The organism is Nevskia sp. (genome assembly GCF_021732705.1).
In the GTDB taxonomy this organism is placed as follows: domain Bacteria; phylum Pseudomonadota; class Gammaproteobacteria; order Nevskiales; family Nevskiaceae; genus Nevskia.
The window spans coordinates 56508-114178 of record NZ_JAKFUM010000008.1 but is presented as its reverse complement, the minus strand read 5'-3'; the positions used below and the strand labels follow the sequence as shown (position 1 = coordinate 114178).

Here is a 57671-nt window from a genome sequence, read left to right as displayed (position 1 = left end):
ACCATCAGAGCGAAGTCGAGCTGCGCATCTTCCAGGGCGAAAGCCGGGACGTGAAAGACAACGTGCCGCTCGGCACGCTGACCGTGCCGCTGCCGCGCCGCCCGAAGGCCGAGCAGACCATCGACGTGCGCTTCACCTACGACGTCAACGGCCTGCTCGAAGTCGAGGCGCTGGTGCTGGCCGACCAGAGCCGCCAGCGGCTGCTGATCGAGCAGACGCCGGGCGCGATGTCGGCGGACGCGATCCGCGCCAGCCTCGATGCGCTGGCCCGGCTCAAGATCCATCCGCGCGATCAGGCCGAGAACCGGGCGCTGTCCGCGCGGCTGGCGCGGCTGTACGAACAGCAGCTCGGCGACGTGCGCGACTGGGTCGGCCGGCAGATCGGCGCGTTCGACGACGTGCTGGCCCGGCAGGACCCGCGCGAGATCGCCCACGCCCGCGAGCAGCTGTCGCGCCAGCTCGATGATCTGGAAGGCGCGCCGCTGACCTGATCGCTCCGACCGACGCATGTCCGATCCCACGTCGCTGCACGGCATCTGGGCCGAGCTGGGCCTGGCGCCGACCGGCGATCAGGCCGCGATTCGCCGTGCCTACGCGGCGCGCCTGAAACGCACCAGCCCGGAAGACGATCCGAAGGCGTTCCAGCGCCTGCGCGAGGCCTACGAGCAGGCACGCGACGAAGCGCCATGGCGACAGGCCGCCGCCGAGCAGGCGGAGGCCGATGGCGAGGCCGATGGCGCAGCCGAGTCGGCGGTGGCCGACCGCTTCGACAGCCGCTTCGACAGCCGCGTCGAAGTCGCCGCCGCGCCCGCCGAGCCGGTGCCGGCTTCTGACCCGGAAGCGCTGGCCGAGCGCTTTGTCGACGGCCATCGCGGCAGCGACGACGTTCTCGCGACGACCGAGGCGCTGCGGCAGATGCTGGCATCCGAGCCGCTGGCAGCGCCGCACGCCCAGCAGCGCTTCGAGGACGCCCTGCAGCGGATCCTCGTCACCCGCCTGCCGGTGCTGGTGCCGATGATCGAGGCCGCGCTCGCGGTCTGGGGCTGGCAGCAGCCTGCGCATCGCTATGGCGACGACGGCCGCTGGCTGCAGCTGGAAACGCGGCTGGCCATGGTGCAGGCCGAGCAACGCTCGCAAGGGCTGGTCGAGAACTGGCACGACGCGCTCGATGACGTGACGATCGAAGCGACCCTGCAGCGGCAGCTGGCCGATCCGCTGCTGACGGCGCTCGACGCGCGCGAGCATTTCGAGCGTCGGCTGCTGTTCGGGCTGCTGCAGCGCGAGCCACTGCCGCAATCGCTGGCCGGCATCGCACAGCGCGCGCTCGACTGGGACAACCCGCGCCATCCGCTGCACGACCACCCGGCGATGGATGCGCTGCGCGATCGACTGGCCGCGGCCGATGCCGCGCGGCAGACCGCCGACACCCGCGCCTGGCTCGAGGCCGTGGCCGACGGCCGCCATGGCCGGCCGCTGCGGCAGGCGCTGGCATCGCTGCGCCAGCCGCCGCGTCCGATCCGGTTCGCGCTGCTGCGCCAGTCGCGGCGGCGCTCGTCGGCGTTTGGCGCAGTGCTTGATCGTCTCGAGACGCTGCCGGGCGACGCGATGGCGCAGACGATTGCGGGCGAGTTCGATCGGGCCTCGGTCCGCTGGTGGACCGAAGCGCTGAGCCGCCCCGCCGCGCGCGATGAAGTGACGCTGCGCGGCCTCGCGATCCTGTTCGGGCTGACACTGGTCGCGGCCAGCGCGCTGCGCGGATGGCTGACCCCCGGCACCGTGCTGGCGGACTGGCCGCTGGCGACGACGGTGCTGCTGGCGCTGGCGCAGCTCGCCGTCATCACCGCGATCGCGCTCGGCCTGCGCTACGCGGGCCAGCGCTGGCGGCAGCGGGTCACGCCGTGGCTGGATGCGCGGCTGGCCGATGGTCGGTCGGACCGCAGGACGCGCCAGCGCGTGCTGACGGCGCTGGTCGCCGCGCTGATCGGCTGCGCGGCGCTGCCGACGCCCGGCTGGCAGTTCGCCGCCGCGCTGATCGCGTTCGGCACGCTGCTGCTGCGCCACGGCCGCCGCGCGCTGAACGCGCTGTTTCGCGGCCTGATGGTCGCCGGCATGCTGCTGTTCGGCCTGCTGAATGCCGTGCTGCACGACGAACTGGCGGCCGGCCTGCTCGCCGTGCTGCTGGCCGCGATCGCCCATGCCGAGTCGATGCCGTGGCTGGCGGAGCACTTCGCACGGCGGCAGTGGCCGTCGGCCAAGGCCGAGCGCTGGCTGCGCCACATCGACATCGCCTGGTGGCTGGCGCCGCTGCTGTTCGTCGTCGCACTGGCCGGGTTGCTGCTGTGGCTCGATCCGGCCGCCGCCCAGCGGCGCTGACGATCGCCGACTTCGGCGGCAACCCGATTACACTTTCGCGATGAGCACCAGCCCCGTGTCCCGGCCCGATCCGGTTGCCGTCGAAACCTATCTGCGCGGTCTGCAGAACCGCATCACGGCCGAGATCGAACGGATCGACGGTCAGGCCACGTTCCTGCGCGATGCCTGGCAGCGCGACGAGGGCGGCGGCGGCGAATCGCGCGTGCTCGCGGACGGCGCCGTGTTCGAGCGCGCCGGCGTCAATTTCTCCGATATCCGCGGCACGAAACTGCCGCCGGCGGCGACCGCCGCGCGGCCGGAACTGGTCGGCCGCGGCTTCCGGGCGATGGGCGTGTCGCTGGTGTTCCACCCACGCAATCCGTACGCGCCGACAGTGCACGCCAATGTCCGCTTCCTGATCGCGGAAAAGGACGGCGAGGAACCGGTCTGGTGGTTCGGCGGCGGCTTCGACCTGACGCCGTACTACGGCTTCGAGGAAGACGCGATCCACTGGCACTCGACCGCCCGCGACGCCTGCGCGCCGTTCGGCCCGAGCGTGTTTCCGAAGCTCAAGGCGCAGTGCGACGACTATTTCTTCCTGAAGCATCGCGGCGAGCCGCGCGGCATCGGCGGTCTGTTCTACGACGACTGGACCGAAGGCGGTTTCGACGCCAGCTTCGCGCTGATGCAGAGCGTCGGCGACCATTTCCTGCCGGCCTACGTGCCGATCGTCGAGCGTCGCATCGGCCTGCCGTACACCCAGCGCGAGCGCGACTGGCAGCTGTACCGGCGCGGCCGCTATGTCGAATTCAATCTGGTCTGGGATCGCGGCACGCTGTTCGGGCTGCAGAGCAAGGGCCGCATCGAGTCGATCCTGATGTCGATGCCGCCGCTGGTGGCCTGGCACTACAACCACCAACCGGAACCAGGCAGTCCGGAAGCGACCTTCCTCGCCGACTATCTGCGCCCGCGCGACTGGGTGACCTGATCCGCGCGGCTGGCCGCCGCCGCGTCAGGCCGAACGCGTTCTCGCCACCGCATCGACCCAGCCGGCGTACAGCGCGTCGGCGCGGGCCGCGTCCATCTGCGGCACGAAACGGGCTTCGGCGCGCCACAGCGCCGCGATCTCGTCGAGCGATTCGTAGACGCCCGCCGTCAAGCCCGCCAGCAGCGCCGCGCCGAGGGCGGTGGTCTCGACCGTCTGCGGCCTCACCACGGTCACGCGGACGATGTCGGCGAGAAATTGCATCAGCCAGTCGTTGACGGCCATGCCGCCGTCGACGCGCAGCTCGGTCACTTCGACCGCATCGCGCGCCATCGCGTCGAGCAGATCCCGGGTCTGGTAGCAGACCGATTCGAGCGCCGCGCGGACGATGTGGGCGATGCCGGAATCGCGGGTCAGACCGAGGATCGCGCCGCGGGCGCGCGGGTCCCAGTACGGGGCGCCGAGGCCGGTGAACGCCGGCACCAGATAGACGCCCTGCGTGTCCGGAATGGTCCGCGCCAGCGCTTCGGTTTCCGCTGCCGAGCCGATCAGGTGCACCGCGTCGCGCAGCCACTGCACGGCGGCTCCGGCCACGAAGATCGAGCCTTCGAGGGCATGGGTGGTGACGCCCCCGAGCCGGTAGCCGACGGTGCCGAGCAGGCGCTGCTGCGACTGCACGGCCTTGGTACCGGTGTTCATCACCACGAAGCAGCCGGTGCCGTAGGTCGACTTGATCATGCCCGGCTGGAAGCAGGCCTGGCCGACCGTCGCCGCCTGCTGATCGCCGACCAGCGCGCCGATCGGCACCGCCGCGCCCAGCAGTTCGGGCGCGGTGTGGCCGTAATCGGCGGCGCTGTCGCGCACCGCTGGCAGCAGGCTGCGCGGCACGCGGAAGAAGGCCAGCAGTTCGTCGTCCCAGTCGGCCGTGTGCAGGTTGTACAGCAGCGTGCGCGAGGCATTGCTGGCATCGGTGGCGTGCACGCGACCACCGGTCAGCTGCCACAGCAGCCAGCAGTCGATGGTGCCGAAGGCCAGTTCGCCGGCGTCGGCACGGGCGCGCGCGCCGGGCACGTGGTCCAGAATCCACGCGATCTTCGTCGCCGAGAAATACGGATCGAGCAGCAGGCCGGTCCGTGCCTGCAGGCCGAGGGCGAGCGCGGCGTCGGCGTGCTCGGTGCAGAACGCAGCGGTGCGGCGGTCCTGCCAGACGATGGCCGGATGGATCGGCGTGCCGGTCGCGCGGTCCCACACCACCGTCGTCTCGCGCTGGTTGGTGATGCCGATCGCGGCGATGTCGCGCGCCTCGAGCCCGGCCTTGGCGATCGCTTCGCGGGCGCAGGCCAGCGTGTCGGTCCAGATCCGGCTGGCATCGTGCTCGACCAGCGCCAGCTTGCCGCCATCCGCGGCCACCGCGTCGGCCGATTCCGGGAACGACTGCGGCAGTTCGCGCTGCGCCACGCCGAGCTTGTTGCCGACGCGATCGAATACGATCGCCCGGCTGCTGGTGGTGCCCTGGTCGATCGCCAGCAGCGCGGTGGTGGTGCGGTCATGCGGATCGATGGCCATGGCGACGGGAGCCTGTTGGTTATAGTTCTGGGCGACCAGCGACGGTCGTGCAGGAAAGGTACCGATGACGGCCGATGGTTTCCAGTTGACCCGCGCGGCGCTGCCGCCGCTTTTCATCCACCGCTGGCTGCCGGACACGCCGCCGCGCGCGGTGCTGCTGATCATTCACGGCATGGCCGAACACGGCGCCCGCTACGCCCGCTTCGCCGCCGCCGCGAATGCGCAGGGCTTCGCCGTGTTCGCGCCGGACCTGCCCGGCCACGGCCTGAGCGCGAAGACGGAAGATCGCGGCTTTGTCGCCGACGATGACAGCGGATGGGCGCAGATGGTCGATGCGATCGACGCCACGCGGGTCTACGCCGCAAGGAGCCACCCGGGCCTGCCGATCGTCGCGTTCGGGCACAGCATGGGCTCGTTCCTGATGCAGGACTATCTCGTCGAGCACGGCGCGAAGCTCGCGGCGGCGGTGCTGTCGGCGACCAGCCACACGCTCGGGCCGCTGCGCGCACTCGGGCGGCTGCTGATGCAGGCGGAAGGCGCGCTGCTCGGCCGCCGCCACCCGAGCGCGCTGGCGGAAGCGCTGACTTTCAAGGCCTTCAACAAGCCGTTCGCGCCGGCGCGGACCGGCTTCGACTGGCTGTCACGCGATCCGGCGGAGGTCGATGCCTATGTCGCCGATCCGCTGTGCGGTTTCCGCTGCTCGGCACAGATGTGGGCCGACCTGTTCGCCGCCGGTGCCGGATTCGGCGATGCCGCGCGGCTGGCGCGGATTCCGAAGTCGCTGCCGATCCTGCTGATCTGCGGCACGGCCGACCCGGTCAGTCAGGGCCGGACCGGGCCGGATGGACTCGTGCAGCGCTATCGCGCCGCCGGCATCTCCGATGCCAGCGTCATCTCGTACGCAGACGGCCGGCACGAGTTGCTGAACGACGTCTGCCGCGAACAAACCACCGCCGATGTGCTTGGCTGGATGGTGCAGCGGCTGGGCTGAGCCCGTCGCGGACAACCAAGAACCGGCGAGGGCGTCGCCAGTTTTCTGGGTGATCGACCGAACCCGAGCGCGTGCTGCGCCGGACCTCGAACCGGATCAGGCCGCCTTGATCGCCGGGCCGGATGTCAGCACCGGGCCGGTCGGCTTGCCGGTCGGCGAGCCGCCGACCGGTTCCAGGCTGACCGCCAGGGTCAGGCGCTCGCCGCCGACGCCAGGCGGCAGTTTCAACTGGCCTTCGCCGGCGGTTGGCAGCAGGCCGAGCGACACCGGGCCGGCGTCGGTGATCAGCCACAGTTCCAGGCTGTGCTCGCCGAGCTTCGGATAGGCACCGCTGGCGACGGCAATGACCTGATCGAGCTGCGGTTTCACCGACAGCGTCCACTGCATGTCCGATTCCGGCAGACGCAGCAGCGACACGTAGATCGTCTGCGGCACCACCGGCGAGGCAGCGGGCGGCGCCGTGGCCACCACCGGCGGCGTGCCGACGCGCGAACCGAACAGCACGGCAAGCACCACCGCGGCCGCCGTCGCAAGCCCGGCGAGAATGCGCCACGGCGGCGGCGGCTTCGGCGCTGCCGCTGGCGGCGTCGCGGCGGCCGGCTTGCGGATCGGCGTGACCGTGGCGCGTGGCGCCGGTGCCGCTTCGGGGGCCGGACCGATGCGCTGCTGGATGAACTGCCACACCGACGGCGCCGGTGCCACCGGCTGCACGTCATCGGCCAGGCCGGCGAGCCGGGTTTCCCACAGCGTGACGACCGCCCGAAGGTCGTGATCCTTCTGCACCAGCTTCTCGAACCGGCGGCGGGCGCGTCCGCGCAGCGTGCCGAGGGCGTACTCGGCAGCCAGCATCTGGCGCAACTGGGCGTTCTGAACCTTCATCTCGTGCCGCCGCTCACCGTTCCATCAAGACATTCGCGCAGACGCGTCAGGCCGCGCCGCACCCAACTCTTCACCGTTCCGAGTGGCGCATTCATCACGCGTGCCAGCTCCTGATGGGTGTAACCCTCGTAATACGCGAGCGGCACGCTGCGCTTCTGCTCGCTCTGCAAGTCGCGCATGCAATCCCGCAGCATGCCCAGACCTTCCCGTTCCACTGCCCGATCTTCCGGGCTTTCGCCGACATCGGCGAAGGTCATCGGCGCTTCCTCGCCTTCCTCCGGCATTTCCACTTCCGGCCGCTTCATGCGGATGAGGTCCAGCGCGCGGTAGCGAGCCACCGTCATCAGCCACGTCAGCGGCGCGCCCTTTTCCGGCGCGTAGGTGTCGGCTTTCTGCCAGACCCGGAGGAAGCAATCCTGCAGCGCTTCCTCAGCCCAATCCCGACGTTTGAGCATACGCAGCAGCAAGCCGAACAGATGCGAACTGCAGGCCTCGTAGAGCTGCGCGAACGCGCGTTGATCGCCTGCGCCGGTATCGGCCAGCAGGCGAACGAGACGCTCGGAATCGGCGCTGGTGAGGCTCATGTTCGAAGGGGATTTCGTCTTGGAAACGATCGACACGGATGATAGCAAGTGCCTCGTGGAAACTGGGTGAAAGACCGTGCGCGGCTGGCCGATCCTCCGTCGACCTGCCGCCGATCCGCCGCCGATCTCTCGTCGATCTCTCGTTGGCCGGGCATCGATTCGGCCTGATCCGCCATCGGCCGTCGGCGACGGGCCGCGATCCTGCCCGGTGATGCACCGTCCGCGCCGGTCATCGCGACCGGCCCCTCGAGGCCGGCGACTATACTTGCGCTTCACCACCGAGCGAGCCTGCCGTGATCCACACCGCGTATCCCGCCACCCGTCCGCGCCGTGCGCGCGCCGCCGCCTTTTCGCGGGAACTCACGCGCGAGACCCGCCTTGCCGCCGGCCAGCTGATCCAGCCGCTGTTCGTGGCCGAAGGCGATCTGCGCGGGCCGATCGCCTCGATGCCGGGCCAGATCCGCCGCGATCTCGACCAGCTGGTCGCCGAATGCCGTGAACTGGCGGCGCTCGGCGTGTCGGCGGTGGCGATGTTCCCGGTGATCCCACCGCACCTGAAGAACGAGGTCGGCAGCGAATCGCTGAACCCGGACGGCCTGATTCCGCGCGCGATCAAGCGCGTGAAGGACGCCTGCCCGGAGCTCGGCGTCATCGTCGACATCGCGCTCGATCCGTATACCAGCCACGGCCACGACGGCATCCTCGACGAAGCCGGCTACGTCGCCAACGACATCACGGTCGAGGCGCTTCGCAAGCAGGCGGTGGTGCTGTCGCGCGCCGGGGCCGATGTCGTCGCACCTTCAGACATGATGGATGGCCGAGTCGGCGCCATCCGTTCGGTGCTGGAGCGCGACAACCGCCACAACACGATGATCCTGAGCTACGCGGCGAAATACGCCAGCGGCTTCTACGGCCCGTTCCGCGATGCCGTCGGCTCGGCCGCCGCCCTCAAGGGCGACAAGCGCACCTACCAGATGGACCCGGCCAACAGCGACGAGGCGCTGCGCGAAGTCGGCCTCGACATCGCCGAGGGTGCGGACATCGTCATGGTCAAGCCGGGCATGCCGTATCTCGACATCATCCGCCGCGTGAAGGACGAGTTCGGCGTACCGGTGGCGGCGTATCAGGTCTCCGGCGAGTACGCGATGCTGAAGGCCGCGGCCCAGAACGGCTGGCTGGACGAGAAGAAGGTGGTGATGGAATCGCTGCTGTGCTTCCGCCGCGCCGGCGCCGACATGATCCTGAGCTATTTCTCGAAGCAGGCCGCGCAGTGGCTGAAGGACGCCTGATCGCATGAATGCTGACGTCAGTCGTTACGGCGTGCTCGGCCAGCCGATCGCCCATTCGAAGTCCCCGCGCATCCACGCGGCGTTCGCCGCAAGCCTGAACCAGAAGCTGCTGTACGAGGCCTACGAAATCGCGCCGGACGAACTGGCGCCGTCGCTCGCCCGCTTCCACGCCGACGCCTGGGCCGGCTTCAACCTGACCGTGCCGCACAAGCAGGCCGGTTTCGCACTGAGCGAAACCCGCTCGGACGCTGCCGTTGCCGCCGGTGCGGTCAACACGCTCATCCGCACCGCCACCGGCTGGCATGGCGACAACACCGATGGTGCCGGGCTGGTGCGCGATCTCGTCGCCAACCTCGGCGTGGCGATCGCGGGCAAGCGCGTGCTGGTGCTCGGCGCCGGCGGTGCCGCCCGCGGCATCCTCGCGCCGCTGCTGGCCGAGCAGCCGGCGATCGTCGCGATCTCCAACCGCAACCCGTGGAAGCCGGAAGAGATCGCCGCCGCACTGAAGCCGCTCGGCAACATCGTGCCGCGCACGCACCTGTCGCTGAAGGGCGATCAGTACGACCTTGTGCTGAACGCCACCAGCGCCGGCCACAAGGGCGAAGTACCACGCCTGCCGCCGGGTCTTTTCGCGCCGGGTGCGACTGCCTACGACCTGAACTACGGGCCGGCGTCGCGTCCATTCCTCGACTGGGCGGCCGCGCAGGGCGCCAGCCGCCTGAGCGATGGCCTCGGCATGCTGGTCGAACAGGCCGCCGAAGCGTTCCAGCGCTGGCGCGGCGTTCGGCCGGAAACGTCGGCGGTGCTGGCAGACCTGCGCGGCTAGCGCGGCTCGGTTCCCGCTTACGTCGGCGGCGCGACAAACGGGTCCGCGTTCGCGACGCCCAGCGCATCGAAGTGGCGGGTATTGCGCGTCAGCACGAGCAAGGCGTGATGTTTCGCCAAAGCCGCGATCGCCGCATCGGGGAAGCCGGGATGCTGGCCGCTTGCGACCGCGGCATCGGCCATGCGGCCGAGCACCCGGCTGACGGCAGCATCGAGCGGCAGCACGCGGTCTCCGTAGTGCTTCAGCAGCCCGTCGAGCCAGATCGACAGTCGCGCTGCCCGCGCCACGCCGCCGGCGCGATGCAGTTTGGCGATGCCCTGTTCGAGTTCGGCCACCGCGATGCACGGCACGAACAGGCGATCACTCGCCGCCCGCAGCCAGATCCCAAGTTCGGGCGACACGGCGGCGCGGTCCGGCGCGAAAGCCGACAGCACGCTGGTATCGAGCAAATAGCCTTCCGTAGCGGCGCGGCTCACAGGTCGATGTCACGCAGCGGCGCGGTGTTCCGCTCGGGCGCAACGTCGGGCTCGTCGAAACTCTCCGGAATCGCCAGCAGGTAGTCGGCGAAGCTCGGCTGGTTGTCCGGATACAGCTTGCGGCCTTCTGCGACCGGCACGACCATCGCCATCGGCTGGCCGTGGCGCGTGATCATGGTCGGCTGGCCGTTCTCGGCCGCCGCGATCAGCGATGAAAACGCGGCCTTGGCTTCGCGAACTTGCAGCGTGTTCATGCTGGATGCCTCCGAATACCATGTGACTACATGGGGTCACACGGTATTCGGGGCGCGGATTGCGGTCAAGCACTCGGCCGTTGGATCAAGCGCCGCCTGCCGTCGAGGTGCGGTGACGGCAGGCGGTTCCGGGTCCCGTCCGGATCAGGCTTGAATCAGGCCCCGATCAGGGCGTGCCGATGATCTTCTGCAAGAACAGCACGATGGCGTTGCTGTTGTAGTCGCGGTTGCCCTTCTTGCGGAAGCCATGGCCCTCGTCCTTGGCCAGCAGATACCAGACTTCGCCACCGTTGCCCCGGATCGTCGCGACCATCTGCTCGCTTTCGGTGTACGGCACGCGCGGATCGTTCAGGCCCTGCACGATCAGCATCGGCTTGGTGATCTTCGCAGCATGGGTCTGCGGCGAGATCCGCTCGAGGAAGGCCTTCATCTGCGGGTCGCGCTCGTCGCCGTATTCGACCCGGCGCAGGTCGCGGCGATAGTCCTGGGTGTTGGTCAGGAAGGTGACGAAGTTCGAGATGCCGACGGTGTCGATGCCGCCGGCGAGGCGATCGTTGTAGTGGGTCATCGCGGCGAGCGTCATGTAGCCGCCGTACGAGCCGCCGGCCACCACCACGCGCTTCGCATCAAGGTTCGGCTGCTTCGCGATCCAGTCGAGAAGTGCGCCGATGTCCTTGACCGAGTCCTCGCGCTGGTAACCGTTGTCGAGCCCGAGATAGGTCTTGCCGTAGCCGGTGGAGCCGCGCACGTTCGGCGTCAGCACGGCGATGCCGAGTTCGCGCACGAAGAATTCGGTGGTCGGGTTGTAGCTCGGCTGCGACTGCCCTTCCGGCCCGCCGTGGATCGAGATCAGCACCGGATGCGGGCCTGCGCCCTTCGGCGTGTACAGGAACGACGGGATGCTGCGGCCATCGAAGCTCGGGTAACGGATCAGGGTCGGCTCGGTGAAGGTCTCGGCCTTGAGCCCGCCGGTTTCGCTGGTGGTCCAGCGGGTCAGCGCCGGTTTGTTGCTGCCGGGGACGAACGAGAAGACGTCGCTGGCCGAGCGCGGGCTGTTCAGCACGAAGCCGAGGCGCTTGCCGGCGTGGTCGAAGCTCAGCGACCCGATCAGGCCGACCGGAATCGCGGGCACGGCGGCCGGCTTGCCGGTCTTCAGGTCGATGAGCTTGAGCTGGCTCGCACCATCGACATTGGCGGTGTAGGCCAGCCAGCGGCCGTCCGGCGAGCGTTCGAGGCCATCGACATCCCACGGCAGGTCGGCGGTCAGCACTTTCGCGCCGCTGCCGTCGAGACGCTCGTAGCGCAGCTGCTGGAAGTCCGAGCCTTCGTCGGAGATGTAGTAGATGCCCTTGCCGTCCTTCGCGAACTGGGCGTTGCTGAACGCGATCGGCGTGTTCGCCGGGTGGAAGCGGCGACGCTCGCGGCTCTGCACGTCCACCAGATACAGCTCGCTTTCCTGCGCCGAGATGTAGCGGCCGACCAGCAGGGTACGGCCATCCGGCGACCAGTCCACCGCGCTCCACGAGCCTTCGGCCTCGACCAGCGGCGTCGAGCCCGGCTGTGAAGGCGTGGCGAGATGGATGTCGCTGTCGCGGCCGTTGCGGCGCGTGGTGCTGAACGCGAACTGCTCGCCGGTCTCGGCGAACAGCCCGCCGGTGTTGCGCGACTTGCCATCGGTCAGCAGGCGGTACTCGCCGCTGGCCAGATCGTGGAAGTAGAGCTGGAAGAACTCGTTGCCGCCGTTGTCCTTGCCGAAGAGGAAGCCCTTGCCGTCCGGGGATGGCGAGGCGCCATTGATCGGCTCCGGAAAGAACGTCAGCTGGGTACGCGCCGCACCCGGTGCCAGCACCCGGTGGATCTGCGCGGTTTCGCCAAAGCGGGTCGAGATCAGCAGGCTGCCGTCGGCGAGCCAGCCTTCGAGCGTCGCGCCGCGCGACTGCTGGTAGCGGTTGGTGCGCTCGGCCAGCGCCGGCGGAATCTCCGGAATGCCTTCGATCACCAGCGCGCCGCGCTCGACGCGCTTGACCGGATCGGCCGCAGAGGCAGCCAGAGGCAACAGGGCAACGGCCAGCGCGGTGCCGGCGAACTTCGACAGGGACACGGGGAATCTCGGCGAGGGATCAGCTCCGAAAATACTGCGCCGCGGTCAAAACTTCACGCGCCGTGTTGCCGGGATCGGTGCGGGCTTGATCGGCGTCGCATGCCGACTCAATCCTTGATCTTGACCAGAAAGCCCTTGATCTTGTTGCTCTCCAGCCTCGCCAGCACCGACTGCGCCGCCGCCAGCGTCGGCTGCGGGCCGATGCGCACGCGGAAGCGGGTGTCGCGTTCGGTCAGGGTGACCTGCTCGATGCGCGATTCGTAGCCGATCAGCGCGAGGCTGGCGCGCTGCTTGTCGGCCTCGTCGCGCGACTTGTACGCGCCGACCTGCACCAGATACGCGCCACCCGGATCGGCCAGCGCCTGCTTGACGTCCGGCGGCGGCGCCTTCGGCGGCTTGCCGACCGGTGCCGGGCGCGAGTACTCGCGCGGGATCGTCACTTCGATCTTCGGCAGCTCGTTGTAGAACGAATAGCGCGACGGCACCTTGTCCGGCACGGCCACGGCGCCGCTGCCGGCTGCCGCGCTGTCCTTGACCGGCTCTTTCGGCGCCGGCTTGTCGGCGGCAGCGGTGTCCTTGCGGTCACTGCCCTTCGCTTCACCCTTGCCGGCGTCATCGGACTTTCCCGCGTCGCGATCCCTGGCGGATGCGGCCGGACCCGCGGCTGCGGCGCTCGAAGCAGCGCCTTCGCCGAGCGCGGTGCGGTGCGACGGCCGGTCGATGTAGACGAACGCGGCAACGACCAGCCCTATCGCCAGACCGACGACTAGCCAGACCCAGCCCGGCAGGTCGCGTCCGCTGCTGCCTCCGCCGCCGGACGACGATCCGCGGCGATTGCCCGGCTGACCGTTGCCGTTGCCGCGATTGCGGTTGGCGTTCGGGTGGCGCGGCTTGGCGTAGTCGCGGGCCACGGGCCTACATCCGGTCCGGTGCGGAAACGCCGAGCAGGTCGAGCCCGTTCTTCAGCACCTGCTGGGTGGCCAGCGCCAGCGCCAGACGGGCGTTGCGCAGGGCCTCGTCATCGATCAGGAACGGCACCGCGTGGTAGTAGCCATGGAAGGCGGCGGCGAGATCGCGCAGGTACTGGGCGACGACGTGCGGCTCGAGATTCTGCGCAGCCGACTGCACCGTCTCGGCGAAGCGGCCGAGCAGCGCGACCAGCGCCACGGCATCGGCTTCGGTCAGCTGATCGAGTGCCGCAAGGCCCGCGGCCGCGTCGTAGCGCAGGCCGCGCTCGGCCAGCTGCCGGAACACCGCCGAGACGCGGGCGTGGGCGTACTGGATGTAATAGACCGGGTTGTCGTTGGTCTGCGCGCGCGCCAGGTCGATGTCGAAGATCAGCTGCGAATCGCTCTTGCGGGCGACGAGGAAGTAGCGCGTGGCGTCGCGCCCGGCCTCGTCGATCAGGTCGCGCAGGGTCACGTAGGAACCGGCGCGCTTCGACAGTTTCACTTCCTCGCCGCCGCGCATCACGGTGACCATCTGGTGCAGCACGTATTCCGGGTAGCCCTTGGGAATGCCGATGTCGAGCGCCTGCAGGCCGGCGCGCACGCGGGCGATGGTGCCGTGGTGGTCGGCGCCCTGCTCGTTGATCACGCGGACGAAGCCGCGCTGCCACTTGTTGACGTGATAGGCGACGTCCGGCACGAAGTAGGTGTAGCCGCCTTCGCGCTTGCGCATCACGCGATCCTTGTCGTCACCGAACGCGGTGGTGCGCAGCCACAGCGCATCGCCTTCCTCGAAGGTGTGGCCGCTGGCCTGCAGCGCGGCCACGGTGCTGTCGACCTTGCCATCGGCGTACAGCGACGATTCGAGGTAGTAGACATCGAACTTCACGCCGAACGCGCGCAGGTCCAGATCCTGCTCGCGGCGCAGATAGGCCACGGCGAAGTCGCGGATCGCGTCGAGATCGTCGGCGTCGGCCTTCGCGGTCACCGCGCGGTCGTCGGCGGTGACGGTTTCGCCGGCGAGGTAGGCCTTGGCGACGTCGTCGATGTAGTCGCCGCGGTAGCCGTCTTCCGGCCAGCCGGCATCGCCCGGCTTGATGCCTTTGGCCCGCGCCTGCACCGACACGCCGAGGTTGGCGATCTGGTTGCCGGCGTCGTTGTAGTAGAACTCCTTCGTCACCTGCCAGCCGGCGGCGGCGAGCACGCGCGCCATGCAGTCGCCGACCGCCGCACCGCGGCCGTGGCCGACGTGCAGCGGGCCGGTCGGATTGGCCGAGACGAACTCGACCATCGCCTTGCCCTTGGCGCCCGAGCGGTCGATGCCGAACGCGTCGCCGGCGTTCAGGATCTCGACCACGATCTGCTGCAGCGCGCCGGCCGCGAGGAAGAAGTTGATGAAGCCCGGGCCGGCGATCTCGACCTTCGACACGATGCCGCCCGCCGGCAGGGCCGCGACGATCGCTTCCGCCACGGCGCGCGGCGGCTTGCCGAGCGGCTTGGCCAGGGTCAGCGCGAGGTTGGTCGCGAAGTCGCCGTTCTTCTTGTCCTTCGCCGGTTCGACGAGGATCTCGCGCGGCGCGGGCACATCGGTGCCGGCGAGCACGGTGGCGAGGGCGGTGCGCAGCAGGTCCTGCAGTTGGGATTTCATCGGGACGCGGTCAATCGGCCGGGTGGCCGTGCTTCAGAAGTGAGGACAACATTGTACGGGGCAAGGCACTGATCGCCTGCCTCGCACGCGGAGGAAGGAGGCGCGCTCAGGCCGGCTCGGCTTCCCAGATCCACGGCCGGCCGCGCGAATTCGGGCGGTAGCCGTCGGCGATCGCCGCTTCGATGCAGCCTTGCAGACGCTTGGCGAACTGCACTTCGGACTTCGGCTTGCCGTGCCCGAACTCGACGAACGGGAACTCGACGATCAGTTCGCGGCGCTTGCCCGGATCGGTCGACACGGTCACCGACAGGCCGCCGCAGCCGCCGCCCTTCAGCGGCCCGCCGATCCAGTGGCGCACCTGCCAGTGGTACTCGTCGTCGTCGATGACGATGACGCCGGAATCCTTGAACGCGGCCATCAGGTCGAGGCCGCGCCGGGCAGCGGCTGGCGCTTGATCGCCAGCGGGCCGATCGCCTGACATTCCGGCATCAGCTGCAGCAGGTTGATGTTGATGTGCGCCGGCCGGCTCGCGACCCACAGCACGGTTTCGGCGATGTCGTCGGCCGTCAGCGGCACGGTGCCGGCATAGACCGCATCGGCCTTGGCCTGATCGCCGTGGAAGCGCACGGCGGAAAACTCGGTGCCGCCACACAGGCCGGGCTCGATGTCGGTGGCGCGGACGCCGGTGCCGACCAGATCGGCTCGCAGGTTCAAGGTGAACTGGCGGACGAAGGCCTTGGTCGCGCCATAGGTGTTGCCGCCCGGATACGGCCACTCGCCGGCGGTGGAGCCGATGTTGATCACGTGGCCGCGGCCGCGCGCCACCATGCCCGGCAGCAGCGCGTGGGTCATCGTCATCAGGCCCTTGATGTTGGTATCGACCATGCGCTCCCAGTCATCGAGGCTGGCGCGCTGTGCCGGTTCCAGCCCGAGGGCCAGACCGGCGTTGTTGACCAGCACGTCGATCGCCGCCCAGTCCGCCGGCAGCGCGGCGATGACGGCGGCGATGGCGGCACGATCGGTGACATCGAGCGCCACCGGCAGCAGCGATGGCCCGAGTTCCGCCTGCAGCGCGGCGAGCTTGTCGACGCGGCGAGCGCTGGCGATCACGCGATGGCCTGCCGCCACGAACTGCCGCGCCATCGCGGCCCCGAAACCGGCGCTGGCGCCGGTGATGAAAACGATCATGGAATTCCGAATCTCTGAAACCGATGCGGATTGTCGGCGCTGCGCGCGGGTGGCGCCAGCGCCGGGGCCACTCCGCGCCATCGGCCGCGGGATGGCGCAGCCGATGGAACGGGATCTTCAATCGCCGCTCAGGCGGCCTTCGGCAGCATTTGCGCCACGAACGCCTCGCACTCGGCCTTGTCCATGTAGCGCGGCACGGCGTAGGTCCAGTGCGCCTCGGCCAGCGCCTTGTCGGTGATCGCCGGAATGTCGCTGGCCTTGAGCTTGTCGACCTGCGTCGGAATGCCGAACTCGGCATTGAGCTTGCGGATATGGGCGATGAAGCGATCGGCCAGCACGGCATCGCTTTCCCCGCCCTGCTTCAGGCCGCTGACTTCCGCCAGCTTGGCCAGGCGTTCGGCGCAGTCCGGCTTCGAGAAATCGAGCACGTACGGCAGGATGATCGCGTTCGCGAGGCCATGCGGCAGGTGGTAGTACGCGCCGAAGTTGTGGGCAATCGCGTGCACGTAGCCGACGCCCGCCGTGGTGAACGCCACGCCGGCCTTGAACGAGGCCACCGCCATGTTCTGGCGCGCCTCGATGTTGCTGCCGGTCGCGACCGCCGCCGGCAGGTTCTGCATGATCAGGCGCGTCGCTTCGAGCGCTTCGGCATCGGTCATCGGCGTGTGGTTGCGCGAGATGTAGGCCTCCACCGCGTGGGTCAACGCGTCCATGCCGGTGGCCGACGTGATGTGCGGCGGCAGGCCGGCCATCAACGCGCCGTCGAGCGCGGCGCCGATCGGCACCAGCTTCGGGTCCATGATCGCGAACTTGCGGGTGGTCGACGGATCCGACACCACGGCGGCAATCGTCACTTCCGAGCCGGTGCCGGCGGTGGTCGGCACCGCGTACAGCGGCATCGGCTTGAAGAACACGCGCATCAGGCCGGCCATGTGGACGATCTTGTGCGGGTTGCGGGCGCGGGCGGCGATGACCTTCGCGGCGTCGATCGACGAACCGCCGCCGATCGCGAGGATCGCCGTGCAGCCGGCGCTTTTCAGCATCGTGAGGCCGGTCTCGATCTGCTCGATCGTCGGGTTCGGCAGCACGCCGTCATAGATCACGGTGCTGATGCCGAGCGACTTGAGCTTGTCCAGCATCGGGTTCAGCAGACCGATCTTGACCAGCATCGCGTCGGTGACGATCAGCAGGCTCTTGACGTCGGTCCGGGTCGCGATGTGCTCGCACAACTGCAGCGACGAACCGGCACCGCTGAACAGCTCCGGCGTGCGGAAGGTCAGCAGCTTGGTCGACCATTTCAGCGCGAGCTGGAACAGCTTGTAGATGAACACTTTGATCGAGAAGGGAATCATGGAAACGCTCCGCAGGTGAAAACCGGATGCGACGTTGAGGCCGCACCGTGAAGAAATGAAGACTCAGGAATGGCCGCCCGACTTGGTCGATTCCGCAGCGCGGCGCTTGGCCAGACGTTCTTCCTTGTCCTTGTCGCTGCCCCAGATCACTTCCGGGAACAGCAGCACGCGCAGCAGGCCGATCAGCATCCAGCCGTAGCTGATCGTGAACAGCAGCCCGCAGAACAGGCTGATCCACTCGAAGTTCGGTGACACGTACTTGATGCCCCACCACGAGATGACGTCGGTCAGGGACGCCGCGAGGCCGACCGGGAACACCCACTGGTAGACGCGCAGCTGGTTGAACTGCAGCGAAAACGGAATGCCGACGATGAAGAAGCTGGTGGTGAAGCCGAACAGGTGCGCGTGGCTGAACGCGATCAGCTTGCCGAGCGACATCTGATCGAAATAGGCACTCGCCGAGCCGTGCAGGTTCAGCTGGTAGCTGATCTCGGACGCGCCGAAGACGAACGCGATGCCGAAGATCACGACCGCCATCGCGATGCCGCGCTTCGCCGCCGGCGGAAAGTTGCGCAGGTTGATGTCGATCGAATGCGACGAGGAAGTTTTGGGAAAGGGCACCAGCCGCCAGATCGTCAGATTCAGCGCGAAGAAGAACAGCGCCAGCGCGATCGGCCCGCCGACGGTCTGCCACGACGGCCGTTCCGGCGGCAACTGCACGATGTCGGCGGCGGCGACCGGCTGGTCGCTGAAGAAGTCGAAATCGTCCTTGTCGGCTTTGGAGGCATCGGCGTTGGCCGGTGTCCCGGCGGCAGCGGGCGCTGCGGCAGGCGACTGTGCGGCGGCCGGAGCATCGTCCGCGCGAACCGGTGCCGTGCCGATCACCGCGAACGCGAGCAGCAGCACGGCCACGCAAGTGCGCAGGGCAAGGCTCAACCGGCCGCCAGCCCACGCGGCGCACGCGCGCACGCTGCACGCCAGCACCGATCGTGCGGCGATCCGCGTCATCAGGCGCCCTTCAGTCGCACGTACAGCAAGGTGCCGGCCTTCTTCACCGCCGCGGTGATCACCGCATCCAGATCATCGCCGCTGGCCGCCGGCAGCTTGTCGACGGCGAGGCCGTTGAACTTCGCGTACACCGCGGACTTCGCCGCCGCCGGCACCTGCCGCGTGTTCATCGGTGCAACCGCAGCGACATTCAGCTGGCGATCCGTCGTCATCAGCAGGTAGAACGGCTTGCCGCGGAACTCGGCAGCGAAGATCAGCGCCGTACCGGCCGGCTTCTGCTCGACCAGCGGAATGTAGATCGTGTTGTCGTCGGCCTTGCCGAGCTTGGCGCCGAGCGTTGCGGCACGCGCGACGTCGGCATCGGTCAGCAGCGCATCCTTCGGCAGCCAGGTCTTCACGCCGGGGAAGCGGTTCTGCACCTCGCGCGGGATCAGGCTGGCCAGATCCAGCCAGTCGCCCGGCGCTTTCGGTGTCGACGCCTTCGCGCCCGGATTGGCCTTGGCCGTGGCCTCGACGGCATTGGCAAAGCCGTCGCCATCGGCATCGAGCATCTCGATCGCCTTGAACGCGGCGAGCGTCTCGCCGGCCTTCTTGAACGACTCGCCGTAGGCATTCAGCGCCGAGCCACCGCCGTCCCGGTGGCAGGCGTTGCACGACGGCGCGTAGCCGAACTGCTGCTTGAACATCAGCGCGAACACCGGCTGGGCGTGCGCGGCGGTTGATGCAAACACGGTAGCCAGCAGCAGTGCTTCCGCCGCTGCCGTGAGGCGGAAGGTGCGAGGCGGGAGGCGTGAAAAGCCACGTCGGCCATCGCTTTGGGCTCCGCTGTTGTCGTTTCGCCTCACGCCTATCGCCTCCCGCCTCACAATTCAGAAATCGAACAATCCGGGCACCACCGCCCGCATCTCGTCGAGCAGCTTCGGGTTCTGCGCGAGTGCCGCCTGCAGGCGCTCGTGCTGCACCGAATCGGCCGGCGGCATCAGCTTGTTGGCGCGGTCGGTGCCCTGATAGCGCGACCAGTCGAGCGCTTCGCGGATCGCGTCCTTGGCCTTGATGTTGGCGAGCACGGCGGCTTCGTCGGCACCGCTCATGAAGTTCAGCTTCTTCGATGGGTTGCCGCGGTGGCAGGCGAAGCAGTACTGCTCGTAATGCTGCAGCGGCGAGTTCGCGGACAGCTGCACCGGCGGCTCGCCACTGGCAATCGGCGGCGATAGCTCGGCGGTGTCAAGGCAGCAGTAGTCGAGCGGCTTCGCGCCGAGCGCGGCCAGCAGCGCGTTGACCGTCTTGACCCGCGAGTAGACGGCCGGTGCGAAAAAGCCGTCGTCGATCTGGTCGACCGCCGCGAGCAGCTTCGCGGTATCGCCGGCGGCGGCCGTTTCCAGCAACTGCCGGTCGGCATCGGAGAACAGCGCCGCGATGCCGTAGACACCGTCGAGGTCGCTGGCGGCGAGCACGCGTTTCGGCGCACGCGGGCTCAGCGGGTCGAACGCCGCCTTCAGCTTCGGCAGGCGGTCGAAAGCTTCGAGATCCTCGTTCGTCTTCGCGCCGTCGCCGGGCTTGGGCTGCCGCGTCGTGATCTTGCGCAGCCAGCCCTTGAAGCCGCGGTTCTCCTCGACCGGATCGCGGTTCGGCAGGTCGCTTTCGGCGACGACGATGCCGGTCTTCGGCCAGTGTGCCGCCTGCAGTTCGCGCAGCTTGGCAGCGCTTGGTGACTGGGCATCGAAGCCGGCCGGATTCTGCAGCCAGGTCAGCGCCAGCGTGAGCATCGTGCGGCGGCAATCGGCCGAGGTGCCGCAGGCATCGATCCACAGACGCTGCGTCGCCGGAATGAAGCCGCCGACGTCGGTCAGCTGGTCGAAGCGTTCCGGCACGCCGAGCGCATTCGCCGCCGGCACGCCGAGATACGGCTGATCGCCGTGGCGGGCGGCGGTGATGGCGGCTGCCGTGGCCGGCGCGCCGTTGGTCTCGTTCCACGGCCGCTGCGGGAAGATCGGCACCGCGCCCTGATGGCAGGTCGTGCAGATCGCGCGCCTGGCGTAGACCAGCTTCGGAATGCAGCCGGCGCAGTAGTTCTGCACCAACTGAAACTCGTAGCGGCCTGCCGCCTCGTTGTAGCTCAGCACCTCGATCTCGCTGGCGTTCTCGACGAAGCCGAGGAACAGCTGGCCGCTCGTGTTGAGGCCGAGCGCGGCCGGCGTGGCGGCGGCGCGGAAATCGGCGGCGGCGAGCACGCGCGGGTGGGTGTCGTCGGCCAGCCCCTTCAGCAGCGAGCGGCCATGCGGAATCAGCACGGTGAGCGGTCTGGCCGCGTCCGGATCGTGCTTCGCGATCAACTCGACCAGCTTCGGGAACGGGTACGGAATCTGGCCGTTGGCCGCGATCAGGTGATCGAACAGCGAGCGCGTGCCGTCCGGCGGCAGATCGTCGGCCGGAATGAGCGTCGCGCTCAGCGCGTCCGCCGCCACGGCGCCGGGCTGCTTCGCGAGTTGCGTGATGGCGACGCCGGCATCATTGCCGCAGCCGGTCAGCAGGCCGGCGACGACAGCAGCGAGGACGGCGGCGCGCATCGCTGCGATCACATCAGCTTCAGGAATTCGCGCAGCGCGCGCTTGTCGTCGGCCGACAGGCTGACACCGAACTGGTGACCCTTGTTCTCCACCGGGTCATCGCACTTCATCACCAGCGGATGGTGCGGATCGGCGCTGGCGAAGTTGGCGATCGGCGTGCCCTTCGACACCGGCAGCTTGATCAGGCCCTGACCGTCCTCGCGCGGGGCGAGCCAGAAGTCGCGGTCGACCGTCGTGATCTTCTGCGGACGGTGCGGCGTGACCGCCGGATCGTCCGAGGTCATCAGCTCGTCGAACGCCATCTCGAACTGCCGGATGCGGCCCTTGACCGTGTAGTCCAGCGTCTTGCCGTCGGGCATCCGGGTCTGCTCGCCGATGGCGTTGTTGTGCAGGAACGGCGCCGTGGCCCAGGCCGAGAGCAGCGAGATGTTGCGGTAGTAGCCCGGCCCGCCTTCGATCTTCTTCTCGCCGACCTTGGTGCCGCCCACGCCCGGCACCATGCGGTTCAGCACCTCCGGCACGCTGCCCGGCGACGCGCGGTGCTTGTAGTCCTCGCTCGAGAACTCTTCCCAGATGTGGCCTTCGTTGTGGTTGTCGTGCAGCGCGCGGCACTGGTTGGTGCCGACGATGTTGAACGGCGTCGGCTCGTCGTTGCCGAGCCAGTCCTGGCCGAAGACGTCGTCCTTCGCGAACTGCGCCGGGCGCAGCACGCCCTTCGCGTCCTTGGCCATGTGCTTGGCGATGAATGCCGGACTGGTCCGCTCGGCTTCGGTGAACTCGTGCTGCCAGTAGGCTTCCGCGCCGAACACGTGGCCGTCGTAGAAGCGTTCGAGCGCGGCCTTGTCCTGGCGGACGTTGTCCGGCGCCACCTTGGTCGAGTGGCAGCCGGCGCATTCGCGGGCGAAGACCTTGCGGCCCTGCGGGACCTTGGCGAGGTCGATGTAGTCGAGCCCCGACTTGCCGTCGGCATCCTTCGCGGCGGCGAGGTAGGTCGGGCCGCCGGTGATCAGGAACGCGGCGAGGTCGTCCATCTTGGCGTCGGCGTAGTTCCACGGCTCGCAGTCCTTCGCGCACTGGGCGATGCGGAACGGCTTCTGCCTGGCCTTGTCGCCGAAGAAGCTGCCGGGCGACGGGAAGTTCGGCGTCCAGCATTCCTCGGTGCACATGCCGATGTTGACGTAGACGCGGATCAGCGCGAGGTGGTCGCCAACGGAATCTTCGCCGCCTTTCAGCACGTGCTGCGTGCGCCCCTTCTCGAGCTTGCCGGTGATCGGATCCTTCATCGTGTGCGTGAATACGCGCCGATTCTGGAAATCCATGATGTTGTTCTGCGTGCCCGGGTTGTTCTGGAAATCGTTGGCAACGAGACTCGTGTCAATCGTGCCGTTGCGGCCCGCCTGGAGCGCGATGCGGGCCAGCGAGTCTTCCGGTGCGCCCTGGAAGAACATCGTCGGCTGGTTGATGTGCTGGTTGCCGATCGTGGCCGAGATGTTTTCCCATTTCGGCAGGTTCGGGTTGGCCGGCGGGCGGGTCGGATCGAAGCCGACGTGGCACTGCACGCACGGATGGCCGATCACGTAGCGCAGGTTCTTCTTCAGCTCGTCCGGCTGGTACGGCGACTTCAGCGGATCGAACACGACCTTGCCGGTGGCGTCCTTGGTCGGGTCGGCCGTGTACTTGCGGTAGCCGAGCACGCCGCTGGAATGCTCGTCCGGGCAACGGTCCCACCAGTAGGTGCTGGCGTCGCCCTCGGTGCAGTCCGGATCGTTGATCAGGCCGTACTTCTCGAAGCGCTTGGCGCGCTCGCGGGTGTCGAGCCACGGGTACCAGATGTCCGCCATGCCGTTCGGCACGGTGCGGGCGAAGTGCAGGTAGATCTCGTCCTGATTGCCGAACGTGCCCTTGAACCAGACATCGCGGCCACGGCGCGCCTGCGCCCGCAGCTCCTTCGCCTTGGCCGGATCGCGCGCTTCGACATCCTTGAACAGCTGGTTCACGTAGCGGCAGGACTCCGCGTCGTAGCCGGTCGGCTGCGGCTGATCGCACGGCGGCGGAGCGGCCTGCGGAATCGGCGCGAACTTCCAGGTGATCGGGCCCTGCCAGTCATGCGTGTAGTGCTGGGCGCCATCCGGCCAGACCTTGCGGGCGGCGAGGGTCGCGTAGAAGTTCGCGTCGTACCACGCGCGCTTCTCGTTCAGTTGCGGAGTGCCCTTGTAGGTGCCGAGCGGCAGGATGTCGCGTTTGGCGAGGTCTTCGAGCGAGACCGAGCGCAAGGTCATGCCGTACGGCGCGTCGCTGACCGGGTAAGGGTTGGCTGGCGACGCAGCCGGCGCTGCCGGCGCGGCGGCGGCCTTGGCCGGAGCGGCGGTCGCAGGGGCCGTCGCGAGCATCGCGGCGGCCAGAAGTGATGCAGCAAGCACAGTCCGATTCATCCCCGATCCCCGTCTCGTAACCCCAGCCCAGCGCGTGATTCCCGACCCGGCCCGTGGCCGGGAATGCGCTCTGACGGCGCGTTCGGCCGCGAGTGTAGCAGCGGATTCGCGATTTCCATACTGTAGCGTATTGATCTCTGCGGTCTTCCGACCCGCCGCGTTTTCGCGGTCACGGCCGCCAGCGCACCGTCGCGCGCGCCACGCTGGCAGCGCGAATCAGCCCGCCGCGACCAGCGATTCGGCCAGCGCCGCGCGCAGTTGCGCGAGCCGCGCGGCCCGCAGGTCCGCGTCGTACGGCAGGCTCGGCACGCGGCCCCAGACCGGCGCCGGCCAGGCCGGATCGGTCGAATAACGGGCGATGTGATGGACATGCAGCTGCGGCACGACATTGCCGAGTGCGGCGATGTTGAGCTTGTCCGGCGCGAACACGGCCATCAGCGCTTTCGACAGCAGCATCGACTCGCGCAGCAGCTGCAGCTGGTCAACCTCCGCCAGCTCATGGATCTCGCGAATGCCGGCGCGGCGCGGCACGAGGATCAGCCACGGGTAGTGGGCATCGTTCGACAGCAGCAGCCGGCCCAGCGGCAGTTCGCCGACGGTGACGGTATCGGCTGCGAGTTGCGGGTGCAGGGTCCAGTCGGCGTCGGTCATGGCGGGCAGGTTCCGAGGATGGCGGCTGGCGCGCAGTCTGGCCGATCTGTCCCGCCGCGTGCCGCGATCACAGGTCGGGGTGGCGCTGCTTGCGCTCGGCGGTGTAATCCCACCACGGCCGCGCCGGCGCGCCGTTGGCGAAATCGATCGCCGCGATGAACACGTCGAGCACGCAGGGATCCTGACGCTGGCCGGTCAGCACGCTCAGCCGCTGGTACAGCACCAGCGGATCAAGCCCGGCCAGCTCGCCCGGCGTCTGCAGACCCAGCAGCGCGAAATCCTTCGCCGCCGCGGGGCCGATGCTCGGCAGGTCGGTGAAGCGTCGGGCCTCGCTGATGCTGGCGGCCTTGCCGCGGGTCTTGCGCATGTCGGCGTCGCGGGCGGATCAGGACGCCGCCAGCACTTCCGCCGCGGCACGCTCGCCCGAGCGCACGGCGCCGTCCATGTAGCCGGACCAGACGGTCGCGGTTTCGGTGCCGGCCCAGTGGATGCGGCCGATCGGGTCGCGCAGCGCGCCGCGATACGCCGTCAGCACGCCGGGCGGGAACACGCCGGTCGGGCCGCCGGCGCTGTATTCCTCGCCCTGCCAGTTCATTTCGAGATAGCCGGTCGGGTTCGCTGCCTGCGGGCCGAAGTAGGCGACGAAGGCTTCGAGGACCGCGGCGCGGCGCACGGCGGGGGGCATCAGCACGGCATCGCGCGCGTCCTGGCCGTCGATGAAGCCCATCATCACGCCCGGCGCGCCCGGCTCGGGCGGCGTGTTGTCGAACGTCAGCTTCGGCAGGAAGGCGTCGCTGGTGACCTGCCCGTTCAGGCCGGCGGCGCGCCAGAACGGCGTCGGGTAAATCGCGTGGACTTTCCAGATCGAGCCCATCGGCACCCGCTGCGACAACTGCTGCCGCGCCTGCAGCGGGCCATCGAGTGGCGAAATGCGCATCCGCCCGGCCATCCACGGCGACATCGCGACGATCACCCGCCGCGCCCGGACGGTGAAGCCTTCGCCGCGGACAGTGACGCCGCTGCCGTCCTGCTCGATCGCCTGCACGGCCGCGCGATAGCGGATGACCGGCCCGAGGCTCTGCGCCATCGCCAGCGCGATCGCCTGCGAGCCGCCGACGATGCGGTCCTGCTGCGCGCCGCCTTCGGTATCGAGCAGCAAGTCGAGGCTGCCGGCGGTCGCGACGTAATGCAGGAAGTGCAGGAACGACACCTCGCGCGGCTCGGCCGACAGCAGCGCGATCGTCGCCAGGGTCAGCAATTGCTTGCCGGCGTTGGTCAGCAGGTTGGCATCGATCCACTGCTCCACCGTCATCGCGTCCCAGCGCGGAGCTTCGCGGGCGTTCCACGGCGCATCGCGCGGCACGTCCTGCGCCATGCGGTTCAGGCGGATCAGCGCCAGACCCGCTTCGGCGGCACCGGCCAGCGCGCCCGGCGGAATGCGGCCGGAATAGGTCGTGCGGCGGCCGTTGCGATAATCGACCAGCCGGCCGGTGTTGAATGCGCGGAACGTCGACAGGCCGAGTTCCTGCACCAGGGCGTACATGCGGTCCTGCGTCGGCCCGAGGAATTCGGCGCCGCCTTCGACCACGTAGCGCTCGTACGGCGCCGGCAGCCGCTGATTGACGCAGCGCCCGCCGACGCGATCCCGCGCTTCGAGCAGCAGCACGTCGCGCCCCGCCGCGCGCAGCGCCCGCGCCGCCGCCAGACCGGCATAGCCGCCGCCGATGACGACGGTATCGGTCGCCAGCGAGCCGGTCGCCGTCGTGCCGCTGGCGAGCGCTGCGTCCGGCGCCAGACCGAGCAGCGGCGCGCCGGTGCCGGCAGCGAGACCCGCGAGCACGCGGCGGCGGGAAGGATCGGTCGGTGTCATCGGCGAGTCTCGCGACAGTGAGGTGCGTCGAAGCGTCGCCGGTCGACTGGCTGGCGGCAATGGGTAAAACCGCATCCGTGGCGTGATATCCGGCGTGCGAACGGTGCTGGCCTGACTCTGTGTCGTTGCCGCTCGGGCATCCGGCGGCCGGGTTTGCCGGTGCGCCCCACCAGCCGGAAGCGCAGCGCCGAGACCTCGCCGGGACGTTCCGTCAGCGCCCATCGTCAACGACCATTCGCCGTCCGGCAGGGTGCGCCGCCGTTGACCAGGTCAAGTCACGGTGGGCTGACCACTGCCGCAGGGCCGCGCTGCCAGCGGAAACTCAGGCGCCACCAGCAACGGCGGTGTCCCCACCGTGGCGAGCCCCGACAGCGCAACGCTCGTCAGTGCTTCAAGCGAATTCGGCTGAGCGCAACGCGCGCTCAATTCGCTCCGGCGTCAATCCATTGCCCGATCAGGGTCACGCCGGCCGCGTCGACGACATGGCTGGCGAGCGGCGGCATGCGGTTGTCGTCTAGGCGGCGCATGCGCTCCCAGACCACACTCGATTCCTTGCGGCCCGGGGCGATCCGGCGCGCGTTGGCGAGGCCCAGATCGCCGTTCTGCGGGCTGATGCCGAGCAGGTTGGTGCTGGCGATCGGCGTCGAGGCGCGGAAGTCGATGTTCGACGGCGCCGGGCCGTTCGGCTGGTGGCATTGGGCGCAGTTGGTGTCGAGATACGAGCGGGCGCGCGCAGTCAGCGACAGGCTGGCGTTGGCCGGGTCGACCAGCGCCGGATACTGCGACGCGTTGCCGATATCGGCGGTGAACAGGTTGATGTGATTCAGCGTGCGCAGCTGGTTGTCGCTGCGCGGCGGGTAGGCGAACACGCTGTTCAGCTGTGCGGTCGACACGCCGAGCACGAAGCCGGCCGCGGCCGAGTGGCAGGTCGCGCAGGCGGCGCGGCTCGGGTATTCGTACAGCTGCGTGCCGCCGCCGGCGACGGTCAGCGTCTCGGTGGCGCTGGTGCTGAGCAGGTCGGCATCGCTGCCGTCGGCGTTCCAGCGGTAGGTGTAGCCCTGCCAGCCGTTGCTCTGGTTGACGAAGACGCGGGTTTCCAGACGCCGGTTCTGGCCGTTGGCCAGCGTGATCTCGAAGTGCTTGACCGTCACCGAGCCGGGCGGGAAGGTCCACGGCGCGTTGCCGCGGAACGTGACCTGCGTGCCGTTCGGGATGCCGAACCAGCGGCGCTTGCGGGTACCGTCGGACCAGAACTCGGCGGCCGGCTGGTATTCGATCAGGCCGGGATTCGGCGTCATCGTCGCGGTGTTGGTGAACAGGCCGGTCTGCGACAGCCGCTGCGGAAACGGGGCGCTGCCGCCGCCACCGACATTCGGCAGCAGCCGGTACAGCGCGCCGTCGAACAGGCCGGTGGCGTACAGCTCGCCATCGTGATCCGGCGCGACCGAGCTGGGGCCGGCCGGAATCGTGCCGACCACGGTCGCGGTGGCCGGACGGCCGTCGGTCGGGGTGGCCGACCACAGGGTGCCGGAGCAGAAGTCGGTATAGAGATAGGTGCCGGCCAGCGAGGGAATCGCGCCGCCGCGATAGACCGTGCCGCCGGTCACGCTGCAGCCGGCGTTGTGGTCGTATTCGAGCACGGGTTCGATGAAGTTGCTGCCGGGCGGAATCGGCGTGCTGGCGGTCGGATAGCCGTGCAGGCCTTCGCGCGTGGCCCAGCCGTAGTTGCCGCCGCGGGTGATGACGTCGATTTCCTCGTAGATGTTCTGGCCGACATCGCCCACCCACAGGTTGCCGGTGGCCACGTCGAAGCTGCCGCGGAACGGGTTGCGCAGGCCGTAGGCCCAGATCTCGCCGCGGGTATTGGCCTGGCCGACGAACGGGTTGTCGGCCGGAATCGAGCCGTCCGGATTGATGCGCAGCATCTTGCCGAGCAGCGTGTTGCGGTTCTGGCCGTTGCCCTGCGGATCGCCGCCGGCACCGCCGTCGCCGGAGGCGATGTACAGCTTGCGATCCGGCCCGAAGCCGAGCCAGCCGCCGTTGTGGTTGGCGAACGGCTGGTTGTAGCGCAGCAGCACGGTTTCGCTGGCCGGATCGGCCACCAGCGGGTTGGACGTGACGCGGAAGCGCGAGATGTGGGTGCGCAGCGGCGAGCCGTCGGTCGTGATCGGGTTGTAGTTGACGTAGAAGTAGCCGTTGCTCGCGTAGTCCGGATCGAACGCCAGCCCGAGCAGGCCAAGCTCGCCGCCGTCGTTGGTGACACGGGCGTCGATGTCGAGGAAGACGCTGGACGTGGTCGCGGCCGGGTTGGTCAGGTCGAACACCCGGATCACGCCGTTCTGGCTGACGACGAAGCCATGCTGGCGATTGCCCGGCGCCACGGCGAAGTACAGCGGGCTCGGGAACGTGAGATTCGGAAACGCGCGGGCGATGCGCACATCACCGCTCTGCACGCTGCCGCTCGGAAACGCGAGCGCGCCGAGCGAAGGCCGGGTGTCGAGGCCGAAGCCGGTCGGGCCCGGGTTCGGCGGCGGGGCCGGCGCCGGCAGCGGTTCGGCGCCGCCGCCGCCACAGCCGGCAAGCAGCAGCGCGCTGCCGATCAGCATCAATCCGATGCCGCGGGCTGCGGCGATGCCAGTTCCGTTCGAGCGCATGACCTGTCCTCCCTGACCGATGCCGCTGCCGCGTCCGGTCGATCTACTTGCCTGCCGCGTTGCCGGTCATGGCCACGGTCAGGCGCGAAATGCAGACGAGCCTGTCGCTGTCGTCCACGATCCGAATTTCCCACACCTGCGTGGCGCGGCCGATGTGAATCGGACGAGCGGTTCCGGTGACCAAGCCACCCGTCGCCGCACGGATGTGGTTGGCATTGATGTCCAGCCCGACCGGCATGCCGGCGTTCGGCGGCGTGCACAGCCACGACGCGACGCTGCCCAGTTCTTCCGCCAGCACGCACGAGGCGCCGCCGTGCAGGCGGCCGTACGGCTGCACCGTGCGGTGATCGACCGGCAAGGTGCCGCGCAGGAAGTCCTCGCCGACCTCGGTGATGGTCAGGCCGAGAAAGGCACCGAGCGTGTTCGGCGCGGTCGGCAATCCCTGGCCGATGGTGACGGGCTGTTTCCAGATGCTCATGCGCAAGCGGTCGGTGTGGGGCGGGCATCAAGTCTAGCCTGCGGCCTGACTCCGGCGGTCGCTGCGCGCCATCGGACACAGGGCGGCGCGGCCGGTCGAACCCACGTGGCCGTGCCGGGTTCGAGGCCGGTCCCGTTGCCGCAACGACGCTTCGCTACACTCCGCGGCTCCTCCCGCCTTTCCGCTCCGGACACGCCATGCCCCGCACAGCCCTGCTCGCCGGTGCCACCGGACTCGTCGGTACCGCGCTGCTGCCCTTGCTGCTGGCGGATGCGCGCTATCGCGAGGTCATCGTCCTCGGCCGCCGCGCGCCGGCACTGACGCACGCGAAGCTGCGCTTCGTGAAATCGACACTGGAAGATCTGGACACGCTGCCGGATCCGCTCGCCGCCGATGACGTGTTCTGCTGTCTGGGCACCACGACGGCCGCTGCCGGTGGCCGCGCCGGGCTCGAACGGGTCGACTATCACATGGTGCTGGCCGTGGCCCGCGCCGCGCAGGCCAGCGGCGCGACCCGCTTCTTCGGCGTTTCCGCGGCCGGCGCCAGTACCACGTCGCCGGCGTTCTATTCGCGGGTCAAGGCGCGGATGGAAAAGAGTGTTTCGGAAGCCGGTTTCGCCGCCGTGCACCTGTTCCGGCCGTCGCTGCTGCTCGGTGCCCGCAGCGAATCACGGCCGGCGGAAGCGTTCGCCCAGCGCATCGCGCCGTGGCTGGCGCCGCTGTGCGTCGGCCCGCTGCGCAAGTACCAGCCGATCACGGCCGAGGCGGTCGCGAAGGCGATGCTGACGATCGCGCAGTCCGATCAGGCCGGCGTGCACGTGCACGATCTGCCGCTGTAGCGCGCCGGGTCAGACGTAGGCGATCCAGCGCCGGATCAGGGCCTGCACGGCGTCGGCTTTCGAGGCCAGATCGGCGGCATCGCGAACCACGATCATCGCGCGATCCTTCGCCAGCCAGTGCAGCAGCTGCGCCGGGTCGTCGACGGGAACGGACGCCAGCGGCCGGACCTTGGCCCCCAGATGCAGGATCACGCCGACGCCGGCCTTCTCGCGCAGGTTCACCGTCGCGAAGTATTCGCGGGTGCGGAAGCTCGGTGCATTCCACTGGATGGCTTCGACGATGCCGGCATCGGCCTCGCGGATCAGCCCGCGCAGCGCCTGAATCGTGGCGTGCAGCGGGTGTTCGAGACGCGCCATGAAGGCATCGACGGTGTCGGCGACATCGGCCTTGCGCGATCCGGCCGTCCGACCTGCCGCAGTGCCGGACGGCTGCGCCATCTCAGGCCTCGTCCTCGAGCTGCTGGCGCAGCGCCGCGAACTGCGTGCGCTCGGCCGGACTGACCTCCGGATAGCGCAGGTCCAGCCGCTGCATCGTGCGCACGACGATGTCGGCAACCGTGGCGCGCAGGTAGGGCTTGTCGTCGGCCGGAATCGCGTACCACGGCGCCCACGGGCGCGAGGTCTCGTTCAACGCATCCTCGTAGGCCTGCTGATACGCCGGCCAGTGGCCGCGCTCGGCGACGTCGGCGGTATCGAACTTCCAGTTCTTCTCCGGCTCGGTCAGGCGCGCGAGGAAGCGCTGGCGCTGTTCTTCCTTCGACACGTTCAGCCAGAACTTGATGATCACCGTGCCGTTGCGGGCGAGATGGCGCTCGTGCTCGCGGATCGACTCGTAGCGATGCTTCCAGAACGTCTTCGGATGCCGGCCGGGATGCGGCCGCTGCGCGCCGAGGTATTCCGGATGCACCTTGGTGACCAGCACTTCCTCGTAATAGCTGCGGTTGAACACGCCGATGCGACCGCGTTCCGGCAGGCGCCGCGCGGTGCGCCACAGGAAGTCGTGGTCCAGCTCCTCGAGGCTCGGGCGCTTGAACGCGTGCACCTCGCAGCCGGCCGGGTTGACGCCGGTCAGCACGGCGCGGATGGTCGAATCCTTGCCGGCGGCGTCCATCGCCTGGAACACCAGCAGCACCGCACGGCGGTCGTGCGCGAACAAGATCTTCTGCAGGTCGTCGAGCTGCGCCACCGATTCGCGCAGCAGCGCCTTCTGCGCGTCGTCGCCCGGCGCGTGCTTCGGCGGTGCCGTGCGCGCCTTGCGCACCTTGAAGCTGCCATCGTCCGGCACCAGCCAGGGGCTGTCGACCGTGAAATCGAGGCTCATCGCGGATTCCTCAGTGGGGGCCCGGCAACACGTAGAACAGCACGCTGAAAAAGTGGAAGACGCTGCCGGCGAGCACGAACACGTGCCAGATCGCGTGGTGGTAGCGCATCCGGGTCGACGCATAGAACACGGTGCCGACGGTATACGACAGCCCGCCGGCCAGCAGCAGCCACAGGCCCGGATCCGGCACCGCGGCGATGATCTCGCTGCCGGCCACGACACCGCACCAGCCCATCGCGAGATACACCGCGAGCGACAGCCATTCGAAGCGGCCGGTGGTGAAGATCTTGAACAGGATGCCAACCGCCGCCAGCCCCCAGGTGAAGGCGAACAGGCGCATGCCCCAGACGCTGTCCTGCAGCGCGATCAAGGTGAACGGCGTGTAGGTGCCGGCGATCAGCACGTAGATCAGGCAGTGGTCGATGACCCGGAAGATGTGCTTCGGGCGCGGCAGCGGAATCGAATGGAACAGGGTGGAGGCGGCGTACATCAGGATCAGCGCGCCGCCGAAGATGCTGCTGGCGACCAGTTCCCGCGTGCCGCCGTACAGCACCGAGCGCGCCACCAGCACGCACAGGCCGACGATGCCGAGGACGGCACCGAGACCGTGGGTCAGCCCGTGCGCCAGCTCCTCGCCGAAGCTGTAGAGGTTGTGCGTGGCCTCGCGCACGACAGCGCGGGCCCGATCCTCGCCCGGTGGCGCGGCGTCGGCATCGGCGTGGATGCGTTCCGGATCGACCGCGTCGCGGCCCGTGTCGAGCGAACGGCTAATGCGCGTGCTCCACACCGTGATGAGCGATCGCCTCGACCTGCAGGGTCGCGCCGTCGCAGCCGGTGACGCGGACCCGCGTGCCGGCCTTGAGCGTCGGGCCGGCCACGCGCCAGACCGAATCGTCGAGCCGGGCCTGGCCGATGCCGTTCTCGATGTCGGACACCAGGGTCAGTTCGCGGCCGATGGTGTGGCGGCCACGCTGGTTCAGGCCGTTGTCCTCGGCATCGTTCCGGGTCAGCGGCTTGAACCGGAACCACAGGCCGACCGACACCAGACTCAGCAGCGCAAAGCTGACGATCTCCGCTGCCCAGCTCATGCCCGGAAATGCCCACGCCGCGATGCCGGTGACGAACGCGGCGAAGCCCACCCACATGAAGAACGTGCCCGGCGTCAGGATTTCCGCCACCAGCAGGGCAAAGCCGAGCACCCACCAGTGCCAGAACACGAAACCGTCGGTCAGCAGGCTGTCCATGGTCGAACTCCTCGGTGGGTCAGGCGTGAACGCGAATGCTCGGGCAAGACGGTCAGGACTTGCCGGCGCCGGCGGCGCTCTGGCCGGCAGCCGCCTTGGCCAGATCGGCGATGCCGCCGATGGCGCCGATCACGCTCGCGGCTTCCAGCGGCATGAACACCAGCTTCTGGTTCGGGCTGGCGGCGATGTCCTTCAGCGCCTCGATGTACTGGGTCGCGACGAAGTAGTTGATCGCCTGCACGTTGCCCTGCGCGATGGCGGCGGAGACGCGCGCCGTGGCATTGGCTTCGGCCTCGGCCTGACGTTCGCGCGCCTCGGCGTCGCGGAATGCGGCCTCGCGGCGGCCTTCGGCATCGAGAATGGCCTGCTGCTTCATGCCTTCCGCCGACAGGATCTGTGCCTGCCGCGCGCCTTCGGCCTTCAGGATCGCCGACTGCCGCATGCCTTCCGCTTCGAGGATCGATGCGCGCTTGTCGCGCTCGGCCTTCATCTGCCGGCCCATGCTTTCGACCAGATCCATCGGCGGCCGGATGTCCTTGATCTCGATGCGGGTGACCTTGATGCCCCATGGGCTGGTCGCCTGATCGACCACCGACAACAGCCGCGTGTTGATGTGATCGCGCTGGCTCAGCAGCTCGTCGAGGTCCATCGAACCCATCACCGTGCGCAGATTGGTCTGCGTCAGGTTCAGGATCGCGTACTGCAGGTTCTGCACTTCATAAGCGGCGCGGGCGGCATCGAGCACCTGGTAGAACACGACGCCGTCGACACCGACCATCGCGTTGTCCTTGGTGATCACTTCCTGGCTCGGCACGTCGAGCACCAGCTCCTGCATCGACACCTTGCGGCCGATGCGATCGACATACGGCACCAGCCAGTGCAGGCCAGGCTGGAACGTGCCGCGATACTTCCCGAACCGTTCGATCGTGTATTCCATGCCCTGCGGCACCGTCACCACACCCTTGTAGAGCGTGACCAGCGCAAACGCGAGCAGGGCCATTGCGAAGTACGACATGACGGGTTCCCTCCAGTGAGTGGCTCGATTCTACGCCCGGCCCCATGACCGGCATGACGGCGGCGGGCGACCTGCCATCCGGCGTCGGCTGCCGTTCCAGTCCTTCGTCAATCTGGAGATCGGACGCCGCGCTTGCAATGGCGGCGGCCGAATCGAGGCCGCCGTGCGCGCGTTCAGGCGGCGGCGTCGGCCGCCATCTGCCGGATGCGCTCGACCATCGCGTAGAAGCCGTTGCGGCGGTTCATCGACAGATGGCTTTCGAGGCCCAGCTGCGTGAACGCGGCCTTGATGTCGGTGTCGAGCACTTCGCGCGGCGTGCGGCCATCGGTCAGCGCCAGGATCAGTGCGATCAGGCCCTTGACGATGTGGGCATCGGAATCGCCGCGCAGATGAAGGCGCTGGTCGTCGGCGACTTCGCCGGCCAGCCAGACCTGACTCATGCAGCCACGGACCAGATGAGCCTCGTCGTGCTCGGCCTCCGGCATCGGCGGCAGCTTGCGGCCGAGTTCGATCAGGTAGCGGTAACGCTCTTCCCAGTCACCGAGCAGGTCGAAGGTCTCGACGAGGTCCTGCAGCGCTGCATTGTCGTGCGTGTTCAAGCGTCCGGATTTCATGTTCAAGCGTTTGCTGGCTATGTTACGGCGATCCGGGTTGCTAAGCTGCGGTCCGAGTTGCAACCCCCGGAGTTTTCCCATGCTGATCCGCGTCAAGCCCCCGTTCCCGATCGCCCCGTCCGAGATCACGTCGGAATCGGTCTACCACGACCGCCGTCGCTTCCTCGCGCAGATGGGTCTGGCATCGGCCGGGCTGGCGCTGGCCGGCTGCTCCGACGCCAAGCCGCCGGCGCCGAAGGTCGATGAAGCGGCCGCCTCGCAGCAGGCCGCCAAGGAATCCGGCCTCGCCGACCTGAACGTCGCGAAGAAGGTCGAAATGGCCGGTGGCGAGAAGGTGTCGAGCTTCGAGGACATCACCAACTACAACAACTTCTATGAGTTCGGCACCGGCAAGAGCGAGCCGGCGACCTACGCCCGCAAGCTGCAGCCGAAGCCGTGGCAGGTGACGATCGAAGGCGAGTGCGATGCCCCGGGCACCATCGGCATCGACGATCTGATCAAGCCGCATGCGCTGGAAGAGCGCATCTATCGTCTGCGCTGCGTCGAAGCCTGGAGCATGGTCGTGCCGTGGGTCGGTTTCCCGCTGGCCGACCTGCTGAAGCGCTTCAAGCCGAATTCCAAGGCGAAGTACGTGCAGTTCTTCACGCTGGCCGATGTCGAGCAGATGCCGATGATCCGCCGCGGCGTGCTGCCGTATCCGTACCGCGAAGGCATGCGGATCGACGAAGCGATGCATCCGCTGGCGTTCATGGTCGTCGGCCTGTACGGCAAGGTGCTGCCGAACCAGAACGGCGCGCCGATCCGCCTGATGGCGCCGTGGAAGTACGGCTTCAAGGCGGCGAAGTCGATCGTCAAGATCCGCTTCACCGAGCAGCAGCCGGAAACGACGTGGAACATGGTGCAGCCGACCGAGTACGGCTTCTACGCCAACGTCAATCCGGAAGTCGATCATCCGCGCTGGAGCCAGGGCAGCGAACGGCGCCTCGGCGAACTGTTCCGCAAGCCGACCTTGCCGTTCAACGGCTATCCGGAAGTGGCGTCGCTGTACACCGGCATGGACCTGCGCCGGAACTTCTGATGGCGGCTCTGGCCTCTCCGGCCGCGCGACTGTGGGCCGCGCGGCTCGCGGTCTGGGCGCTGGCCGTGGTGCCGCTGGCGCTGCTGATCACGCGGCTGCTGGAGAACCGGCTCGGCGCCAATCCGATCGAGACGCTCGAGCACAGCCTGGGCATCTGGGCGCTGCGCTTTCTGATCCTGGGGCTGGCGATGACGCCGCTGCGCAGCCTCACCGGCTGGAGCGAACCGCTGAAGCTGCGTCGCACCATCGGGCTCTGGGCGTATGCCTACATCTGTCTGCATTTCGCCGTCTACATCGTCTTCGATCTCAACATTCTCTATCCGGCGCAGGCACTTGCGAAGCTGGCAGAGGACCTGACGAAGCGCCTGTACATCACCGTCGGCTTCGCCTCGTGGCTGTTCTTGCTGCCGCTGGCGATCACTTCGACCGATGGCTGGCAGCGCCGGCTCAAGCGCAAGTGGAAGACCCTGCACAAGCTGGTCTATCCGGCCGCGATCCTCGGCGTGCTGCACTTCATCTGGCTGGTCAAGAAGGACGTTTCCGAGCCGCTGATCTATGCCGCGATCCTTGCCGTGCTGCTCGCCTGGCGCTGGCCGTGGCCGCAGCTGAAGGCGCTGGTGCAGCGTGGACGCGCGGCACCGGTGGTTGCCGGGGCCGATCGCGCGCGCTGAGCGGTGACCGGCTGCTGCAGCGCCGCGGCGTGCCACCCGGTTGGCGACGGTCCGGCGAACGGGCGCACAATGCGCCCCCATTGCCTTGTGACCGCCCGCCTGTGACCCGTCCTTCGAACCGCGCCCCCGACCAGCTTCGCCCCGTCACGATCCAGCGCCAGTTCACGCGCCATGCGGAAGGTTCGGTGCTGGTCGCGTTCGGCGACACGCAGGTGCTGTGCACGGCCAGCGTCGAGGAACGTGGTCCGGCCTGGAAGAAGGACGGCGGCTGGCTGACGGCCGAGTACGGCATGCTGCCGCGTTCGACCCACACGCGCTCCAAGCGCGAGGCCGCGCAGGGCAAGCAGAACGGCCGCACGCAGGAAATCCAGCGCCTGATCGGGCGTTCGTTGCGCTCGGTGCTCGATCTCGACGCGCTGTCCGGCCTGACCATCACCATCGACTGCGACGTGCTGCAGGCCGATGGCGGCACCCGCACCGCCAGCATCACCGGCGGCTACGTCGCGCTGGTCGATGCCATCGCCAAGCTGCGCAAGAGCGGCAAGGTCAAGCGCGACCCGCTGCACGGGCAGGTTGCCGCCGTGTCGGTCGGCATCGTCAACGGCGTGCCGGTGCTCGATCTCGACTATCCGGAAGACTCCGGCTGCGAGACCGACATGAACGTCGTGATGAACGATGCCGGCGGCTTCATCGAAGTGCAGGGCACCGCCGAAGGCCACGCCTTCCGGCGCGAGGAACTGGATTCGATGCTGGCGCTGGCCCAGAAGGGCATCGCCGAGCTGTGCGCACTGCAGCGGGCGGCCCTCGCCGCCGGCTGATCGCCGTCTGGATCGCGCGTGATGACCGATCTCGTGCTGGCCAGCCGCAACGGCAAGAAGCTCAAGGAAATGAGCGCCTTGCTGTCGCCGCTCGGGTACCGGCTGCGACTGGTGTCGGCGTTCAGCGACATCGAGCCGGATGAAAGCGCGCCGACTTTCGTCGAGAACGCGCTGATCAAGGCGCGGCATGCCGCCCGCGTATCCGGCATGGCCGCCATTGCCGACGATTCCGGCATCGAGGTCGCCGCACTCGGCGGCGCGCCCGGCGTGCGCTCGGCGCGCTACGCCGGCGGGCATGGCGACGATGCCGCGAACAACGCCAAACTGCTGAAAGAACTCGAAAAGGTTCCGGACGAGGCGCGCGACGCCCGCTTCATCTCGGTGCTGACGCTGCTGCGCCACGCCGATGACCCGGTGCCGCTGATCGCGTTCGGCGCCTGGCCGGGGCGCATCCTGCACGCGCCGCGCGGCAGCGCCGGCTTCGGCTACGACCCGCTGTTTCTCGACCCGGAAACCGGCTTGAGTGCGGCCGAACTGCACCCGGACGACAAGAATCGCCGCAGCCATCGCGCCCGGGCGTTCGCTGCTCTGCTCGCGCAACTGCGCGCATGAGCGTGCCCGCATGAACGCAGCGGCATCGACGCCGGCGCTCGACGCCGCGACCATTCCGCTGGCGCTGTACCTGCACTTCCCGTGGTGCGTGCGCAAATGCCCGTACTGCGATTTCAACTCGCACGGCCTGCGCGGCGAGGTGCCGGAAGCCGAGTACGTCGCCGCGCTGATCCGCGATCTCGAGTTCGAGCTGCAGACGCCGGAAACTCGCCCGATCGGCAGCATCTTCATCGGTGGCGGCACGCCGAGCCTGTTTTCGGGCGCGGCGATGGCCGAGGTGCTGGCCGCCTGCGCGCAACGGCTGCATTTCGCGGCCGACATCGAGATCACGCTCGAAGCGAACCCGGGCACGGTCGACGAGGCGAACTTCCGGGCGTATCGCGCGGCGGGCGTCAATCGCCTGTCGATCGGCGTGCAGAGCCTGAACGACGCGATGCTGAAGCGCCTCGGCCGGATACACGGGCACGCCGATGCCGTGCGTGCTGTCGACACGGCGCGCGCCGCCGGTTTCGACAATCTGAATCTGGACCTGATGTTCGCGCTGCCGCAGCAGACCGAAGCCGAGGCCGAAGCCGATCTCGCCGCGGCGATCGCGCTGGCACCCGACCATCTGAGTTACTACCAGCTGACTCTGGAGCCGAACACCGAATTCGCCGCCCGCCCGCCACCATTGCCGGACGACGATGCCGCGTGGGCGATGCAGCTGGCCGGTCAGGAACGGCTGGCAGCCGCCGGCTACGGCCAATATGAAGTGTCGGCCTACGCGCAGGCCGGTCGGCAGAGCCGCCACAATCGCAACTACTGGCAGTTCGGCGACTACCTGGGCATCGGCGCCGGCGCGCATGGCAAGCGCACGGCCGGGGATGTGATCGCGCGTCGCGCCCGGCACAAGCTGCCGAAGACCTATCTCGCGGCGGCCGGAACCGCCAAGGCGCTGCAGGAAGATCGCCTCGTCACGACGGCCGAGCGGCCGTTCGAGTTCGCGATGAACGCGCTGCGGCTGCACGAAGGCTTCACGATGACGCAGTTCGAGGCCCGCACCGGACTCGGCGCCGGCGTGATCGCGCCGATCCTCGAAAGGCTGGCCGGCCGTGGCCTGATCGAGGCCGACGGCGCTATCGTGCGCCCGACCGCGCTCGGGCGCGCGCACCTCAATACACTGATCGGCGAATTCCTCTGACCGATCCTTACGCGATTCGCACCGCCATGCTCGAAGAAACCGAAATCGTCTGCCCCGCCTGCCACGAGAAGATCGAGCTGACCGTCGATCTCGATGCCGGCTCCCACAGCTTCGTCGAGGACTGCAGCGTCTGCGACGAGCCGATGAAGGTGAAGGTCTGGGTGTCCGAAGATCAGGACGAGTTCCGGGTCACCGTCACCGAAGCCGGCGAGCGCCTCAACGGCGTCGAGAAGGACGACGGCGCGCTGACCGAAGCCGAAGTCACGTGCCCGGCCTGCTGGGAAATCATCGAGCTGACGATCGATCTCAGCGCCGGCTCGCAGACCTATTCCGAGGATTGCAGCGTCTGCTGCCGGCCGATGACGGTGCGGGTCTGGGTGTCGGACGACGGCGACGAGCACACGGTCGACGTCGAGGCCGAGAACGAGTGAACCCCGGACCGGGCTGACGGCCGGGCGCGCGTCGCGGCTTGATTCCGGAAACCGCGTCGCCACACTTGCTTCCCCGACGCGGCTTCCTTACACTCCGCGTCCTTTCGCCCGATCCCGACGTCGGGCCGCGCATCCGAGAGACTGCCATGAAGCCCAATATCCACCCGAACTACGCCGAAATCACGGTTGCCTGCAGCTGCGGCAACAAGTTCCTGACCCGTTCGACGGTGGGCAAGGATCTGCAGATCGAAGTCTGCTCGAAGTGCCACCCGTTCTACACCGGCAAGCAGAAGGTTGCCGATGTCGGTGGCCGTATCGACAAGTTCCGCAAGCGTTACGCCAACGCCTGAGTCAGGCCGACCAGCCGCTGGAACCGCCGCCGTCCCGGTGCCGTTCCAGCCCGATCGCTGGCGTTGCACGCTGCATCGAAAGCCGCCCTCGGGCGGCTTTTTCGTGTCCGAAGCGGCTGATTTAAGCGAAATTGACGCAAGATCGGGCCACTGGGAAATGTTTGCCCCGGGTCAAGGCTGGCCGGAAGCCGCCTAAAGTCGCTATGCTTACACCGTTCGCCGGGAATCCCCCACTGACTCCTCGCCGCCGCCACAGGCGTGCTGACGTGATGTCGCGCGGATTGATTGCGGCACTGCACATTTTTCTCGGGACCTCGTCTTAAGTCCCGATCGGTCCGACGGAGATGATGTGATGACGACTGCGAGCTACAGCCTGCTGAACAACGAGACCGGCGAAAAGGTCGATCTGCCGATGGTCAAGGGCACGCTGGGCCCTGTGGGCCTCGATGTCGGCAAGGTCTACGACAAGATGGACCTGTTCACCTACGACCCGGGCTTCACGTCGACCTGCTCGACCAAGAGCGCGATCACCTACATCGACGGTGACAAGGGCATCCTGCTGTACCGCGGCTACCCGGTCGACCAGCTGGCGAACCACTCGACGTTCATCGAGGTCGCCTATCTGATCCTGCACGGCGAGCTGCCGAACAAGACCCAGCTCGACACCTTCGAAGCGTCGATCCGTCGCCACACGATGATCAACGAGTCGCTGCGCGGCTTCTTCGACGGCTTCAACTACGACGCCCACCCGATGGCGATGCTGACCGGCATCGTCGGCAGCCTGTCGGCGTTCTATCACGACACCACGAACAACAAGGATCCGAAGCACCGCGAGATCTTTGCCCACCGCATGATCGCGAAGATCCCGACGATCGCCGCGGCGGCGTACAAGAAGTACTTCGGCCAGCCGTTCATGTACCCGAAGAACAACCTCGACTACTGCTCGAACCTGCTGCGGATGATGTTCGCCGTGCCGGCCGAGGAGTACGAGGTGAACCCGGTCGCCGCCAAGGCGCTCGACGTGCTGTTCATCCTGCACGCCGACCACGAGCAGAACGCCTCGACCTCGACGGTGCGTCTGGCCGGCTCGACCGGCACCAATCCGTACGCCGCGATCGCCTCGGGCATCGCCGCGCTCTGGGGCCCGGCGCACGGCGGCGCCAACGAAGCCGTGCTGAAGATGCTCGAAGAGATCGGCGACGTGAAGAAGGTGCCGGACTTCATGGCCAAGGTGAAGGACAAGAACTCGGGCGTGCGCCTGATGGGCTTCGGTCATCGCGTCTACAAGAACTTCGACCCGCGCGCGACGATCATCCGCGAGCAGTGCCACAAGGTGCTGCGCGAGCTGAAGATCAACGATCCGCAGCTGGAACTGGCGATGAAGCTCGAGGAAATCGCGCTGTCCGACGATTACTTCAAGGAGCGCAAGCTGTACCCGAACGTCGATTTCTACTCGGGCATCATCTACAAGGCGCTCGGCATCCCGGTGAACATGTTCACCCCGATGTTCGCGATCGCCCGCACGGTCGGCTGGGTGGCGCATTGGACCGAAATGACCGCCGAGCCGGGTGGCGTGAAGATCGGCCGTCCGCGTCAGGTTTACACCGGCGCCCCGGTGCGCGACTACAAGGACATCAGCACCCGCTGAGTCGTTGATGGAGCAAGAAAAAGCCAGCTTTCGAGCTGGCTTTTTCGTTTCTGCGCTGCCGGCATTGCCGAGCGATCGGGAATCCGTTCAGCGCCCGAGGATGGTGTCGACGCCGATCGCCGCCAGCGCTTCGGCTTCGGCCAGGCCCAGCCGCTTCATCGGCAGGCCGTCGCTCGGCGACAGCGGCACGCGGCGCAGGTCGTCGAAGGTGAACATCGCGATGTCGATGCCGATGTCGCCGGCCTCGAACCGGGCGAGCGGCACCGGCTGCTCGGTGCCATCGGCGTAGCGGTAGTCGCGCTCGTCCTGCTCGAACGGAATCTGCTTGTCGGTCAGGAAGAAATCGAGCGATTCGAGCTGATCGGCAAAGCCGTGGATCTGCACGCGGTGCGCGGCGGTGACCGCGCCGCTGACCGTCGCACCGACCAGCCTTGGCGAGAAATCGCGCAGCAGCTTCATCGCCTGCACGGCGGCGCGGCGCAGCGCGATCAGATGCTGCGCATAGTCTTCGCCGCCGAAGATCCGCTGATATTCGATGACTGCGGCCTGAATCCGGGCATTGTCCGGCAGCGCCGTCCGCGGGCTCAGGCCGAGCCGCTGCGCCGCCTTCATCTTGGCGGCGCGATAGTCGAGCACATCGTCCTCGCAGATGATCCGGGCGCTTTCCAGAATCATCTCGCGGATGCCGGGGCCGTCACCGGTGGTGGTGCCGGCCGAGTGGCCGCCCGAGGAGCCAGGGTGCGACGAGGACTTGCGGCTCATCAGAAAATGTCACCGGGGGATTCTTCGGCATTGCCGTAGGCGCTGGTGCCGTCGTCCGGCGGCGGCACATGGTCGCTCTGCACCACTTCGAACAGCGCGCCGGGCGTGTCGCCGGACACCTGCTTGCCGTTGTTCGGGTTGATCGCGATCGAGGTGATGCCGGGCGGAATCGGGCGCTTCAGCTGCGGCTCGTTCTTCAGCGCCGTGCGCATGAAGTCCATCCACACCGGCACGGCCGAACGGCCGCCGACTTCGCCGCGACCGAGCGGCTTCGGCTGGTCGAAGCCGATCCAGGTCACCGCCACCAGCGACTGGCAGTAGCCGTTGAACCAGGCATCGGTCTCGTCGTTCGAGGTGCCGGTCTTGCCGGCCAAGTCGTCGCGGCCCAGCGCCTTGACCTGCGCCGCCGTGCCGCGCGTGACCACGTCGTGCAGCATGCTGGTGATCAGGTAGTCGAGGTCAGCCGCCAGCACGCGCGGCGCGCGATCCGCAGGCGCGACCGGTGGCGGCGCCGGTTCCGCCGGCACTTCCGCCACCGCCGGTGTCGGCGCAGGTTCCGCTGCCGGCTCGGCGTCCGGATCGGCGTCCGCATGGGCGGCGGCCGGATCGAGCGCCGGTTCCGGTGGCGGTGGCGGCGGCGCATCGCAGGCCGGGCACGCGATCTTCGGCCGGGCCTTGAACACTTCGTTGCCGGCGCCGTCGCGAATGCTCAGGATGAAGTACGGATCGACCAGATAGCCGCCGTTGGCGAGCACGGCGTAGGCGCGAGCCTGTTCCATCGGCGTCATCGAGGCGCTGCCCAAGGCCACGGTCAGATCGGCCGGCAGGCGCGACTTGTCGAAGCCGAAGCGCGTTGCGAACTCGCGGGTGTAGTCGATGCCGATGGCCTGCGCCACGCGCACCGACACCAGATTGCGCGACAGCGCCAGCGCCTCGCGCAGCCGCATCGGACCCTTGAACTTGCCTTCGTAGTTGCCCGGACGCCAGTCGTCGTCCGGATTGACGCTGGTGAACACCACCGGCGCATCGAGGAAGATCGACGCCGGCGTGTAGCCCTTCGACAGCGCCGCGGTGTACAGGAATGGCTTGAAGCCCGAGCCCACCTGCCGCCGCGCCTGCGTCGCGCGATTGAAGTTGCCGAGGAAGAAGTCGTAGCCGCCGACCAGCGCCTGCACCGCGCCATCGCGCGGATCGAGTGCGACGAACGCGCCCTGCACGTCGGGCAATTGCGTCATCCGCCAGTTCGCGCCGATCTTCGCGACCCGCAGCAGGTCGCCCACTGCCGGCTTGCGCTTGTCGTTGAAGCCGGCCCACTTGAACGCGGCGGCCGGCAGTTCCAGCCGCCCGTCCTCGGTGGCGACGACCAGCAGTTCCGGTGCATAGCTCAGCACCACCGCCGGTTTCAGGCCGGCCACCGGCGGCCGCGCCGCCAGCTGGGCCCGGATTTCAGGCGCCAGCGGCTGCACGCCGAGCTTCGGCAACAGTTCCGGCGGCAGCTTCGCTTCCGCACCGTTGTAGCCGTGACGCTCCTCGTACGCGAGAAGACCGCCGCGCAGCGCGGCGGTCGCGGCCTGCTGCCGGGTCGAGTCCAGCGTGGTGGTGACGGTGTAGCCGTCGGTGTAGGTGCCTTCGCCGTGCTGCGCGTACAGCTCGGCGCGGACCATTTCGGCGACGTATCGGCCTTCGGCCTCGACCGCGGTGGCGTGCTCGAATGCGGTCACCGGCTCGGCCAGCGCCGTCTGGTACGCCGCCTGATCGATGTAGCCGAGCTCGCGCATGCGGCGCAGCACGTAATCGCGGCGATTCTTGGCCCGCTCCGGGTTGCTCAGCGGGTTGTCGCGCGACGGCGCCTTCGGCAGGCCGGCGATCATCGCCGACTCGGCAATGGTCAGCTCGTCGACATCCTTGCCGAAATAGACCGATGCCGCAGCGCCGACGCCGTAGGCCCGGGCGCCGAGGAAGATTCGATTCAGGTACAGCTCGAGAATGGCTTCCTTGCTCAGTTCCCGCTCGATCTTTTGTGCCAGGAAGATTTCCTTGAACTTGCGCGAGAAACTGCGCTCGTTGGTCAAATAGACGTTGCGCGCCAGCTGCATCGTGATGGTCGAGCCGCCCTGGCGTTTCTCGCCGGTCGTTGCCAGCACCACGACGGCGCGGGCGAGGCCGGCCATGTCGACGCCGGAATGCTCGAAGAAGCGATCGTCCTCGGCCGCGAGGAACGCCTGCACCAGAGGCTTCGGCAATTGCTCGTAGCGGAGCGGTTCACGCCGTTCAGCGCCGAACTCGCCGATCAGCTTGCCGTCGCGCGTATAAACCCTGAGCGGCACGCCGAGCTTGATCTCGTGCAGGCTTTCGACCGACGGCAACTGCGGCGCATACCAGGCGCGGGCGCCAAGGAAGCCGACGACGCCGAGGATCGCCAGACTGACCAGCCCGATCAGGACGATCCGGCCGATGCGAAAATCAGGTTTCAAACGTGTGTCTCCCGGTCCGGTTTGGGGAGCTTCGGAACGCGGCTTGCAGACCCTTCCGCAGGGGGTGCAAGCCTCGCCTTTCATCGCCTGCTTTAGGGCTTCTATCAGGCACTTAGACGCACAAGTTGTTGTTGCGCCGTAAAAAACATGGGCTATATTAAGTCTTGCTCGGGAAGCCGTCATTTCGCCCGACCGCCGCAGTTCGCGAGCGAGGCAGCGCAGGGCCACTCGGGGGCTCGTCAACTGGGGTGCGAGAGGTCATGTCGATCAAGCAGTCGCTGTTTGGAAGAGGGAGCCGCGAGCTGATCGGTCTGGACATCTCGTCCAGTGCCGTCAAGCTGCTGGAACTCGGCAAGCGCGGCGACCGCTACAGCGTCGAGGCCTATGCCGTCGAACCGCTGCCGCCGAATGTCGTCAACGACAAGCAGATCACCGATCCCCGCGCCGTCGGCGAAGTCATCGTCCGCGCGCTGAACCGGGCTGGCACCCGCACGCGGCAGGTCGCCGTCGCCGTCGCCGGCTCCTCGGTCATCACCAAGATCATCGGCATGCCCCAGTCGTTGAAGGAAAACGACATGGAGGAGCAGATCAAGGCCGAAGCCGATCAGTACATTCCGTACCCGATCGATGAAGTGAACCTCGATTTCCAGGTGCTGGGCCCATCGGCTCGCGAGAAGGACACCGTCGACGTGCTGCTCGCGGCCTGCCGCAAGGAGCAGGTCGAAACCCGCATCGCCGCGCTCGAGATCGCCGGCCTGAAGCCGCTGGTGGTCGACATCGAAGCCTATGCGCTCGAGAACGCCTGCCAGTTCCTGACCCATCAGATGCCGGCGCAGGGCGCGGGCAAGACCGTGGCCGTGGTCGATGTCGGCGCCTCCACCACCTCGCTGCTGGTGCTGCACGACCTGCAGACCATCTACACCCGCGATCAGGCCTTTGGCGGCAAGCAGCTGACCGAGGACATCATGCGGTTCTACGGCATGAGCTACGACGAGGCCGGCAAGGCCAAGCGCCTGGGCAACCTGCCGAACAACTACGAAAGCGAAGTGCTGACGCATTTCATCGCCGACATGGCGCAGCAGATCGACCGCTCGCTGCAGTTCTTCTTCGCTGCAGCGTCGCGCCACAACGTCATCGACCAGCTGATCCTGGCCGGCGGCTGCGCCCATATCCCGGGCGTCGATGCGGCGATCCAGAAGCGCCTGCAGATTCCCTGCGTCATTGCCCAGCCGTTCTCGAAGATGTCGATCGGCTCGCGCGCCAAGCCGGCGCAGCTTGGGCAGGACGAGGCGTCGATGCTGATCGCGGCGGGTCTGGCGCTGCGCGCGTTCGATCCGGAGGACTGACGCGCCATGGCCACCAGAATCAACCTGCTCGACTGGCGCGCCGCACGCCGCGCCCGTCGCAAGCAGCAGTTCCTGACCCTGCTCGGGCTCGGCATCGGCGCCAGCGCCGCGCTGCTCGGGCTCGGCTATGTCACGGTCACCGAAGCCGTGGCGCATCAGCAGAGCCGCAACCAGTACCTCAGCACCCAGATCAGCGATCTCGACAAGCAGATCAAGGAAATCCAGGAGCTGGAGAAGGTCAAGGCGAACCTCGTGTCGCGGATGAACGTAATCCAGCAGTTGCAGGAAAGCCGCTCGGCCACCGTCCATTTCTTCGACGAGATCGTCAACACGCTGCCGGACGGCATCTTCCTGAGCTCGGTCAAGCAGAGCGGCCAGAGCGTGACGATCGAAGGCATCGCCGAATCGTCGGGCCGGATCTCGGCCTACCTGAAGAATCTCGATTCGAGCCCGTGGTTCAAGGACCCGAAGCTGGTCGTGATCAAGACCGGCGAGAAGAACAAGCAGCGCAACAGCGAATTCACCCTGCAGGTCACCAACCTGACCAAGGCCTCCGGTGACGAGACGGCCGAGGCCAGCGGCCGGACCGAGGTGAAGCCATGACCGCGCAAGAAGTCTTTGAGGAGCTGCAGCAGCTCGACCTGAAGAACCCGGGGGCCTGGCCGCGCTGGGCCCACATCGGCGCCGTGGTCGTCGCCAGCGTGCTGATCATCGGCGTCGGCGCGTGGAGCCTGATCAAGCCCGAGTATGAAACCTTGGGCGTCGAGGAACAGAAGGAAGTCACGCTGAAGGGCGAGTTCGAGCGCAAGCAGAAGAAGGTCGCGGCGCTCGATGCCTACAAGGCGCAGCTGGAAACGATGGAGCGCGATTTCGGTGCCATGCTGCGGCAGCTGCCGAGCAAGACCGAAGTCGAGAACCTGCTGAATGACATCTCGCAGACTCGCGTCGCGTCGAGCCTCGAGGAGGAGCTGTTCCAGCCGCAGCCGGAAGTGCCGAAGGAGTTCTACGCCGAGGTGCCGAACCGCATCGTCGTCACCGGCAACTATCACCAGATGGGCGCGTTCGTCGGCGGCGTGGCGGCACTGCCGCGCATCGTGACCATCGACGAGGTCGAGATTCGCCCTGCCGGCGGCGCCAACCAGCCCGGCGGCGCGCGCGGCGCGCTGCGGATGAGCGCGCTGGCCAAGACCTATCGCTATCTCGACGAAAGCGAGATCGCCCCGCCCGCCGACGGCAACCGTCCGCGGCCGACCCGCCGGAGCACGCCATGAAGCCGGTGCTGCCGTCGTCGTTGCGCTTGACCGTCGTGGCGCTGGCGGCCGCCGGCCTGCTGGCCGGCTGCAGCCGCGACATGAGCGACCTGCAGGGCTACGTCGCCGAAGTGAAGGCACGGAAGAGCAACCAGATCGACCCGATTCCGCAGATGAAGCAGTACGAGGCGTTCGCCTACGTCGGTCAGGATCGGCGCGATCCGTTCGTCACCGCGCCGAACCAGCGCGAGCGCGGCGGCCCCGGCGACGCGGCCCTGCGGCCGGACGTCAACCGCAACAAGGAACCGCTCGAGGAATTCCCGCTCGATGCGCTGCGTCTGGTCGGCATCGTCACCTTCGGCACCAAGACCTATGCCATGGTCAAGGCGCCGGATTCGGTGATCCACCGCGTCAGCGTCGGTGATCACATGGGCCAGAACTACGGCCGCATCAACAAGGTGGCCGAAGCCGAAGTCACGCTGACCGAGATCATTCCGGACGGTTTCGGCGGCTTCATCGAACGCGCAGCGGCGCTTGCCGCCACCGAGTGAAGCCCATGAACACTCCGACCCCCGGTGCGCTGCCGAGCGCCCTTGTCCGCTGGTCCGTCATTTCCCGAACACGGCTGCACTGGAGCACAACGATGTCGACCGCAACCACCGCCAAGCCGAAAGCGGGTTTCCGCACCGGGCCCGGAGCCCGCACCGGCACCGGTCTGATCGGCCGCGCGCTCGCGCTGATCGCCCTCGTGCTGATGTCGCTGCTGCTGCCGGCGCGTGCCGAGCAGGTGCGGTCGCTGCAGGCGATGGATTTCGTCGCCCTCGATGGCGACCGCGTGCTGCTGACGCTGACCCTGTCGGCACCGTCGCCGGAGCCGACGGTGTTCACGATCGAGAAGCCGGCGCGGCTGTCGCTGGATCTAGCCGACACCACGCTGGCGCTGGCCGAGCGCTATCGCAAGGTCAATGTCGGTCAGGTGCGCTCGATCGCCGCGGCCGAAGCCAAGGGCCGGTCGCGCGTCGTGATCGAGATGACCACGCTGACGCCGCACACCGTCCGGGTCAGCGGCAACAAGGTCTTCCTCGAGCTCGCCGGTCTGGGCGGCGCGCTGTCCGGTGCGTCCAGCCCGGCGCCGGCGGCGCAGCCGGCCCCCGCGCCGGCGCCGGCGCCGGTGGCGGCGACCAACCCCGGCCAGACCCAGGGCCTGATCAGCAACATCGATTTCCGCCGCGGCGAAAAGGGCGAGGGCCGCATCATCGTCACCGTTGGCGACACCCGCAACGCCGTCGATGTCCGCGAGGAAGGCGGCAAGATCATCGCGCGGTTCAAGAACACGGCGCTGCCGGAACGCCTGGCCAAGCGCCTCGACGTGCTCGACTTCGCCACACCGGTGAAGTTCATCGACGCCAGCCGCGACGGCGCCAACACGCAGATCGTGGTCACGCCGATCGCCGCCGGCGACTTCGAGCAGGTGGCGTATCAGTCCGGCAATGCCTTCACGCTGGAACTGCAGCCGGTCTCGCAGGACAAGCTCGAGGAACGCCGCCGCGCCGAACCGCAGTACACCGGCGAGCGGATTTCGCTGAGCTTCCAGAGTGTCGACGTGCGTTCGCTGCTGCAGATCATCGCCGACGTCGCGCAGACCAACATGGTGGTGTCGGATTCGGTGACCGGCCAGATCGCGATGCGCCTGCAGAACGTGCCGTGGGATCAGGCGCTGGACATCATCCTGCGCACGAAGGGGCTGGGCCAGCGCAAGACCGGCAACGTCATCCTCGTCGCGCCGCTCGATGAACTGGCGCAGCGCGAGAAGGCGGAACTGGAGAACGAGAAGCAGAAGGTGCAGCTCGCCGCACTGCGCTCGGAAATCATCCAGGTCAACTACGCCAAGGCCACCGATCTGGCGACCCTGATCAAGTCGAAGGAAAACTCGGTGCTGTCCGATCGCGGCAGCGTCACCGTCGACGAGCGCACCAACACGCTGCTGGTGCTCGAAACCCGCGACAAGCTCGGCGAGATCCGGGCGCTGGTGCAGCGGCTGGACATCCCGGTGCGTCAGGTGCTGATCGAATCGCGCATCGTCGTCGCCCGTTCGAACTTCCAGCGCGATTTCGGCGCTCGCCTCGGCGTCAACGGTGTCCGCACCCGCGATGGCGGCAACGGCGGCCTGATCTCGACCAGCGGCTCCGGCGAAGGCACCAATGCCACCCTGCCGGGCACTGGCGGCTCGGTGACCGGCCAGCCATCGATCGGCGGCAACGCCAGCCTGCCGCGCCCGACCGGCGCGATCGGCGATCGCTACAACGTCAACCTCCCGGTGGCCAACCCGGCCGGCGCCATCGCCCTCGCGATTCTCGGTCGCAACTCCCTGATCGATCTGGAATTGTCGGCACTGCAGTCGGAAGGCAAGGGCGAAGTCATCTCCAGCCCGCGCGTGATCACGGCCAACGGCAAGCAGGCGTCGATCGAGCAGGGTGTGGAAATTCCTTACCAGAACTCGACCTCCAGCGGCGCCACCGCCATCCAGTTCAAGAAGGCCGTGCTGAGCCTGAACGTCACGCCGCAGATCACGCCGGACAACCGCGTGATCATGGACCTCGCGGTCAACAACGACAGCCGCGGTCAGGACGTCAACACGGGCACCGGCGGCACCGCGCTGGCGATCGACACCCGCAAGGTCACGACGCAGGTGCTGGTCGACAACGGCCAGACGGTGGTGCTCGGCGGCATCTACGAACAGACCAACAACGACTCGGTCACCAAGGTGCCGCTGCTTGGCGACGTGCCGCTGCTTGGCGTACTGTTCCGCACCAAATCCAAGATCGCCAACAAGACCGAACTGCTGATCTTCATCACGCCGAAGATCCTGAGCGAGGGCTTGAAGGTCAACTGACGGCGCGGCGTCGTGCGACGCTTCCGGCCGAACCGCACGACGTGGGCAAGACGAGCAACATCTACCTGGTCGGCCCGATGGGTGCCGGCAAGACGACCGTAGGCCGACGGCTGGCCGAGGCGCGGCGCATGGAATTCATCGATTCCGATCAGGTGGTCGAAGCCCGCACCGGCGTCAACATCGCGTTCATCTTCGAGAAGGAAGGCGAGGCCGGCTTCCGCAAGCGCGAGCGCGCGGCGATTGCCGAACTGGCCGAACGCGACGGCATCGTGCTGTCGACCGGCGGCGGCGCGGTGATGGATCCGGACTCGCGTGCCCTGCTCGGCGAGCGCGGTTTCGTCGTCTATCTGCACGCCAGCGTCGAGCATCAGCTGATGCGGACCGAGCGCACCGACAACCGGCCGCTGTTGCAGGTCGGCGACCGGCGTGACACGCTCCAGCGCCTGTTCACGCTGCGCGATCCTCTCTACCGTGAAATCGCCGACCTCGTCGTCCACACCGACGGACGCAACGCCCGCGCCCTCGCGCGCGAGATTGAAGACCACTTCGTCCGCCCCGTCGCCACCGTCCCCGCGTCCGCGTCCTGAACCCTTGACCCGCGTCCTGAAGGTCGAGCTCGGCGAGCGCAGCTATCCGCTAAACATCGGTGCCGGTCTGCTGGCCGATCCGGCGTCGTTCGTGGACCTCAAGGGCAAGCCGCTGCGCGTCGTCACCGATGCCAACGTCGCCGCGCGTTACCTCGATCCGGTGCTCGATGCCCTCGGCCTGACGCGCGAGCACGCCTTCGTGCTGCCGGCGGGTGAAACCCAGAAAACGCTGGCCAACGCCGAACTGCTGCTGGACTGGCTGCTGGCCAGCCGCATCGCCCGCGATGGCGTGCTGATCGCGCTGGGCGGCGGCGTCATCGGCGATCTGACCGGCTTCGTCGCCGCGATCTACCAGCGCGGCATCGCCTTCGTGCAGATGCCGACGACCCTGCTCAGCCAGGTCGATTCGTCGGTCGGCGGCAAGACCGGCGTCAACCACGCGCGCGGCAAGAACCTGATCGGCGCCTTCCACCAGCCGGTGGCGGTATACGCCGACACCAGCACGCTTGCCACCCTGCCGCCGCGCGAGCTGTCGGCCGGGATCGCCGAAGTGATCAAGTGCGGCATGCTCGGCGATTCCGGCCTGTTCGCCCGGCTCGAACGCGACATGGACGCGCTGCTCGAACTCGACGGCACGGCACTGGCTGAAGCGATCGAACGCTGCTGCCAGCTGAAGGCCCGGATCGTCGCGCTCGACGAACGCGAATCGCTGGCCGGCGGCCCGCGCACCCTGCTGAACCTGGGCCACACCTTCGGCCACGCGGTCGAGACCTACACGAAGTACGAGAGCTGGCTGCACGGCGAAGCGGTCGGACTCGGTCTGGCGATGGCGGCCGATCTGTCGATGCGCCTCGGCTGGCTGAAGCCGGACGATGCCGAGCGCTGCATCCGCCTGATCGAGCGCGCGAGGCTGCCGATCCGCCCGCCCGCCGGCATGACGCCGGACGATTTCCGCAGCCTGATGGCGCGCGACAAGAAAGTTGCGGCCGGCAAGCTGCGGCTGGTGCTGATGCGCGCGATCGGTGAGTCCACCACGACTGCGGATTTCGACACGGCCGCGCTCGACGCCACGCTCGCGCACTTCTGCAGCACCGAGCCCGCCACCGAGTCGCGCCCGGCGCTGCCGGTGTCATGAACCTTGCGCCGTACGCCGCGCGCGAAGACCGCACGCGCGGCCGTCGTCATGCCGAGGCGCCCCCGCAGGGCCGCGGCGAGTTCCAGCGGGATCGCGACCGCATCATCCATTCGGCCGCGTTCCGGCGGCTGGAATACAAGACCCAGGTCTTCGTCAGCCATGAAGGCGACCTGTTCCGCAATCGCCTGACCCATTCGCTGGAAGTCGCGCAGATCGCCCGCAGCCTCGCCCGCAGCCTGCAGCTGAACGAGGACCTGTCGGAAACCATCGCGCTGGCGCACGACCTCGGCCACACGCCGTTCGGCCACGCCGGGCAGGATGCGCTCGACGACTGCATGAAGGCCCACGGCGGCTTCGAACACAACGCCCAAAGCCTGCGCGTGGTCGACGAACTCGAAGACAAGTACGCCGAATTCCGCGGCCTGAACCTGAGCTTCGAAACCCGCGAAGGCATCCTGAAGCACTGCTCGCAGGCGCGTGCGGCGACCTTGGGCGATGTCGGCGCGCGTTTTCTCAAAGGACTGCAGCCCGGTCTCGAAGCGCAGCTGACCAACATCGCCGACCAGATCGCCTACAACAATCACGATGTCGACGACGGCCTGCGTGCCGGCATCCTGAGCATCGAACAGCTGCTCGACGTGCCGCTGTTCGCGCGCTTCCACGGCGAAGTCACCGCGCGTTACTCCAGCCTGACGCCGCGCCAGCTGCGCCACGAAACCATCCGCCGGATGATCAACGCGCTGGTCATCGACCTGCAGACCGAAACCGCGCGCCGGCTCGCCGACGCCGCTCCCGCCGACATCGACGCCGTGCGCGAGCACGGTACGCCGCTGGTCATGTTCAGCCCGGCGATGGAGCGCGACAACCGCGACCTGAAACGCTTCCTGTACGAGCACCTGTACAAGCACCATCAGGTCTACCGGGTGATGCACAAGGCCCGGCGCATCGTCCGCGAGCTGTTCGAAGCGCTGTTTGGCGACATTCGCCTGCTGCCGCCGGAGTTTCACGCCATGGCGGACGAAGCCGAAGCCGCCGGCGGCGTGACCAGCCGGGCGCGGGTCGTGGCGGATTACATTGCCGGCATGACCGATCGCTACGCTCAGGACGAACACGCGCGGCTGTACGACTTGAGGCAGCTCCGGTGACCGGTCGTCAGGGTCAGCCAAGCCGCGATCGGTCGCCGACTCGCCTGGCTCGCACCCACGCAAACCGCGCGTGGGGCCCGCTCGGGGGCTCGCGTCGCCATCGCTACGCGCAGGACGAACACGCGCGGCTGTACGACTTGAGGCAGCTTCGGTGACCGGTCGTCAGGGTCAGCCAAGCCGCGATCGGTCGCTTACTCGCCTGGCCCGCACCCACGCAAACCGCGCGTGGGGGCCGCTCGGGGATTCGCGTCGCCATCGCTACGCCCAGGACGAACACGCGCGGCTGTATGACTTGAGGCAGCTTCGGTGAGCGGTCGTGAGGGTCAGCCAGGCCGCGATCGGTCGCCGACTCGTCTGGCTCGCACCTCGCGCTGACCGACCGCTGCCGCGCGTGCACCGGAGACCGCCATGGCCCGCCAACCCCGTCTGACTGTCCCCGGTTACCCGCATCACGTCATCCAGCGCGGCAACAACCGCCAGCCGGTGTTCGTCGACGAGGCCGACCAGCGGCTGATGCTTGACCTGCTCGCCGAGTACGCGGCGCGCGACAAGGTGGCGATCCACGCCTACGTGCTGATGGGCAACCATTTCCATCTGCTGGCGACGCCGTCGACCGAGAAAGGACTGCCGTCGATGATGCAGTCCGTTGGCCGGCGCTACGTGCAGATCTTCAACCGTCGCCACGCCCGTACCGGCACGCTGTGGGAGGGCCGGTATCGCGCGACGCTGGTCCAGACCGATCGCTACCTGCTGGCCTGCATGGCCTACATCGACCTGAATCCGGTCCGCGCCGGTCTCGTCGCGCGGCCGGCGGACTGGCCGTGGTCCAGCCATCGCCATCACATCGGGCAGACGACCGATCGGCTGGTCACGCCGCATGCGCTGTATTGGGGCCTCGGCAACACGCCGTTCGCGCGGGAAGCGGCGTATGCCGATCTGGTGCAGCAGGGCGTGGCGCGCGATCAGCAGGCGGCGTTGACCGAATCGGCGCTCAAGGGCTGGGCACTCGGCACGCCGGAGTTCCTCGACGATCTCCAGAAACAGACCGACCGTCGGATGACACGCGGCCGCCCCGGGCGTCCGAACCGCCAGAAATCGGCCTGATCGGTCCCCTGTTTCCCTGATTAACGTTCAGATTCAGTCGTTTGCCGATCATAAATAATCTGTCCCCAATTAATTGGAAGGCGATGACCCGGCCGAATTAATGTGTATCTGACCCCAATTATTGTGCGGAAATTTGCTTGGCATTTTTGTTGCGGCGCAGTACGCTCCCAGCCCTTGTCCGATTGACTGTCAGGTCCGCCATGTCTCTTCAGCCCGCGTCTTCCGCCGAACGTCTCCACGCCGAGCAGCACGGGCTTTACCGGCAGTCGAACGAACATGACGCCTGCGGCATCGGCTTCATCGCCAACATCAAGGGCGAGAAGGCGCATTCGATCGTCGAGCAGGGCCTGCTGATCCTGCGCAACCTCGAGCATCGCGGCGCGGTCGGCGCCGATCCGCTGATGGGCGACGGCGCCGGGATCATGATCCAGATGCCGGATCAGCTTTATCGCGAGGAAATGGCGAAGCAGGGCGTCGAGCTGCCGCCGCTCGGCGAGTACGGCGTCGGCATGATCTTCCTGCCGAAGGAAAACGCCTCGCGCATCGCCTGCGAGCAGGAAATCGAGCGCGCCGTGGTCGACGAAGGCCAGATCATCCTCGGCTGGCGCGATGTGCCGGTCGACCTGAACATGCCGATGTCGCCGACGGTGCGCGCCAAGGAGCCGGTGATCCGCCAGATCTTCATCGGCCGCGGCCCGGACATCACCGTCACCGATGCGCTGGAACGCAAGCTGTACGTGATCCGCAAGGTCTCCGGCCACGCCATCCGCGCGCTGAACCTGATCCACGGCAAGGAATTCTTCGTGCCGTCGATGTCGGCGCGCACCGTCGTCTACAAGGGCCTGCTGCTGGCCGATCAGGTCGGCGTGTACTACCTCGACCTGCAGGACGAGCGCTGCATCTCGGCGCTGGCGCTGGTGCACCAGCGCTTCTCGACCAACACCTTCCCGGAATGGCCGCTGGCCCATCCGTACCGCCTGATCGCGCACAACGGCGAGATCAACACGGTGAAGGGCAACTTCAACTGGATGCGCGCCCGCGAAGGCGTGATGAAGTCGGCCGAGCTGGGCGACGACCTGAAGAAGCTGTTCCCGCTGATCTACGAAGGCCAGAGCGACACCGCCTGCTTCGACAACGTGCTGGAACTGCTGGTGATGGCCGGCTACCCGATCGCCCAGGCGATGATGATGATGATTCCGGAAGCGTGGGAGAACCACACGCTGATGGATCAGCAGCGCCGCGCGTTCTACGAATATCACGCCGCCGCGATGGAGCCGTGGGACGGCCCGGCCGCGATCTGCTTCACCGACGGCCGCTACATCGGCGGCACGCTCGACCGCAATGGCCTGCGCCCGTGCCGCTTCATCGTCACCGACGATGACCTCGTGGTCATGGCCTCGGAATCCGGCACCCTGCCGATCGAGGAATCGCGGATCACGAAGAAGTGGCGCCTGCAGCCGGGCCGCATGTTCCTGATCGACCTCGAAGAAGGCCGGATCATCGACGACGAGGAAATCAAGGACACCTACGCCTCGGCCGAGCCGTACAAGGCCTGGATCAACCGCGTCCGCATCAAGCTCGACGAGCTGAAGTCACTGCCGCCGAAGTCGCCGCTGGCCGATTTCCCGGCGACGCTGCTCGATCGCCAGCAGGCGTTCGGCTACACGCAGGAAGACCTGCGCGTGCTGATGTCGCCGATGGCGCTGGTCGCCGAGGAAGCGACCGGATCGATGGGCAACGACTCGCCGCTGCCGGTGATGTCGAACAAGCTCAAGCCGCTGTACAGCTACTTCAAGCAGCTGTTCGCGCAGGTCACCAACCCGCCGATCGACCCGATCCGCGAAGCGATGGTGATGTCGCTGGTGTCGTTCATCGGCCCGAAGCCGAATCTGCTCGACACCGCCAACATCAATCCGCAGATGCGTCTGGAAGTGACGCAGCCGGTCCTCGATTTCGACGACATGGCCAAGCTGCGCGACATCAGCGCGCATACCCGCGGCAAGTTCAAGAGCTTCGAGATCGACATCTGCTATCCGGTCGCCTGGGGCAATGAAGGTGTCGAAGCGCGCCTCGCCAGCCTGTGCGCGACCGCCGTCGACGCGGTGAAGGATGGCTACAACATCCTCGTGCTGACCGATCGCAAGATGGACGCGAACCACGTCGCGATCCCGGCGCTGCTCGCCACCAGCACCATCCATCTGCATCTGGTCGCGAAGGGCCTGCGCACCTCCACCGGTCTCGTCGTCGAAACCGGTTCGGCGCGCGAGGTGCACCACTTCGCGCTGCTCGGCGGCTACGGCGCCGAGGCGATCCATCCGTATCTGGCGATGGAAACGCTGGCGGCGATGTCGCAGGGCCTGCCGGGCGAGCTGAGCCCGGACAAGGCGATCTACAACTACAAGAAGGCGATCTCGAAGGGCCTGATGAAGGTCATGTCGAAGATGGGCATCTCGACCTGGATGTCGTACTGCGGCGCGCAGATCTTCGAAGCCATCGGCCTGAACCGCGCCGTGGTCGACAAGTACTTCACCGGCACGCCGTCGTCGATCGAAGGCATCGGCGTGTTCGAGATCGCCGAAGAGGCCGTGCGCCTGCACAAGCTGGCGTTCGGCAACGACAAGGTGCTCGCCAGCATGCTCGACGCGGGCGGCGAGTACGCGTTCCGCGTGCGCGGCGAAGAGCACATGTGGACGCCGGACGCGATCGCCAAGCTGCAGCATTCGACCAAGGCGAACAGCTTCTCGACGTACAAGGAATACGCGCAGATCATCAACGATCAGTCGAAGCGTCACATGACGCTTCGCGGCCTGTTCGAGTTCAAGCTCGATCCGTCGAAGGCGATCCCGATCGACGAGGTCGAACCGGCGAAGGAAATCGTCAAGCGTTTCGCCACCGGCGCGATGTCGCTCGGCTCGATCTCGACCGAAGCGCACGCGACCCTGGCCGTGGCGATGAACCGCATCGGCGGCAAGTCGAACACCGGCGAAGGCGGCGAAGACCCGGTCCGCTATCGCCTCGAAAAGCAGGGCATCGTGATCAAGGACGGCGCGACCATGGCGTCCGTGATCGGCGAGGACCAGGTTGAAGCCGACATTCCGCTGAAGGAAGGCGACAGCTTGCGCTCGAAGATCAAGCAGGTCGCCGCCGGCCGCTTCGGCGTGACCACCGAGTACCTGAACTCGGCCGATCAGATCCAGATCAAGATGGCGCAGGGCGCGAAGCCCGGCGAAGGCGGCCAGCTGCCGGGCGGCAAGGTCAGCGAATACATCGCGCGCCTGCGCTACTCGGTGCCGGGTGTCGGTCTCATCTCGCCGCCGCCGCATCACGACATCTACTCGATCGAAGATCTGGCGCAGCTCATTCACGACCTGAAGAACGCCAACGATCGCGCGTCGATCTCGGTGAAGCTGGTCGCCGAAAGCGGCGTCGGCACCGTCGCCGCGGGCGTGACCAAGGCCAAGGCCGATCACCTCGTGATCGCCGGCCACGACGGCGGCACGGGTGCCTCGCCACTGTCGAGCGTCAAGCACGCCGGCGCGCCGTGGGAACTCGGCATGGCCGAAACCCAGCAGACCTTGGTGCTGAACGGGCTGCGCTCGCGCATCCGCGTGCAGGCCGATGGCCAGATGAAAACCGGCCGCGATGTCGTCATCGCCGCGATGCTCGGTGCCGATGAAGTCGGCTTCGCGACCGCGCCGCTGGTGGTCGAGGGCTGCATCATGCTGCGCAAGTGCCACCTGAACACCTGCTCGGTCGGTGTCGCGACGCAGGATCCGGTGCTGCGCAAGAAGTTCGCGGGTAAGCCGGAATACGTCGTCAACTACTTCTTCTTCGTGGCCGAAGAAGCGCGGCAGCTGATGGCGCAGCTCGGCATCCGCAAGTTCGATGACCTGATCGGCCGCAGCGACCTGCTCGACAAGTCCAAGGCGATCAGCCACTGGAAGGCGAAGGGTCTGGACTTCTCGCGCCTGTTCTACGTGGCACCGAACCCGCCGGGCGAGCCGGCGCACCACGCGCTGGACCAGGATCACGGCCTCGACCGCGCGCTCGACAACA

Annotated in this window: 53 protein-coding genes (2 of these 53 cut by a window edge); 25 read left to right on the top strand and 28 right to left on the bottom strand. The window is 67.8% G+C overall.

Going from position 1 to position 57671, the window contains the following annotated elements; translation table 11 throughout:
• The 3 genes in view from QZ951_RS09930 to hemF are tightly spaced (at most 55 nt apart) and all read left to right on the top strand, a layout consistent with a single transcriptional unit that may run on beyond the window.
• Nucleotides 1-491, top strand: partial view of an Hsp70 family protein gene (locus tag QZ951_RS09930; protein ID WP_293000407.1) — the final stretch only. It extends 1219 nt beyond the left edge of the window; only the last 491 of its 1710 coding nucleotides appear in the window; its start codon lies beyond the left edge, outside the window; its stop codon occupies nt 489-491.
• A 16-nt stretch (nt 492-507) separates the two neighbouring features.
• Nucleotides 508-2373 (top strand): hypothetical protein, encoded by a 1866-nt coding sequence (locus tag QZ951_RS09925; RefSeq protein ID WP_293000406.1) that lies wholly within the window; start codon nt 508-510, stop codon nt 2371-2373.
• A 55-nt stretch (nt 2374-2428) separates the two neighbouring features.
• Entirely contained in the window at nt 2429-3340 is a 912-nt protein-coding gene (gene hemF, locus QZ951_RS09920; protein WP_366943863.1) for an oxygen-dependent coproporphyrinogen oxidase, read from the top strand.
• Nucleotides 3341-3364: 24 nt separating this feature from the next.
• Here hemF and glpK read toward each other — a convergent pair whose 3' ends face one another.
• Nucleotides 3365-4903 carry a glycerol kinase GlpK gene (gene glpK, locus QZ951_RS09915; RefSeq protein WP_293000404.1) on the bottom strand — a complete coding sequence of 513 codons (1539 nt, stop codon included), beginning with the start codon at nt 4901-4903 and terminating at the stop codon, nt 3365-3367.
• 64 nt (nt 4904-4967) lie between these two features.
• On the opposite strand from glpK, the gene QZ951_RS09910 reads away from it, so the two are divergent.
• Complete coding sequence (locus QZ951_RS09910) at nt 4968-5894, top strand: alpha/beta hydrolase (RefSeq protein WP_293000403.1); 927 nt, start codon at nt 4968-4970, stop codon at nt 5892-5894.
• A gap of 96 nt (nt 5895-5990) precedes the next feature.
• On the opposite strand, the gene QZ951_RS09905 is transcribed toward QZ951_RS09910, so the two are convergent.
• On the bottom strand, nt 5991-6773 hold the full coding sequence (locus QZ951_RS09905) for an anti-sigma factor (RefSeq protein ID WP_293000402.1): 783 nt from the start codon (nt 6771-6773) through the stop codon (nt 5991-5993).
• Nucleotides 6770-7636 (bottom strand): sigma-70 family RNA polymerase sigma factor, encoded by an 867-nt coding sequence (locus QZ951_RS09900; protein WP_293000401.1) that lies wholly within the window; start codon nt 7634-7636, stop codon nt 6770-6772. The genes QZ951_RS09905 and QZ951_RS09900 overlap by 4 nt, the downstream gene beginning before the upstream one ends.
• A gap of 14 nt (nt 7637-7650) precedes the next feature.
• Here QZ951_RS09900 and hemB point away from each other — a divergent pair, with 14 nt between their 5' ends.
• Nucleotides 7651-8646, top strand: a complete 996-nt coding sequence (gene hemB / locus QZ951_RS09895) for a porphobilinogen synthase (protein WP_293000400.1) — start codon at nt 7651-7653, stop codon at nt 8644-8646.
• A 4-nt stretch (nt 8647-8650) separates the two neighbouring features.
• Entirely contained in the window at nt 8651-9472 is an 822-nt protein-coding gene (gene aroE / locus QZ951_RS09890) for a shikimate dehydrogenase (protein WP_293000399.1), read from the top strand.
• Between the two features lie 17 nt (nt 9473-9489).
• On the opposite strand, the gene QZ951_RS09885 is transcribed toward aroE, so the two are convergent.
• The 17 genes from QZ951_RS09885 to QZ951_RS09805 form a co-directional block, all read right to left on the bottom strand.
• Nucleotides 9490-9948, bottom strand: coding sequence for a PIN domain-containing protein (locus QZ951_RS09885; protein ID WP_293000398.1), 459 nt, complete (start codon nt 9946-9948; stop codon nt 9490-9492).
• The gene (locus tag QZ951_RS09880) at nt 9945-10202 is read right to left on the bottom strand and encodes a type II toxin-antitoxin system Phd/YefM family antitoxin (RefSeq protein WP_293000397.1); all 258 of its coding nucleotides are present in this window, start codon (nt 10200-10202) and stop codon (nt 9945-9947) included. The genes QZ951_RS09885 and QZ951_RS09880 overlap by 4 nt, the downstream gene beginning before the upstream one ends.
• 166 nt (nt 10203-10368) lie before the next feature.
• Nucleotides 10369-12303 carry a S9 family peptidase gene (locus tag QZ951_RS09875; protein WP_293000396.1) on the bottom strand — a complete coding sequence of 645 codons (1935 nt, stop codon included), beginning with the start codon at nt 12301-12303 and terminating at the stop codon, nt 10369-10371.
• A 107-nt stretch (nt 12304-12410) separates the two neighbouring features.
• Nucleotides 12411-13214, bottom strand: a complete 804-nt coding sequence (locus tag QZ951_RS09870; RefSeq protein WP_293000394.1) for an SPOR domain-containing protein — start codon at nt 13212-13214, stop codon at nt 12411-12413.
• Between the two features lie 4 nt (nt 13215-13218).
• Nucleotides 13219-14898 (bottom strand): arginine--tRNA ligase, encoded by a 1680-nt coding sequence (argS, locus tag QZ951_RS09865; protein WP_293000393.1) that lies wholly within the window; start codon nt 14896-14898, stop codon nt 13219-13221.
• Nucleotides 14899-15004: 106 nt separating this feature from the next.
• Nucleotides 15005-15316 carry a hypothetical protein gene (locus QZ951_RS09860; protein WP_293000392.1) on the bottom strand — a complete coding sequence of 104 codons (312 nt, stop codon included), beginning with the start codon at nt 15314-15316 and terminating at the stop codon, nt 15005-15007.
• Nucleotides 15316-16086, bottom strand: a complete 771-nt coding sequence (locus QZ951_RS09855) for an SDR family NAD(P)-dependent oxidoreductase (RefSeq protein WP_293000391.1) — start codon at nt 16084-16086, stop codon at nt 15316-15318. Before QZ951_RS09855 ends, QZ951_RS09860 begins: the two co-directional genes overlap by 1 nt.
• Before the next feature lie 128 nt (nt 16087-16214).
• Entirely contained in the window at nt 16215-17438 is a 1224-nt protein-coding gene (locus tag QZ951_RS09850) for an iron-containing alcohol dehydrogenase (RefSeq protein ID WP_293000390.1), read from the bottom strand.
• A gap of 63 nt (nt 17439-17501) precedes the next feature.
• Nucleotides 17502-18446: a hypothetical protein gene (locus QZ951_RS09845; RefSeq protein ID WP_293000389.1), complete on the bottom strand. Its 945-nt coding sequence runs from the start codon at nt 18444-18446 to the stop codon at nt 17502-17504.
• A complete protein-coding gene (locus QZ951_RS09840) occupies nt 18446-19177 on the bottom strand; it encodes a hypothetical protein (RefSeq protein WP_293000388.1) in 732 nt (243 codons plus the stop codon). The genes QZ951_RS09845 and QZ951_RS09840 overlap by 1 nt, the downstream gene beginning before the upstream one ends.
• 138 nt (nt 19178-19315) lie before the next feature.
• Nucleotides 19316-21013 carry a hypothetical protein gene (locus tag QZ951_RS09835; RefSeq protein ID WP_293000387.1) on the bottom strand — a complete coding sequence of 566 codons (1698 nt, stop codon included), beginning with the start codon at nt 21011-21013 and terminating at the stop codon, nt 19316-19318.
• Between the two features lie 8 nt (nt 21014-21021).
• Entirely contained in the window at nt 21022-23445 is a 2424-nt protein-coding gene (locus QZ951_RS09830) for a hypothetical protein (RefSeq protein WP_293000386.1), read from the bottom strand.
• 216 nt (nt 23446-23661) lie between these two features.
• Complete coding sequence (locus tag QZ951_RS09825) at nt 23662-24096, bottom strand: HIT domain-containing protein (protein ID WP_293000385.1); 435 nt, start codon at nt 24094-24096, stop codon at nt 23662-23664.
• 67 nt (nt 24097-24163) lie between these two features.
• The gene (locus QZ951_RS09820; RefSeq protein ID WP_293000384.1) at nt 24164-24463 is read right to left on the bottom strand and encodes a helix-hairpin-helix domain-containing protein; all 300 of its coding nucleotides are present in this window, start codon (nt 24461-24463) and stop codon (nt 24164-24166) included.
• Between the two features lie 18 nt (nt 24464-24481).
• Nucleotides 24482-25966: an FAD-dependent oxidoreductase gene (locus QZ951_RS09815; RefSeq protein ID WP_293000383.1), complete on the bottom strand. Its 1485-nt coding sequence runs from the start codon at nt 25964-25966 to the stop codon at nt 24482-24484.
• 422 nt (nt 25967-26388) lie between these two features.
• A complete protein-coding gene (locus QZ951_RS09810; protein WP_293000382.1) occupies nt 26389-28620 on the bottom strand; it encodes a PQQ-dependent sugar dehydrogenase in 2232 nt (743 codons plus the stop codon).
• Between the two features lie 43 nt (nt 28621-28663).
• Nucleotides 28664-29098, bottom strand: a complete 435-nt coding sequence (locus tag QZ951_RS09805; protein WP_293000381.1) for a hotdog fold thioesterase — start codon at nt 29096-29098, stop codon at nt 28664-28666.
• A gap of 197 nt (nt 29099-29295) precedes the next feature.
• Between QZ951_RS09805 and QZ951_RS09800 the strand changes: the two genes are divergently transcribed.
• Entirely contained in the window at nt 29296-29937 is a 642-nt protein-coding gene (locus tag QZ951_RS09800) for an NAD(P)H-binding protein (RefSeq protein WP_293000379.1), read from the top strand.
• 9 nt (nt 29938-29946) lie between these two features.
• Here QZ951_RS09800 and QZ951_RS09795 read toward each other — a convergent pair whose 3' ends face one another.
• From QZ951_RS09795 to QZ951_RS09770, 6 genes are all read right to left on the bottom strand, one after another.
• Nucleotides 29947-30375: a DUF1801 domain-containing protein gene (locus QZ951_RS09795; RefSeq protein WP_293000378.1), complete on the bottom strand. Its 429-nt coding sequence runs from the start codon at nt 30373-30375 to the stop codon at nt 29947-29949.
• Between the two features lies 1 nt (nt 30376).
• Nucleotides 30377-31258 (bottom strand): PPK2 family polyphosphate kinase, encoded by an 882-nt coding sequence (locus QZ951_RS09790; protein ID WP_293000377.1) that lies wholly within the window; start codon nt 31256-31258, stop codon nt 30377-30379.
• A 10-nt stretch (nt 31259-31268) separates the two neighbouring features.
• Nucleotides 31269-32045: a hemolysin III family protein gene (locus QZ951_RS09785; RefSeq protein WP_293000376.1), complete on the bottom strand. Its 777-nt coding sequence runs from the start codon at nt 32043-32045 to the stop codon at nt 31269-31271.
• Entirely contained in the window at nt 32026-32502 is a 477-nt protein-coding gene (locus QZ951_RS09780) for an NfeD family protein (RefSeq protein ID WP_293000375.1), read from the bottom strand. The genes QZ951_RS09785 and QZ951_RS09780 overlap by 20 nt, the downstream gene beginning before the upstream one ends.
• Nucleotides 32503-32554: 52 nt before the next feature.
• Nucleotides 32555-33517 (bottom strand): SPFH domain-containing protein, encoded by a 963-nt coding sequence (locus QZ951_RS09775; RefSeq protein ID WP_293000374.1) that lies wholly within the window; start codon nt 33515-33517, stop codon nt 32555-32557.
• A 173-nt stretch (nt 33518-33690) separates the two neighbouring features.
• Complete coding sequence (locus tag QZ951_RS09770) at nt 33691-34131, bottom strand: SufE family protein (protein WP_293000372.1); 441 nt, start codon at nt 34129-34131, stop codon at nt 33691-33693.
• A 79-nt stretch (nt 34132-34210) separates the two neighbouring features.
• Between QZ951_RS09770 and msrP the strand changes: the two genes are divergently transcribed.
• The 8 genes from msrP (at nt 34211) to QZ951_RS09730 (ending at nt 40919) form a co-directional block, all read left to right on the top strand.
• The gene (msrP, locus tag QZ951_RS09765) at nt 34211-35209 is read left to right on the top strand and encodes a protein-methionine-sulfoxide reductase catalytic subunit MsrP (protein ID WP_293000371.1); all 999 of its coding nucleotides are present in this window, start codon (nt 34211-34213) and stop codon (nt 35207-35209) included.
• Nucleotides 35209-35880 carry a sulfite oxidase heme-binding subunit YedZ gene (locus QZ951_RS09760; RefSeq protein ID WP_293000370.1) on the top strand — a complete coding sequence of 224 codons (672 nt, stop codon included), beginning with the start codon at nt 35209-35211 and terminating at the stop codon, nt 35878-35880. The genes msrP and QZ951_RS09760 overlap by 1 nt, the downstream gene beginning before the upstream one ends.
• Before the next feature lie 101 nt (nt 35881-35981).
• Nucleotides 35982-36698: a ribonuclease PH gene (gene rph, locus QZ951_RS09755; RefSeq protein ID WP_293000368.1), complete on the top strand. Its 717-nt coding sequence runs from the start codon at nt 35982-35984 to the stop codon at nt 36696-36698.
• A 21-nt stretch (nt 36699-36719) separates the two neighbouring features.
• Nucleotides 36720-37310 (top strand): RdgB/HAM1 family non-canonical purine NTP pyrophosphatase, encoded by a 591-nt coding sequence (gene rdgB, locus QZ951_RS09750; protein WP_293000367.1) that lies wholly within the window; start codon nt 36720-36722, stop codon nt 37308-37310.
• Between the two features lie 10 nt (nt 37311-37320).
• Entirely contained in the window at nt 37321-38490 is a 1170-nt protein-coding gene (hemW, locus tag QZ951_RS09745) for a radical SAM family heme chaperone HemW (RefSeq protein WP_293000366.1), read from the top strand.
• Nucleotides 38491-38516: 26 nt separating this feature from the next.
• Complete coding sequence (locus QZ951_RS09740) at nt 38517-38921, top strand: CPXCG motif-containing cysteine-rich protein (protein WP_293000365.1); 405 nt, start codon at nt 38517-38519, stop codon at nt 38919-38921.
• Between the two features lie 146 nt (nt 38922-39067).
• A complete protein-coding gene (gene rpmE, locus QZ951_RS09735) occupies nt 39068-39271 on the top strand; it encodes a 50S ribosomal protein L31 (RefSeq protein WP_293000364.1) in 204 nt (67 codons plus the stop codon).
• Between the two features lie 352 nt (nt 39272-39623).
• Nucleotides 39624-40919, top strand: coding sequence for a citrate synthase (locus QZ951_RS09730; RefSeq protein ID WP_293000363.1), 1296 nt, complete (start codon nt 39624-39626; stop codon nt 40917-40919).
• Nucleotides 40920-41006: 87 nt separating this feature from the next.
• Here the strand turns inward: QZ951_RS09730 and QZ951_RS09725 are convergent, their stop codons facing one another.
• Together QZ951_RS09725 and QZ951_RS09720 are read right to left on the bottom strand one after the other, a co-directional pair.
• Nucleotides 41007-41681 carry a hypothetical protein gene (locus tag QZ951_RS09725; RefSeq protein WP_293000361.1) on the bottom strand — a complete coding sequence of 225 codons (675 nt, stop codon included), beginning with the start codon at nt 41679-41681 and terminating at the stop codon, nt 41007-41009.
• Nucleotides 41681-44155, bottom strand: a complete 2475-nt coding sequence (locus QZ951_RS09720) for a penicillin-binding protein 1A (RefSeq protein ID WP_293000360.1) — start codon at nt 44153-44155, stop codon at nt 41681-41683. Before QZ951_RS09720 ends, QZ951_RS09725 begins: the two co-directional genes overlap by 1 nt.
• A 260-nt stretch (nt 44156-44415) precedes the next feature.
• Between QZ951_RS09720 and QZ951_RS09715 the strand changes: the two genes are divergently transcribed.
• The 10 genes from QZ951_RS09715 to QZ951_RS09670 form a co-directional block, all read left to right on the top strand.
• Nucleotides 44416-45501: a pilus assembly protein PilM gene (locus tag QZ951_RS09715; RefSeq protein WP_293000359.1), complete on the top strand. Its 1086-nt coding sequence runs from the start codon at nt 44416-44418 to the stop codon at nt 45499-45501.
• 6 nt (nt 45502-45507) lie between these two features.
• Nucleotides 45508-46104, top strand: a complete 597-nt coding sequence (locus tag QZ951_RS09710) for a PilN domain-containing protein (RefSeq protein ID WP_293000358.1) — start codon at nt 45508-45510, stop codon at nt 46102-46104.
• The gene (pilO, locus tag QZ951_RS09705; protein WP_293000357.1) at nt 46101-46772 is read left to right on the top strand and encodes a type 4a pilus biogenesis protein PilO; all 672 of its coding nucleotides are present in this window, start codon (nt 46101-46103) and stop codon (nt 46770-46772) included. Before QZ951_RS09710 ends, pilO begins: the two co-directional genes overlap by 4 nt.
• Nucleotides 46769-47302, top strand: coding sequence for a pilus assembly protein PilP (locus QZ951_RS09700; RefSeq protein ID WP_293000356.1), 534 nt, complete (start codon nt 46769-46771; stop codon nt 47300-47302). Before pilO ends, QZ951_RS09700 begins: the two co-directional genes overlap by 4 nt.
• Nucleotides 47303-47307: 5 nt before the next feature.
• The gene (gene pilQ, locus QZ951_RS09695; RefSeq protein WP_293000355.1) at nt 47308-49644 is read left to right on the top strand and encodes a type IV pilus secretin PilQ; all 2337 of its coding nucleotides are present in this window, start codon (nt 47308-47310) and stop codon (nt 49642-49644) included.
• Nucleotides 49645-49685: 41 nt separating this feature from the next.
• Entirely contained in the window at nt 49686-50231 is a 546-nt protein-coding gene (gene aroK / locus QZ951_RS09690; protein WP_293000353.1) for a shikimate kinase AroK, read from the top strand.
• Between the two features lie 4 nt (nt 50232-50235).
• Nucleotides 50236-51366: a 3-dehydroquinate synthase gene (gene aroB / locus QZ951_RS09685; protein ID WP_293000352.1), complete on the top strand. Its 1131-nt coding sequence runs from the start codon at nt 50236-50238 to the stop codon at nt 51364-51366.
• Nucleotides 51363-52511, top strand: a complete 1149-nt coding sequence (locus QZ951_RS09680; protein WP_293000351.1) for a deoxyguanosinetriphosphate triphosphohydrolase — start codon at nt 51363-51365, stop codon at nt 52509-52511. The genes aroB and QZ951_RS09680 overlap by 4 nt, the downstream gene beginning before the upstream one ends.
• Nucleotides 52512-52919: 408 nt before the next feature.
• Nucleotides 52920-53615, top strand: a complete 696-nt coding sequence (locus QZ951_RS09675) for a transposase (protein WP_293000350.1) — start codon at nt 52920-52922, stop codon at nt 53613-53615.
• Between the two features lie 200 nt (nt 53616-53815).
• Nucleotides 53816-57671 carry the 5' portion of a glutamate synthase-related protein gene (locus QZ951_RS09670; protein ID WP_293000349.1) on the top strand. It continues 884 nt past the right edge of the window, so 3856 of the gene's 4740 nt are visible here — the first part of the coding sequence; its start codon is at nt 53816-53818; the stop codon falls past the right edge of the window.

Bases quoted from the DNA above. Each gene is read 5' to 3' on its own strand.
- QZ951_RS09925 (WP_293000406.1), top strand. From the start codon at position 508: ATGTCCGATCCCACGTCGCTGCACGGCATCTGGGCCGAGCTGGGCCTG.
- glpK (WP_293000404.1), bottom strand. From the start codon at position 4,903: ATGGCCATCGATCCGCATGACCGCACCACCACCGCGCTGCTGGCGATC.
- QZ951_RS09910 (WP_293000403.1), top strand. From the start codon at position 4,968: ATGACGGCCGATGGTTTCCAGTTGACCCGCGCGGCGCTGCCGCCGCTT.
- QZ951_RS09905 (WP_293000402.1), bottom strand. From the start codon at position 6,773: ATGAAGGTTCAGAACGCCCAGTTGCGCCAGATGCTGGCTGCCGAGTAC.
- aroE (WP_293000399.1), top strand. From the start codon at position 8,651: ATGAATGCTGACGTCAGTCGTTACGGCGTGCTCGGCCAGCCGATCGCC.
- QZ951_RS09880 (WP_293000397.1), bottom strand. From the start codon at position 10,202: ATGAACACGCTGCAAGTTCGCGAAGCCAAGGCCGCGTTTTCATCGCTG.
- argS (WP_293000393.1), bottom strand. From the start codon at position 14,898: ATGAAATCCCAACTGCAGGACCTGCTGCGCACCGCCCTCGCCACCGTG.
- QZ951_RS09860 (WP_293000392.1), bottom strand. From the start codon at position 15,316: ATGGCCGCGTTCAAGGATTCCGGCGTCATCGTCATCGACGACGACGAG.
- QZ951_RS09855 (WP_293000391.1), bottom strand. From the start codon at position 16,086: ATGATCGTTTTCATCACCGGCGCCAGCGCCGGTTTCGGGGCCGCGATG.
- QZ951_RS09850 (WP_293000390.1), bottom strand. From the start codon at position 17,438: ATGATTCCCTTCTCGATCAAAGTGTTCATCTACAAGCTGTTCCAGCTC.
- QZ951_RS09845 (WP_293000389.1), bottom strand. From the start codon at position 18,446: ATGACGCGGATCGCCGCACGATCGGTGCTGGCGTGCAGCGTGCGCGCG.
- QZ951_RS09835 (WP_293000387.1), bottom strand. From the start codon at position 21,013: ATGCGCGCCGCCGTCCTCGCTGCTGTCGTCGCCGGCCTGCTGACCGGC.
- QZ951_RS09830 (WP_293000386.1), bottom strand. From the start codon at position 23,445: ATGAATCGGACTGTGCTTGCTGCATCACTTCTGGCCGCCGCGATGCTC.
- QZ951_RS09825 (WP_293000385.1), bottom strand. From the start codon at position 24,096: ATGACCGACGCCGACTGGACCCTGCACCCGCAACTCGCAGCCGATACC.
- QZ951_RS09820 (WP_293000384.1), bottom strand. From the start codon at position 24,463: ATGCGCAAGACCCGCGGCAAGGCCGCCAGCATCAGCGAGGCCCGACGC.
- QZ951_RS09815 (WP_293000383.1), bottom strand. From the start codon at position 25,966: ATGACACCGACCGATCCTTCCCGCCGCCGCGTGCTCGCGGGTCTCGCT.
- QZ951_RS09810 (WP_293000382.1), bottom strand. From the start codon at position 28,620: ATGCGCTCGAACGGAACTGGCATCGCCGCAGCCCGCGGCATCGGATTG.
- QZ951_RS09805 (WP_293000381.1), bottom strand. From the start codon at position 29,098: ATGAGCATCTGGAAACAGCCCGTCACCATCGGCCAGGGATTGCCGACC.
- QZ951_RS09800 (WP_293000379.1), top strand. From the start codon at position 29,296: ATGCCCCGCACAGCCCTGCTCGCCGGTGCCACCGGACTCGTCGGTACC.
- QZ951_RS09795 (WP_293000378.1), bottom strand. From the start codon at position 30,375: ATGGCGCAGCCGTCCGGCACTGCGGCAGGTCGGACGGCCGGATCGCGC.
- QZ951_RS09790 (WP_293000377.1), bottom strand. From the start codon at position 31,258: ATGAGCCTCGATTTCACGGTCGACAGCCCCTGGCTGGTGCCGGACGAT.
- QZ951_RS09780 (WP_293000375.1), bottom strand. From the start codon at position 32,502: ATGGACAGCCTGCTGACCGACGGTTTCGTGTTCTGGCACTGGTGGGTG.
- QZ951_RS09775 (WP_293000374.1), bottom strand. From the start codon at position 33,517: ATGTCGTACTTCGCAATGGCCCTGCTCGCGTTTGCGCTGGTCACGCTC.
- QZ951_RS09770 (WP_293000372.1), bottom strand. From the start codon at position 34,131: ATGAAATCCGGACGCTTGAACACGCACGACAATGCAGCGCTGCAGGAC.
- msrP (WP_293000371.1), top strand. From the start codon at position 34,211: ATGCTGATCCGCGTCAAGCCCCCGTTCCCGATCGCCCCGTCCGAGATC.
- QZ951_RS09760 (WP_293000370.1), top strand. From the start codon at position 35,209: ATGGCGGCTCTGGCCTCTCCGGCCGCGCGACTGTGGGCCGCGCGGCTC.
- rdgB (WP_293000367.1), top strand. From the start codon at position 36,720: ATGACCGATCTCGTGCTGGCCAGCCGCAACGGCAAGAAGCTCAAGGAA.
- hemW (WP_293000366.1), top strand. From the start codon at position 37,321: ATGAACGCAGCGGCATCGACGCCGGCGCTCGACGCCGCGACCATTCCG.
- QZ951_RS09740 (WP_293000365.1), top strand. From the start codon at position 38,517: ATGCTCGAAGAAACCGAAATCGTCTGCCCCGCCTGCCACGAGAAGATC.
- rpmE (WP_293000364.1), top strand. From the start codon at position 39,068: ATGAAGCCCAATATCCACCCGAACTACGCCGAAATCACGGTTGCCTGC.
- QZ951_RS09730 (WP_293000363.1), top strand. From the start codon at position 39,624: ATGACGACTGCGAGCTACAGCCTGCTGAACAACGAGACCGGCGAAAAG.
- QZ951_RS09725 (WP_293000361.1), bottom strand. From the start codon at position 41,681: ATGAGCCGCAAGTCCTCGTCGCACCCTGGCTCCTCGGGCGGCCACTCG.
- QZ951_RS09715 (WP_293000359.1), top strand. From the start codon at position 44,416: ATGTCGATCAAGCAGTCGCTGTTTGGAAGAGGGAGCCGCGAGCTGATC.
- QZ951_RS09710 (WP_293000358.1), top strand. From the start codon at position 45,508: ATGGCCACCAGAATCAACCTGCTCGACTGGCGCGCCGCACGCCGCGCC.
- pilO (WP_293000357.1), top strand. From the start codon at position 46,101: ATGACCGCGCAAGAAGTCTTTGAGGAGCTGCAGCAGCTCGACCTGAAG.
- QZ951_RS09700 (WP_293000356.1), top strand. From the start codon at position 46,769: ATGAAGCCGGTGCTGCCGTCGTCGTTGCGCTTGACCGTCGTGGCGCTG.
- pilQ (WP_293000355.1), top strand. From the start codon at position 47,308: ATGAACACTCCGACCCCCGGTGCGCTGCCGAGCGCCCTTGTCCGCTGG.
- QZ951_RS09680 (WP_293000351.1), top strand. From the start codon at position 51,363: ATGAACCTTGCGCCGTACGCCGCGCGCGAAGACCGCACGCGCGGCCGT.
- QZ951_RS09675 (WP_293000350.1), top strand. From the start codon at position 52,920: ATGGCCCGCCAACCCCGTCTGACTGTCCCCGGTTACCCGCATCACGTC.